The organism is Gilliamella sp. wkB178, from assembly GCF_001690705.1.
Lineage (GTDB): Bacteria > Pseudomonadota > Gammaproteobacteria > Enterobacterales > Orbaceae > Gilliamella > Gilliamella apicola_K.
On record NZ_LZGK01000011.1, the window covers coordinates 115,344 to 173,014 of the forward strand.

Genomic DNA, 57,671 nt, shown 5'->3' on the forward strand with positions numbered 1-57,671 from the left:
CCTTTTGTTGTACAGAATATGTTAGATTCAATTATTCCAGGTTTAATGCCATTTCTTGCTATTTTTGGTATTTACTTTTATATGAAAAAGAAAGGGCATGGAACTTCACTACTTATTCTTTCTATTATTATTTTGTGTTTAGTTCTTTCATTTGTAGGAGTTTTATAAATGGACGCCATGGAAATAAAGAAACATTGTGATACATGTATCGATACTTTAAGTGATCAGCTTTGGGATATAGCAAAATATATTCATGCTAATCCTGAAGTAGCTTTCACTGAAGAAAAAGCTTGTCTGTGCCTTACAACTTTTTTAAATCAGCACGGATTTAACGTACAAAGTCCGGTTGGTGGTCTTAAAACAGCATTCAAAGCTTTTTATTCAAAAGGTAGTGGTCCTGTAATTGGTGTAATTTCAGAATATGATGCATTACCTGGATTGGGGCATGCTTGCGGACACAACCTTATTGCAGCAAGTGGCGTTGGAACTGTGGTTGCAGTTAAAAATGCATTGGATCAATCAGAACTAGAAGGCACTATTGTTTTAATTGGGACCCCTGCTGAAGAATCTGGTGGCGGTAAAATTCTTTTATTAAATCAAGGAATATTTGATGGTATAGATGCTGTATTTTTAATGCATCCTACTAGTGCTACAACTAGAATAGGTGGTGAATGTGTCAGCTTTACTGGATTACATATTTATTTTAAAGGTAAAAGTGCGCATGCCGAATCTCATCCAGAAAATGGCATTAATGCTCAAGATGCAGCGACATTATTTTATACAGCAATAGGTTTAATGCGTCAACAGTTAAAAGATAATATTCATATTTGTTGTGTTATGCATCATACAGCTAGTGATATTGGTCAAATTCCTGATTTAACTCATTTGGAAATTGAAATATCAACTAGAGTTGCTAGTGATATTGATGATGTTAAAGTTCGCATTACTAATATTGCTCATGGTATAGCGTTAGCTACGGGTTGTAATGTACAAATAGATGATATAATGGGTTACCTTGGACGCATACCTAATAAAGTTTTAGCTGATATTTGTAAGCAGGAATTATTAGTTTTAAATGAGCCAGTGATGGATGGAATACCATCAGATAATGGTGGAGAAGATCTTGGCAATATATCAAGAGTTATACCGTCATTAAATTTATTTACAACTATTTTACCTGAAAAAAAGATATCAGGTCATACAGATCAATTTAGAGAATTAGCAATTTCAGAAAATGGGCGTCATGCTTTAAACATAAGTTGTAAAGCGATGTCTAGAAGTATTGTTGAATTAATGCTATTTCCCCATTATATATCAGATGCAAAAGAGGAGCTTAATAAAAGATTATTAGATGCTTAGTTAAGTTGAATATATAACTTCCACTTATTATATTATCCTATTTTCTAAAAATTCTTAATAATATATTTTATTGTTTGTAGCAGAATGAGATTAATTAAAGTTATAAAAGCTTCTCATTCTGTTAATTTTGAAGTTAATTATGAAGTTCATATTAATTATTACCTAAAAGTAGCTTATTGAATTTTAGGGTGATTTATCCAAACTATGCTACTTTGATTACTTAAAACAACTTATATTTAATTTGATATTGAGCTAATTAGCAATTTATTTTTGACTAAAACGAGTAAATTAAAATAAATGTAAATACCTAAGGTAAATAGTTGTCAATTTTTCGGTTGGTACAGTTAGCATGGTTTGTTTAATATGCTATTACAATTTATGGTTAACAACTTCACCGGGTTTACATTTAATAAACCTTGATCTTATCACCGTGAAAATATTCTTATCATAAATAGGTAAACCAGTGCCTTATACTGTAATCAAGAGAAACTAATATTATGCAGCCAATTAAAAATATGCAGATAAATGATGCCAACAAAATTGAACGTTATTATCAAGCTTTGCTGGATAAAGATCCTAGTTATATTGGTATTTTTTATGTTGGCGTTAAAACTACCTCGATTTTTTGTATTGCTACTTGTCGAGCTAGAAAGCCTAAATTAGAAAATGTTGAATTTTTTACCACCTTTAAGGCTGCACTCGATGCAGGTTATCGTCCTTGTAAAATATGTAGACCAACCGAAAATACCAATGAAGCACCGAAAGAAGTGATAAAGGCCATAGCCATTATTAACCAAAATCCTAAAACTAAAATATCTGATAGTTATTTGCGAGAACAGCAAATCAATCCGGAAAATATTCGCCGCTGGTTTCAAAAACACTATGGCATTACCTTCCATGCCTACCAACGAATGTATCGCATAAATAACGCCTTTCAAGAATTGAAGATTGGTAAAAATATAATGGATACTGCTTTTGATAATGGCTATGCATCCTTAAGTGGCTTTGGCTATACTTATAAAAAACTCATGCAGTCAGCACCTTCCACTAGTGTTACTAAAGCAGTAATAGTGATTAATCGATTAACCACGCCATTAGGGCCTATGTTTATTGCTGCTACTGATCAAGGGATCTGTTTATTAGAATTTGTTGATCGCCGCATGTTAGAAACTGAATTTCAACAATTACAAAAATTACTTGATATGCAGATAATTTATGGCGAAAACCAGCATATTTTGCAAGCTAAGCAAGAAATTAATGAATATTTTCAGGGCGTAAGGCAAACTTTTCAAGTTAAATTACACACACCAGGAACCGATTTTCAACAATTGGTTTGGCAGGTTTTACAACAAATTCCTTTTGGTGAATTATCTACCTATAAGCAACAAGCACAAAAAATAAATAAGCCACTGGTAGTGCGTGCGGTTGCTAGTGCCAATGGTTTTAATCGAGTTGCAATTATAATACCTTGCCACCGTGTAATTGGCTCTAATGGCGAGTTAATGGGTTATGGTGGTGGGCTTGAACGTAAACGTTGGTTAATTGATCATGAACAACATTATGCAGTTAAAAAGTAATAGTAGTATCTTTGAATAAAATAAACCAATCCCCAAAACTTGGTTAGGATAAATTAGCTCCATAAGCATCGAAATTTAATAGCGATACCCTACTCCATGAATAGTTTTGATCAGCACCGGATTAAGTGGATCAATTTCAATTTGTTTACGTAATTTCGAAATGTGCTGATCAAGGGTGCGACTGTTGGGGGAATAATCATAACCCCACACATAATCGAATAACATGTCGCGAGTTACCACTTGGTTTTTATTTTGGTACAAACACTCTAAGATTTTGACTTCACGCAGTGATAATTCGATAACTTGGTCATTGCGTTTAGCACATAGTTCAATTGGGTAAACGGTTAGATCACCAAAATTAAAAAACTCATCCGCGCTTTTATTGGTTCCTTGGGATTTTAAATAACGTTTGGCTATAGCTTTAATGCGTGCCCGCAGTTCGTGCACACCAAAGGGTTTACTCATAAAATCATCGGCACCCAGTTCAAGCCCAACTACACGATCAATTTCTTCGTCTTTGGCCGATAAAAATAAGATCGGCACATCGTCATTTAATTTACGAATTTCGCGACAAACACTATAGCCATCGAGTTCCGGCATCATAATATCTAAGATTATAAAATCGGGTTGATGTTGCACAAATAGTTCGAGGGCTATGCGACCATTTTCAGCCTCAATAATGGCGTAGCCCTCTTGTTCTAGCAAAATTGCCATACCTTTACGAATATTTTGATCATCTTCGGCAATTAAAATTTTCATCGTTTACTCCATTAAAACTAGTGAAAAAACTACGCCCGGCTCACAATTGGTCACTTGAATAGTGCCATGTAATTGTTCGGCTAATTGATTAGCAATAGTTAAGCCAATGCCAGTACCGGAAACCCCTTCAGTGATGGATGATTTAATCCGGTAAAATGGTTTGAAAATCTGTTTCAATAACTGATTAGGAATACCATTACCATAGTCACGCACACTAATAATGACTTGTTGATTCTGATGTTGAAGTGACAAATCAACTTGCTTACCCTGTGCGGCATACTTTTCAGCATTACTCAGGAAGTTATTGATAATTTGCATAACACTATCGGCATCGGTATTAATAATGCATGGATGCTGCTGATCTAAAAGCAAATTAAGTTGCAATGACTTAGTCGCTAGCACCGGTTTAAAGGTGTTATATATTTGTTGGATTAACTGAGTTAAATTAACCGCTTTAATGTTGAGTTTAGCCGGTTTATTAAAATTCAGTATATTTTGCACTAACCGCGTTAAACGTTTACTTTCACTGCTAATCACGTCAATATAATCAGTAACCGGGGGCGGTTCATCTTCTAAATGTTCTCTAAGCATTTCTGAATACAGCGAGATGTTAGTTAAGGGGGTTTTAAATTCATGCGAAACCTGACCAACAAAACTGACTTGTTGCCGTGCTAACCGTAATGCTCTGGTATACTCACGGTACCAATAACTGATGAGGCTAATAATCACAATAACCAAAAATACAATAATCGCACCACCTAATAAATATAAGTTAAGTAGACTAGGTTGTTGATAATAATAGGTTAATTGCCAATTTTGTAATGGGTAATTAAGCGCAAGCATTACGCTGGTAGCGCCTTGTTCACCATGAGCATAAATTAATTTGTCATTATTGAACAAGTTGAAATCATCGGTTAGTGATTGATCATCAAATAAATTAACCACATCTAAGGCAAAGTTGAGTTGCGAAATCTCAAAACCAACGATGGTTCCGGAAAATGTCGACCAATAGATCAGATGATCATAAACTTGGTACCAACCCGATTCGGGGCGATATTGTTCCGTTTGGGTATTATGATTAATTAAAATAGAATTATCATATTGAATTGAATCAACAATTTTAGACCATTGTGAATCACTGTTGTTAGTAAGGTATGCTAGCTTATGGTTTTTGATAATAAATATATTTTTTATATCGCTTTCTGTTCGCAGTAGATTATCTGCTTTGGCTTGGTCGTCATTAATAAATTGCGCTAATTTATTAAGATAAACACTACGCTGGTTTAACAGCGATTCCACTGACGATTTTATATTGTTGGCTCGACTTTCAGCTAACATTTTGACATGAGTTTGCCGCATTAGCACTTCATGTTCAATGGTGCGCCAACCTAAATAACTAAACGTGGCCACCAATATAAACATCAATAAAATCGCTGTTATTCTTTTCATCAGTTATTTCTTAATTGTTCCTTGTTTAGATTCATATTGTTTTTCAGTTACTTGTTTACGATACACTTTTTCATCTGTTGTCTCAATAGCATCTGCCATAGCTTTATTTTTGCTAGCTTGTTGACTTAATCTGCCTATGGCTTCTGCTGAATCGGCACTCATTGATGCACCTATACTCATAAGTCTATTGCTATTATCTTCTAACATTTTTTGCGCAGCTGCTTTATCACCGGCGTTATACATTTCTAAGGCTTTTTCGTTATCTAAGGTTACTTTTTGAATTTCAGTTTCCGCCACCACATCCTCAATAACTGAATCTTTTACTACTTGCGGTTGATTGGTGTAACCAATTTTAACTAATTGGCTTTGATTTTCAGTTTTATTCGCCACTAAGTTATCATACTTTAATTCTACTTGAGCTAAGGTTTTATCTTCGCCGGTTTTACCTTTGCTTGGGATCACTTCTAATAATAGGTATTTTTCTTGATTAGCATAAAGTTGATTCATTCTAACGGTGACTTGGTTATCTTTAATTGAACCATCACGACCTAATAAACGTACAGGTTTGACACCATCTTTTAATTGAATATTAATCACCACGTCTTGAGCTACCACAGACATTACATCTTTAAATTCACGTACAAACACGTTTTCCAGATCATAGGTATTATCAACAAACACATGATTACCATCACTATAACTGGCAATGGTTGACATTAATACTTCATTATAATCTGAACCAATACCTAAAGTAGTAATAGCAATGTTATTTTTGGCGGCTACAACTGCTAGTTCTGATAACTCACCGACTGAGGATGGACCAACATTAGCTTGACCATCGGAAAGTAAAATAATGCGGTTGATTTTATCTTTAGAGAGTTGTTTTTTTACTTGATTAATCCCTTTACTTAAGCCAGCAAATAATGCCGTGCCACCCCTGGCTATTACTTTGCTATTGATTTGATTAATTAGTCTTTGTTTGTTGGTCACTTTAGTTGCTGGAATGATGATTTCCGCATCACTATCAAAAGCCACTACTGAAATGGTATCATCTTCATTAAGCATATTAATGGCTAAGATAGCTGCTTCTCGAGCTTTTTCAATGCGACTACCGGACATAGAGCCGGAACGGTCAATGACTAGAGCTAAATTAATGGGTACCCGTTTGGCTGAGTCAAAATCAACCCCGGTTAAAGAGATTTTTAGGTAGTTTTTATCTTGACTGTTTTCAAGAACAATTGGTGAGGCTAATTCAGAACGAATTTGAATTTGTCCCGGTACTTTAGCTTGGCTAAAGAAGCTGAATAAAGATAGCCCAACTATGGCTAAGGTTTTTATAAATTTCATGGCAATATCCTTGTTGATGAAGTTTATTCAATTATCTTCTTTCTGCCAATTAAACTGTCTATTTATTGTATTTATTTGTAAAAGTTTGTAAAAAACTCAATATTATTTTGAATGATCACTAAAATAGTGCCGAACCTATTTTAGCAAATATCAATTTAAGCGTTAACCACGCTAATACTTAAAATATGAGCAATTAGCTGTTTTTATAATCATGTTGTGGTTTGCATATTGCAACAGCTAAGATCGCCAGTATATAATGAAAGATTGCCAGTCTTATAGTAAATAATTTGAGACCCTTGAAAATGAATCAATTACAAGAAAAACTAACCTTAATCAGAAATAGCATCATCACTATTCCGGACTACCCTAAACCAGGGATCTTGTTTCGGGACATTACCAGTTTACTTGAAGATCCGGTAGCATTTAGAACGTCTGTCGAATTGTTAATTGATCATTATCGAGATAAAAAAATAGATAAAATAGTTGGTACTGAAGCGCGCGGATTTATTTTTGCAGCGCCGATAGCCTTAGCTTTAGGTGTTGGTTTTGTGCCGGTGCGTAAACCGAAAAAGTTACCGCGTGAAGTCTATAGCGAAGAATATCAACTTGAATACGGCACCGATAGTCTAGAAATTCATACTGATGCCATCAAACCAGGGGAAAGAGTCCTGATTATTGATGATTTGTTGGCAACTGGTGGTACCGTAGCCGCCACTGTCAACTTAGTGCATAAAGCCGGTGGCATAGCCAAAGATGCCGCCTTTGTAATTAATTTACCGGCATTAGAAGGTAAAGAAAAACTCACTGAGATGGGCATTGATTGCTTTACGTTAATTGATTTTGCAGGTAAATAACCGCTAGTTATAGGGCAGCTTGGTTGCCCTATTTTATGCCTAAATGGCACCTTCCAATTTCTGTATCTTTTCAAAATCATTTACGAAACAGATAAAAATCCGCCAATAATTGCCTAAATGCGGGTGAATAACGGCCATCGTCGTCACGCATACACAATTGCTGCTCCATAGGATTATTATTTTGCTGACGTGAAAATGCCATTAATGTTAATGAAAAATCCTTGTTAGCATTGTACTTTACTTGCATTACTTGCTGTAAATATAGCTGATTATCTTGGCATAACAGCCGAAATTGCGTAGCTAAATGGTAGGGTAATACTAAACAAAATACCCCGGTTGGCGCTAATAATCGCGTAACCGCATCCAGCAATTGTTGATGATCCAAACTGGTGGTATAACGGGCTAATTGCCGCTGTGAACTGCGACATTCCACCGCTACATTAAAATAAGGGGGATTGGTGACAATAACATCGTAATTCATGGCATCATTAATGCGAAATTGCTTAATATCGGCATAGTAAGCATGCACCCCGGCAAAAGGTACTTGAGCAATATTTTGCTGACATTGGATCACCGCTTGGGGATCAATATCAATAGCGTCAATGCTATGATCCTGATTTTCTAACCGCTGCGCTAACATCAATGCAATCACCCCACAGCCACAACCAATATCTAAAATGCGTTTAGGGTTAGATTGTAATGGCGCCCACGCCCCTAATAAACAACTATCAGTTGTCACCTGCATTGGGCTGCTGTCGTGGGCGACAAAAAAACGTTTAAAGGTAAAACCACCTTTTTTTAGATCGGTCGACTTACTTGGCATGGACAAACTTCTTAAATAAAGGTTTATTAGAGGCAATAGCATCGGCCCAACGAGTCGGTTCCGGCAAACGATAACCACGCAGACATTGCTTTACCCATTGCAAAGCACTGGTTTGACTCACGCGGTGCCCGGCCGAGATAAATAACGGATTACAGTTGTTTTTACTTTGTAATACCCAACCAATTTGCTGCTGGTTATCCACTAGTGGGGTAACTGCGCCGGTGAGTTTAGTTAACGGCTGATATTGACCACAAAGTCGTTTTTTTGCCACGCCAATGGTGGGCATATTTAGTAACAAACCAAGATGACTGGCAATGCCTAAACGCCTTGGGTGCGCCACGCCTTGACCATCCACCAATAATAAATCCGGCTTTTGTTTGATTTGTTGCCATGCAGCAAGTAGTGCTGGATATTCACGAAATGATAAATAACCAGGAATATAGGGAAACTCAGTAGCAATCCGGGCGATTTGATAATCAACAACTTTAAATTCAGGATAGCTCAAGACTACTATGGCGGCGCGGGTAATGCTGCCTTCCTGTTCAAAACCGACATCAGTCCCGCCAATCAAGCTAATTGACTGACTAAAATCGTCACTTAATTTGACTTGTTGGGACAACGCTAATTGAGTTTGTTTTAATTGTGCTAAATTAATAGACATTTCGATTCTGTTCAGTATTATTACTCGCAATAAATTGATTTTACCAGAATTAGCATGCCATATACATTAGTAAACCCGATTGTTCTGACCGAAGAAATAAAAAAAAGCCGTTTTATTGTTAACGCTGCCCCGGTTAACACGGCTGAGCAAGCCATGGCTTTTATTGCGCAAGTGAGCGATGCCAGTGCTACCCATAATTGCTGGGCATGGAAAGTTGGTCAACAATACCGTTTTAGTGATGATGGCGAACCAACCAGTACCGCTGGCCGCCCTATTTTAGCGGCGATTGAAGGCCAAGATTGCGATCAAGTTGTTGTGGTGGTGACGCGTTATTTTGGTGGTATAAAACTTGGGACTGGTGGATTAATCCGCGCCTATGGTGGCTCAGCCAGCCATTGTTTGCAACAAGCCGAGTTAATCGAACTTATTGCCCGTATTCAGTTGCAATTCCATTGTTATTACAATGAATGGCCGATCATTGAAAACCGCCTTAAAGAGTTAGATGCCGTAATTGAAAAGCAGGATTTTGACGCTGCCGGCGTTCACGTAAATGTTGCGATTACTAAAGATCAAGCACAACTACTGCAACAGAGCCTTAGTGATATTACTCGTGGACGCGTGCAGTTAGATTTGTGAGTTGTCAACCCGTGTGTTTGTCAAGATGTTTCCTGAGAGGTATACGTTTCAGTATAAAATTAACAGTCATTGCTTGCCTTGAGTAAAGTCATTACAATATCAATTCTGACAGCTAATTGCGATTAAACACTTATGATCACTTATAGCAACGCTACCTTAGATGATTTACCCTATATTGTTGAAGTTTACAATTCAACCATTGCTAGCCGCATGGTCACTGCCGATACGGAGCCAGTTTCAGTAGCCAGTAAGCTTGAATGGTTCAAGCAACATAACCCACAAATTCGCCCCCTTTGGTTGATTAAATATCAAAACCAACCTTGTGGTTGGGTTAGTTTGACTTCGTTTTATGGCCGCCCGGCTTACAATAAAACCGTCGAAATTAGCCTGTATATCCATCAAGATTTTCGTGGTAAAGGTATTGGCCAATTTATGGTAACTGAAATCGAACAATTTGCCGATAAAGTTGGCATTGAAGCCATATTAAGTTATGTGTTTGGCCACAATCAACCCAGCATTAAGTTATTTACTAAAATGCATTATCAACAATGGGGTTTATTCCCGAAAGTAGCTGAACTTGATGGCATACAACGTGACTTAATCATTTTAGGAAAACGGCTTGATTAAGCCGTTTTTGGTTACTGTTGCCGTTTACCTTGGTGCATCATAACGTTGTTTACGATTTTTAGAAAAAACCACTTGCCACAATTGTGTAGTTCTAGCCCTAAAGGTACCGGCACAACAAAGTAAATAGTATTTGAATATTCGGAAAGTTTCGTCGGAATATTTAGTCTTTAAGCTTGGCCAACTTTGAATAAAATTAGCATACCAAGCCATGAGGGTTTTGTCATAATCAGGGCCAAAATTTTGCCAATCTTCCATCACAAATTTGCCTTCAGTACCTTTGATTAATTGCGCGATTGATGGTAATACCCCATTAGGGAAGATATATTTATTTAACCAGCCATCATTACCCAAATGTGAGGTATTAGTGCCAATTGTGTGCAACAAAAACAAGCCACCATCAGCAAGTAAATTATACAATTTGCTAAAATAGGTAGCATAATTTTTATAACCCACATGCTCAAACATACCAATTGAAACAATGCGATCATAATGCTGTTGCAAATCCCGATAGTCTTTTAAGCTAATTTCAACCGGCAGATCTTTACAGCGTTTTTGTGCATATTCGGCTTGCTCTTTAGAAATTGTAATCCCTTTAACTGTGCAACCATATTGCCGCGCGGCAAATTCGGAAAAACCACCCCAACCACAGCCGACATCCAGTACTTTCATACCGGGCTCTAGCCCTAATTTTTTAGCAATTAAATCTAATTTAGCGAGTTGAGCTTCATCAAGATTTTTAGCATTTTTCCAATAGCCACAGGAATAATTTAAACCGTGGTCGAGCATTTTTTCAAACAGTTCATTACCTAAGTCATAATGCTGGCGCCCGACAATATAAGCGCGAGTTTTATTTTGTAAATTAAAAAATAAAAATTGTAATTTAGTCAATAAATCAAACTTGGTACGGACTTTTTTATCCAATTCCGCCAGTAAGATTTGTGTGATTAATTCGTCAATTTGTTCACACTCCCATTTGCCTTGAACATAAGATTCACCAAATCCTATTGATCCTTCTTTTAATACTTGTCCATAAAAACTATCATCTTTGACTTGAATGTCCCAAGGGTTCTGACCATTAATTTGTATGGGGGTGTCGGCCAGTAACTTTTCTATCAATTGTTTTTGATTGCTCATACGAATGCCTTTGTATTAAAAATGATTCAATTACTTCAAGTAAGAAAGGAAATAATAAAACGACAAGATGAAGTAATTTAGCGTTAATTAAGAAGTTAATTAACGCTTTGTTGTAGTATTACTACTATACCCCTGATTAAAATCAATTAAAAGCTATTTAAAATCCGAGCAGGATCGATTTTGCAGGCGCGCTTAGCTGGATAATAGCTGGCAATTAAACTCAATAGCATGGCAGTGATAAACACAATCACCACATCCAATAAATGGATTTCTGATGGTAAAAAGTCAATAAAATAAATATGCCCATTTAGCAATTTATAACCTATTATTGCTTCCACCACGCCCATAATATTGGAAAGTTGCCACGCCAATAGCACACCTAAAATCACCCCTAACAAACTACCGATTAAACCAGAGATAACCCCATACCAAATGAAAATATGCCTTATTAAGCGATTGGTTGCACCCAGGGTTTTTAATATGGCAATATCGCGCTGTTTATCTTTCACGGCTATAACTAAGGTGGATACGATGTTAAAACACGCCACGCCAATCACTACAATCATTGCTAAATACATGATTTGCCGAATCATTTGAATATCACGGTACATAAAGCCAAATGAGTTTTCCCAACTGTTAAATAATAGATTTTGATCTAAATTTAATGCCGCTTGACCAATAATTTGGTTGGCTTGATAAACTTGATTAACATTAACCATCAATCCTGTGACACTGTCACCTATATCTAACAGTTTTTGGGCATCGGTGAGTGGAATTAAGGCTACGTTATTACTTAAGCTACCACTTAATTCAAGAATACCGGCTACTTGTAAACGCACTCTTTTGGGTGGTTTAAGTTGATTTGAGCCACTAGCAACCGGGATGAGTAAAGTCACCCAACTACCTTCTTTAATTGCTAAAGTCTGCGCTAAACCAGCACCTACGATTAACTGTTGGTTATCCGCTTTAAAGGTTTGCCATTTATCGTTTAAGACATAATTAGGCAGCGCACTGATATTCTTTTCTTGCTGTGGATCGACACCTTGTACTTCAACGGCGCCGAGTTTATTACCATTTTCAATTAAACCGGTAAAACTAACAAAAGGGGCTGTTGCCACAATGTTGTTATTTTTTTGTAGTTGCTGTTGCACTTGGCGCCAATCATCTAAGTTACCATATGGCGCATAAAATTGCCCATGTGGCACCACCGACAACACGCGATTGTGTAATTCGCGCTCAAAACCATTCATGGCACTTAAACCAATAATCAAGGCAGCAATACCAATGGCAATACTCAAAGTTGAGATAATCGAAATTAAAGACACCATGCCACTTTTACGGCGCCCTTTGCGGAATTTGATAGCGGTAATTAAAGATAAATGCATACTAATTGTCCATTAACCTGCTGTTAGATAATGAACTATCCATTAATTGGCCGTCACTCATGATCAATTGTTTATCCAGTTTTTTAGCTAACGCTAAGTCATGGGTGACCACTAAAAAGGCAGTGCCATGTTCTTGATTCAATTTTACTAGTAAATCAAAAATAGCATCCGCAGTGGATTTATCTAAGTTACCGGTTGGTTCATCCGCCATTACTAATGCCGGATTGTTTATCAAGGCACGACCAATGGCTACACGTTGGCGTTCGCCGCCGGAGAGTTCGGAAGGACGATGATTGGCTCGTTTAACTAAATTAACCGATTCTAACATTGCCAAGGCTCTTTTTTTGGCTTCATTAGCCGCCACACCAGCAATTAATAACGGCATGGCGATATTTTCTAACGCTGAAAAATCAGGTAATAGATGATGAAATTGGTACACAAAACCAATCTCTTGATTACGTAAACGCGCTTTTTGCTGTTCTGATAATTGATTAAGTGGTTGCGATTTAAAAATAATCTCCCCGGAAGTGGGTTTATCTAAACCACCTAATAAGTGTAATAAGGTGCTTTTACCTGAACCGGAACTACCAATAATCGCCAATAATGATTTTGGGTAAATATCAAAAGAGACATTTTTCAGCACTTCGGTAGTCATGTTACCTTCTTTATAGGTCTTATAAAGATTTTTGGCGGATAAAAGTTGGGATGAATTATTCATAACGTAACGCCTCGGCTGGTTGAATATTGGCAGCACGGTAAGCCGGATAAATTGTTGAAATTAACGATAACATAAGTAATCCGATAATAATAAATACAATTTGTGAAGGGTCAACCAAGGTCGGCAAACGAATACCGGCTAAGGATAAACCTAATACTTGCATAATAGCATTTAGGTTAAACGCCAATAACAGTCCCAAAATACTGCCTAAAATGGTACCTATAATGCCTGAACTGGCGCCTTGAATAATAAAAATCAGCATAATTTTAAAACGTGATAATCCTTGAGTTTTCAAGATGGCAACTTCTCCTTGTTTTTCCATTACTAACAAACTTAATGAAGTAATAATGTTAAAGGCCGCCACAATCACAATTAAGCTAATCAGCAAGCCCATTACATTCTTTTCCATTTTAATCGCTTGGAACAATTCGCCACGTTTTTCACGCCAGTCTTTGTAAATTAAACCATCCGGCAATGGCGTGGAGGTAACCGTGCCAATATCTAACGGTTGGTCTAAAAATAGGCGCCAACTAGTAATCGTATTGCTGGGATAACGCAGTAAATTTCTGGCATCTGATTGATTAACATAAACTAATGCTTGATTAATATCATGATTAACGGCAAAAATACCGCTGATTTTAAATAAACGTTGCGAAGGAATGCGCCCAACTGGCGTAATTTGACTAGCATCGGTGACCATTAAACGAATTTGATCACCAATGGTGACCCCTAATTGTTCCGCTAAACTTTGACCAATAATAATATTATATTGACCGGCTTGCAGATCAGAAATAGCACCACTATAGATATAATCATTTATTGGATCTTGATCTTCAGGATTAATACCCATGAGGGTGCTAACGGTAATACTTTGTTCACTTTGTAACACCACATCGCTGGTAACTAAAGGTGCCACACGGTTAACGCCTTTAATATTAACGAAACGATCTGCTGGGATGGCATTAAAATCGATTTTACCTTGTGGGGTAGTTATTTGCGCTTGCGGTAAAAATTTCAAAATATTACCTTGCATCTGATCTTCCAGGCCGTTCATCACCGAAAGTACCACGATCAAACCTAGCGAGCCTAACATGATCCCAATCATTGATAGCCATGACACAAAACGACCAAAACCATCACTTTTTTGGCCATAAACATAGCGCAAGCCAATATAAAATACTAATGGACGAAATATTTTTGACATAAACGTATATGATACCTGAAACTTTTTACAAAGTTTTACTCATTAACTGCAAAGTGCTTATCATACAGGATTAAACTGTTATAGAAAACAACCATGTAATTACGTTATAATCTGACGCTAAATTTCCTAGCGATATTAATAGCATTTATCATGTCTAATACTTTGAAAATTTCTACCTTAATTCCTAAACAAGCAGATGAAGTCAAGCAGTTGGGGCAACTTATTGGATCTTCATTATCGCTAATTTGTGCACAAGTTATTGCTGCTCATGACGGTTTAGTGGTAATTGTGACTGACGATATGCAACAAACCACTCGCATTCATGATGAATTAAAACAATTCTCCCCTTTCCCGGCGATTTATTTCCCGGATTGGGAAACCTTGCCTTATGATAGTTTTTCGCCGCATCAAGACATTGTCTCAGAACGCTTATCTTGCCTTTACCATTTGGCACATTTACAAAAAGGCGCCTTAATTTTACCGATCAACACGTTGATGCAAAAAGTATGTCCTCCCAGTTTTTTAGGGGGGCATGTTTTCCTTATGCGCCAAGGCATGCAAATAAGCCGCGAACACTTACGCTTACAATTAGAAAATGCTGGTTATCGTTCGGTTAGCCAAGTGATGGAACACGGCGAATATGCTACCCGTGGTGCGCTTTTCGATATTTACCCGATGGGGAGTGAAACCCCTTATCGAATCGACTTTTTTGATAACGAAATTGATAGTATTCGTACTTTTGATGTTGAGAGTCAGCGCACTCTGAGTGAAATTCAGGAAATTCAACTACTACCAGCGCACGAATTTCCCTTTGATAAAACAGCGATTGAACTATTCCGCAGTCAATGGCGGGAAAAGTTCCCGGTTAGGTTAGAGCCGGAAAGCATTTATCAACAAGTTAGCAAAAATATTTTGCCTACTGGCATCGAATATTGGCAATCACTGTTTTTTGATCAACCTTTAACACCGCTATTTACCTATTTTCAGGAAAATACCTTAATCATTAACACGATTAATATTGAACAATATGCGAATAAATATTTGCAAGACATCAATCAACGTTATGAGAGTCGTAAAGTAGATCCAATGCGCCCGCTGTTAGCGCCGGCAGAGATCTGGTCGAAAACAGATGAAATTTTTGCTAACTTTAAATTATACCCGCGCATCATTTTAGCTAATCAGCCACTCGCTAAAGCTAATAAAAATATTAATCTACCCTATATTGCTTTGCCGGAACTGGCGATTGAGATCCAACAAAAAAATCCTTATGCCCTGTTTCAACAGTTTATTGACGATTTTAATGGCAAGATTATATTTTCAGTTGAATCGGAAGGCCGCAAAGAGGCATTACAAGAAATTCTCGGGCGTATACGTATTCACCCCACCACAATCACACAATTAACGCAATTAGACACGCTGGATGATCGCTTTGCTTTAATGATCGGTGCTAGTGAACAAGGTTTTATTAATCAACAAGATAATTTTGCTTTTATTACCGAAAACGAATTGTTAGGACGGCGCATTAATCGGCGTAAAAAAGACAATAAACAATCCATCAATACCGATTCACTGATTCGTAGTTTAGCGGAATTAACTCCGGGTAAACCTGTGGTGCATTTAGAGCATGGTGTGGGGCGTTATGCCGGATTAACCACCTTAGAAACTGGCGGCATTACCGCTGAATATCTTATTTTACTTTATGCCAATGATACCAAACTGTATGTGCCAGTTTCGTCACTAAATCTAATTAGTCGTTATTCCGGTGGTGACGAAGAAAATGCACCACTGAATAAACTTGGAACCGATGCGTGGAGCAAAGCCCGACAAAAAGCGGCTGAAAAAGTTCGGGATGTGGCTGCAGAATTGCTCGACATTTATGCTGAACGTGAGAGCAAACCTGGCTTTAAATTTAAGCAAGATCGTGAACAATACGAGCTGTTTAGCCAAGCATTCCCGTATGAAGAAACCGAAGATCAACAAAATGCTATTGGCGCGGTCATTGGTGATATGTGTTCACCATTAGCGATGGATAGGCTGGTTTGTGGTGATGTTGGTTTTGGTAAAACTGAAGTGGCTATTCGTGCCGCCTTTTTAGCAGTAATAAATCACAAGCAAACCGCCATCTTAGTGCCAACTACCCTACTTGCTGAACAACATTATGAGAGTTTTTGTGATCGTTTTGCTAACTGGCCCATCCGCATTGAAAGTTTGTCGCGCTTTAAAACTGCCAAACAACAACAAGAGATCATTCAAGCATTGGCTGAAGGTAAAATAGATATTGTTATTGGCACCCATAAGTTATTACAAGAAGAGGTAAAATGGAAAGATCTGGGGCTATTAGTTGTTGATGAAGAACATCGCTTTGGTGTGCGCCAAAAAGAACGCATTAAAGCGATGCGGGCTAATATTGACATATTAACCTTAACGGCCACCCCTATCCCGCGCACACTAAATATGGCAATGAGTGGTATGCGCGATTTATCTATTATTGCTACCCCTCCAGCTAGACGCTTGGCAGTAAAAACTTTTGTGAGAGAATATGACGATCTGGTAATTCGCGAAGCAATATTGCGGGAAATTTTACGTGGTGGACAGATTTATTATCTACATAATGATGTTGCCGACATTGAGAAAGTGGCACAAAGATTGGCAGATCTAGTTCCGGAAGCGCGGATTGCTGTTGGCCATGGGCAAATGCATGAACGCGATCTCGAACGGGTTATGAATGACTTTCACCATCAACGTTTTAATTTATTGGTTTGTACCACCATTGTGGAAACCGGTATTGATATTCCCAATGCTAATACTATCATCATTGAACGTGCCGACAAATTTGGCTTAGCGCAATTACACCAATTACGTGGTCGTGTTGGACGTTCGTACCACCAAGCCTATGCCTATTTGTTAACACCACACCCGAAATTATTAACTAAAGATGCCAAAAAACGCTTAGAGGCAATTGCTTCATTGGAAGATTTAGGTGCCGGTTTTGCTTTAGCCACTCACGATTTGGAAATTCGCGGTGCCGGTGAATTGCTAGGTAGCGATCAAAGTGGCCAAATTGAAACTATTGGCTTTAATCTATATATAGAACTACTTGAAGATGCGGTCAAATCACTGAAAGAAGGTAAAGAACCGACTTTGGAATCATTACTTAATAACCAACAAACAGAAGTAGAATTACGCTTACCAACTTTAATTCCGGATGACTTTATTCCTGATGTTAACACTCGATTATCACTATATAAGCGCATAGCCAGTATTGAAAATCTTGATGAATTAACCGAAATCCAAGTAGAAATGCGCGATCGTTTTGGCCAATTACCGGATGCGGTTTTGTTTTTATTGGAAACCACTAAAATTCGTTATCAGGCCAAACGGCTAGGGATTAGTAAGATCGAATTTGGTGACAAAGGTGGCTTTATTGAATTTGGTGCTAATAATACCATCGCCATTGATTATTTAATTTCTTTAATCCAAAAAGAGCCAAAAAATTATCGCTTAGAAAGTTCAAATAGATTAAAATTGTTAAAATCTGAGCTACAACGTGTCGATCGCATTGAATATATTAAAAATCTTTTAGACACCTTTGCCCAGCATCAGGAAAAATAACAATATTAGATATTACACAGGGAATTAATAAACATGAAAAAGACTACACTAGCTATTGGTGTTGTAGCCGTATTAGGGATCGCCTATGTTGGTACTGCATGGTATACCGGCAATATTATTGAAAATAATATTGATAATGAACTTAGAGAAATAAATAAAAAAGTTAATAACTCTCAAGATGAATATAATGTAGCCATCACCCACAGTAATTTAGAAAAAAACATCTTTTCGACAAAACTACATTTAACTGTGACGTTGTCACCTAGAGATACGTATGAAACTGATGCTCAACCAAATAAGTTATTTGATGATGACATCATAATCCATCATGGCCCATTCCCAATGGCTGCCATCGCTAAAGGTACATTTTCACCACAAATGGCCTGGATAGAATACCAAATGACTGAAGCCGCTGATCCGGATCTGTGGAAACTATTAGGCAACCAACCATTTATAAGCGGCCATGCGAGCATAAGTTATCAGAATTATCTGCGCGTAAAAGTAACTAATAAAGCACTATCAGCAACGCCTGCTGATTTAAAATATCTTAACGGTGTATTGGCTATTTCCGAGGGTAATTATACTTTTGAAAGTGATCAAGATTTTGTGAATTTATTGGTTAATGCTCGTTTAGATAAGCTAAATTATACTGAAAACAGTAATAATTCACTTACAGTAAATAATTTAAATATTGCTGTCAAACCAAGAGTCGAAAGCAATATTGTTGACTTTGATGTTAAAGTTGGCAATTTGAATATCCAAGATAATGATCGTGTGTTTTCGCATTCTCGCCTAGCAACAACAGTAGATAATTTTAAATTAACAGGAAGTATCAATTACCAAAATAGTGATTTAAATGTACAAAATAGCATAGATAAATTGTCATTTATTCCAATAGATGATGAACCAATGCAAGTAGTTGAAATTAATAAGCTAACTTTAAATCAAAAAAATGCCTTAAATGCCGCTGACACTGTTGATGGGTTATTGCAACTTGGTGTTGATTCAGTCATTTATGGTAAACAAAACCTAGGTTCAGGTATATTTGATTTTGATTTTCAAGGACTGGATAAGAAATTATTTGCTTACGATGGACTCGACGATTTATATGATGATATGGAAGATAAAATAGATCATTCTGATATCTCTAATATCAAACTATCTTTAAATAAATTCAATTGGCACAATGTTGCGGGTGATATTAATATTAGCGCAAATGCTAAAGTGGTTGATACTAATAAAGTCCAAGATGCATATGATTTTGACAAAATTGATAGTTTTAATTTGAAAATTGATGCACCTTTTGATGTGTTAGCATACATGGCGGCTCAAATTGAAGCCAGTGAAAACCACGAAGATGCAATTTCACAAACCGATATCAATAAAGCAAAACAATCTCTAGGCATGATGACGCAAATGTTCTTACATAATGTTAAATTCCTTACCTTTAAAAAGGGTGATATGCTTGGAGTCTTCTCCGAAGTTGAATATTCAAGAGAAAATAACATAATCAAAGTTAACGGCAAAGACATCCCTAAAGAAGAATTCTTAGAAGATTTTTAAGCAGTAATAGTTGTTAATAATAATAGTTATTAATAGTTCCAACAATAATTATTCCGCCGCTATTATCGGCGGAATATATTTCCAATTAACTAATCTTAAGACTGACTTATGAACACAAATTCTGCAAACCCAAGTAGCGAAAATCAATTTAAACGTTCCATGAAAACTCGGCATTTAATTATGCTGTCTTTAGGTGGTGTTATTGGGACGGGTTTATTTTTTAATACTGGTTATATTATTGCCACTGCTGGCGCTGTAGGCGCAATTATTGCTTACTTAATTGGTGCATTAGTTGTTTACTTAGTAATGTTATGCTTGGGTGAATTGGCAGTAGCAATGCCAGAAACGGGGGCATTTCATACCTATGCTTCGCGGTTTATTAGCCCCGGAACGGGTTATACGGTAGCTTGGCTGTATTGGTTGACTTGGACAGTGGCTTTAGGTTCCAGTTTAACGGCTGCCGGTTTATGTATGCAATATTGGTTCCCTAGTGTACCTGTTTGGGTTTGGTGTTTAATTTTTTGTGGAGTTATTTTTGGCTTAAATATCATTACCGCACAATTTTTTGCGGAAAGTGAATTTTGGTTTTCAATTATTAAAGTTATTACTATTATCATTTTCATTGTTGCCGGTAGTGCAGCTATCTTTGGTTTTATCCCTATGAAAAACGATATGCCGGCACCATTTTTACACAATATTACTGATTCTGGATGGTTCCCCAATGGCATCACGCCAATCATTATGACTATGGTTTCGGTTAACTTTGCCTTTTCCGGTACCGAGTTAATTGGTATTGCTGCAGGTGAAGCCCATAATCCGGAAAAAACCATTCCATTGGCGATAAAAACTACTATTTTACGCTTAATTATTTTCTTTATTGGCACTATTTTCGTGTTAGCCGCCCTACTACCGATGGATCAAGCTGGGGTAATAAAAAGTCCTTTTGTAATGGTATTTGAAAATATTGGTTTACCTTATGCCGCTGACTTTTTTAATTTTGTGATTTTAACTGCTATTTTATCGGCAGCTAATTCCGGACTTTATGCTTCCGGGCGAATGTTATGGTCATTATCTAATCAAGGCACTTTACCTAAATGTTTTGGTAAATTGACTAGCAAAGGTATTCCTGCCATTGCGATTGCTATTAGTATGTTAGGTGGCTTATTAGCCTTATTCACTAGTGTGATTGCGCCGGATACTGTATTTGTAGCTTTAACGGCTATTTCCGGCTTTGCTGTGGTTGCAGTTTGGCTCAGTATTTGTGCTTCTCATTACTTTTTTAGAAAGCAGTTAACCGCAACCCAATTAAGTGCCTTAAAATATAAAGCACCTTGGTACCCTTTAGTACCGGTATTAGGTTTTATATTATGCTTAGTTGCCTGTATTGGGCTGGCTTTCGATCCGGAACAGAGGATTGCGCTTTATTGTGGTATTCCTTTTGTTGCCCTTTGCTACATTGCTCATTATTTTACTCAAGCTTTTCAAAAACGAGACTCCTAATGAACGCCAATAATCCAATTGCTGAATTATTAAAACATAAAAAATATATTATTATTGATGGTGCGCTTGCCAGCGAATTACAGCGCCGTGGCTGTGATCTTAATGACAGTTTATGGTCAGCTAAAGTATTAATTGAACAACCTGAATTGATTAGCCAAGTGCATTATGATTATTTCAAAGCTGGCGCTGATTGTGCCATAACCGCAAGTTATCAAGCCACACCATTAGGGTTTGCGCAAAAAGGGATTAATGTGACTGCAGCCATCGCTTTAATAAAAAAGAGTGTTGAACTGGCGCAACAAGCAAAACAACGTTATTTGACTGAAATACCACAGCATAAACCGCTATTAATTGCCGGTTCTGTAGGGCCGTATGGTGCCTACTTAGCTAATGGTTCAGAATATACCGGAGATTATCAGCTTTCCGAAGTTGAATTTATTGATTTTCATCACCTGCGTATGCAAGCTCTTATCGAAGCTAAGGTCGATTTGTTAGCTTGTGAAACCATGCCTTGCTTTGCGGAAATCAAAGCATTAACCAAACTATTGCAACAATTCCCCCAGATGACCTGTTGGGTTTCGATGACATTAAAAGATGCTAAGCATCTTAGCGATGGTACGCTGTTATCCTTAGTAGTTGAGCATTTAAATAAAGTTAATCAAGTCGTCAGTATTGGGGTTAATTGTATTGCTTTAGAAAAAGTCACCGCCGCACTCACAACTTTGCAGCAATTAACCACTAAACCACTTATTGTTTACCCAAATTCCGGGGAACAATATGATCCAACGACTAAACAATGGCACCACAATCACCAACATGATTGTAGCTTTACTAACCAAGTAGCTACTTGGACTAAGTTAGGTGCAAAATTGATTGGTGGTTGCTGCCAAACTACTCCAGCTGATATAGTGGAAATTAGTCGTTTATTAAAAGCAGAACAATAGTATTAGCGATGTGATTCACATCACTAATACTTTAAATCATTGTCAAGATGTTTCCTGAGAACCCTACGTTTGAGTATAAAAAAAGCCAGTTATTTAGATCGCCAATAACTATTTCTACTTTAGCTGAATCAAGATTCAAGCGGAGATTATTTTTTATTAGCTAGTACCCGTTCAACCGTATCGACAATTGCATGAGTTTGTGAATCAATTTCGATATTCACTTTGTCGCCAACTTTTTTAGCACCTAATGTAGTAATCGCCAGTGTTTCCGGAATAAGGTGAATGTCAAAGTGATTACCTTTAACCTCGCCGATAGTTAAACTAGCACCATCAATGCCAATAAAACCTTTGTACAGAACATATTTCATAAATTGTGCCGGCATGGCTAACGTCATGGCGCAATTAGTGGAAGTTTTTTGAATATCAACAATAGTGGCGGTGCAGGAAACATGCCCGGACATGACATGACCACCAATTTCATCACCATACTTAGCGCTACGTTCAATATTAACGTAATCATGCAGTTTTTTATCACCTAAGGTGGTTAACGCCAACGTTTCTTCCATAATATCAAAGGTGACCCAATCATCCCCAAAATCGGTTACCGTCAAACAACAACCATCATTGGCAATTGAGGCACCAATTTCGATATTATTAGTTAATTTATGGGGTAATTTGACTTTATAAGTGCGCAATTTATCTTGATCGGCAATTTCAATAATTTGACCAACGCCTTGAACAATACCGGTGTACATAATATTCCTTAGATTAATAATCAATAGATGTACTATTTTAACGTAAACTAGCAAAAATTTAATGCCATTCACTTAATTTATTAGCTTTAAATTTAATGCGAGTCCATTAATCAACCTTTGTAAAGCGCTAATAATTAAGTTATTAGTAAATTATATTCATTTTAAAAACATAGGCATTTTGTTTGTCTGCTGTTATGATTGCATTTATTTTGCCAAATCTTAAATAATATTTCTTAGACTAGTTTATAACTGCAACCTATTAGTTTAAGTACATTTTTTATTTATTAAGGATCACATTATGTTGAAACTTATAATTGCGATTTCAATTGGATCTGTTGCCGGTGGATTATTGCGATGGTTTTTATCATTAAAGCTCAATATTATTGCCTTTGCTATTCCTTTAGGCACGCTACTATCAAATTTAATTGCCGGCTATATTATAGGTTTTGCTATTGCCTTTTTTAATCATTCAAGTCTCTCACCAGAATGGCGGTTGTTGGTTATAACTGGTTTTTGTGGTGGTTTATCTACTTTTTCTACTTTTTCCGCCGAAATTGTTAACTTTTTGCAAGAAGGTCGAATTACTTGGGGACTAGCAAGCATTGCTATTCATGTGATTGGTTCAGTACTGATGACTTTCTTGGGTATTTGGTCGTATCAATGGTTACGTTCTTAAAACATTAATTAACCAGTTTGCTGCTAAAACGATCAAAAAAATTGTTTACAAGCGAGAAACACTGTATTAATATACACTGTATATACACACAGTAGTCGAGGTTATTATGCTTATTGAACATTCACCACAACAATTTATGACTGTTAACTTTGAATCACCATTCCAACAAGTTTTACAGCAACAACGACCTTTATTACGTTCATTTAATAAAGCTAAAAAATGGCAATTATGGTTGTCTGACCGCCCAATGTTAAAACGTTCATGGGTAAATATTGCCGGTCTGGATAAACAAAAAGTAGTTCATTTAGCTAATCTTAATAACGAAAATTTGATTTCAACTATTGAAAAGGCTTTACGTAGTCAGACTTGCAGTTATGTTGTTGCTTGCATAAATCATCTTAATGAACAAGATAAACAACGCATTCAACAAGCAGTTTTAGCCAGTGATACCTGTTTGCTTTTAGTACAGGATGATCAACCAATACAATATCATTAAGCCTATAAAATTAAGTAGGATACTAAATTAGCATCCTACTTTTGGCTATATTAAATATCGTTTTACCACACTAATTCTGTTGTATTAAATATATTTACTTATCTTGTTTGAGCGATTGCATATCGATCACAAAACGATATTTAACATCACTTTTCTTCATGCGTGCAAATGCTTGATTGATATATTGAATGTTAATCACTTCTACATCGGAACTGATACCATGTTCAGCACAAAAATCTAGCATTTCTTGTGTTTCTGGAATACCGCCAATCATAGAACCAGCCACGGTTTTGCGCCCGGATATTAGATTGAAACTATGCACAAATGGATCTAAAGGACCAAGATAACCGACCAGTACAATAGTACCGTTTAACGATAAAGTGGCTAAATAAGGATTAATATCATGAACGTTAGGTACAGTATCAATAATTACATCGAATTTGCCTTTTACCGCTTGCATTTGTGCCTCATCGGTTGATAACACAATGTGATCCGCACCTAAACGAATAGCATCCTTCGATTTATTTTGTGAACGAGTAAACAAAGTCACTTCAGCACCTAATCCTTTGGCTAGTTTGATTGCCATATGACCTAATCCCCCTAACCCCACTACTGCTACGCGACTATTTTTGCCAACTTGCCAGTGTTTAAGCGGTGACCAAGTCGTTATGCCAGCACACAATAACGGCGCCGCACCTTCTAATGGGATCCCCTTAGGAATTTTTAAGGCAAACCTATCTGCAACAATGATTCTTTCTGAATAACCACCATAAGTTGGTAGGTGATCATGCGGATCTACACCATTATAAGTTTCAGTAAATCCGGCCTCACAATATTGCTCCAAGCCATGTTCACATGGTGAACAATGCCGGCAAGAATCAACAATACAACCGACGCCTGCAATATCACCAACTTTGAATTTGGTTACTTTATTCCCCACTTTAACCACTTTACCAATAATCTCATGACCAGGTACTAACGGATAATGCGACATGCCCCAGTCATTTTCTACTTGATGAAGATCAGAATGACATACACCACAATATAGGATCTCAATTTCTACATCATCAGCTCGCACTTCTCTGCGTTGAAAATGTAAAGGAGCCAAATTTGCTTTAACTTTGGTAGCACCATAGCCTAAAACTTTAATCGTCATACAATATCCCCTGTTATAGTTAAATTAACTCATTGCCAAAAGATTGATGCTGATATTCTATATAAGATTATTAATGATAAGTAGATTGAAAATGCTAATTAAGAAAAAATAAGATGGTTACCAAGTAATCATAATAACTGGTAACTTATTGGTTTAGTAATAAGTAGCTTTTTTAAAGTTTTTCATCTTAATAGGTTCTTTTTTTAAATATCAAAAATAACATCCACAACAATAGCAGATCGATACATAATATAGTTGCACTTAAATACATCATACTCAAACATTCTTCTTTTTCGTATGCGTATATAAGCACATTAGAGCCAACACTGAAAAAATCACTCATATTAGTAACCAATACTATTATTGCCAAGGAACCTGTAACAGCCAATAAAATGGTTGTAAGAATAAACAATATAATGAAAACTGTTTTTTTGTGCATCTAAACCGGCTTATTACCTTGGCTTATGTCATTACTGTTTATGAATAATTTATCCCACTAATTATTTTGTACCAATATGTATTAATACTATCTGCTTAATCATCATTTCCAAGCAAGGGGAATTGTCTTTAGATAATAGTGATTAATTTACATTTGCAAAAAATTGATTGTAAATTTAATAAGTAATAATATAATAAGTATACTTATTATATTGAGGAGCAAATAATGTCAAATATATCCATCACTTTTACTGTACCAACTAGCGCTAATCCAGAAAAGGTTTGGCAATACTACACCAATATTTCTTTACGAAAATTATGGGAAACCGATCTTGAAGAATTTAGTCTTCAGGGCGAACTTAAAACCGGAATAAAAGGTATTTTCAAACTGCAAAATATGCCGGCAATGGCAGTGACTTTATCTACAGTGATTGTTAATCAGGAATTTACTGAAGAATTTAATATGGCTAATATAGGCAAATTATATTTTTCCCATCAAATAATAACCGTGGCTCCTGATCAATACGCACTGAAAGCAGAAATAGCCTTACAACCTGATAAACAAATGGATGATAAATCATGTTATGCTTTTATAAAGCAAATATCTGATGATATTATTGATAAAGCCTATTTATTGAAAAGTCTTATTGAAAGGTAAATTATGACTCAAGACGTTAAGTTTTTATCCGAATTCCAAAACGATGCTGATTCAGTCGGTTTTTTATTTATGAGAACTTATTCGTCTTGGCACAATAGTATAAAAAAATGCCTGAAACAGCAGTCAATTACGCACCCTCAATTTGTAGTACTGGCTACACTGGCTTATTTGTCACAACAACCAGATGAAATCACGCAGGTTATTGTAGCCAATAAAACTAATATCGATGTGATGACTATTTCCCAAATTTTAGAAAATTTAGAAAAAAAGGTCTTTATAACGCGCACAACATCGATTAAAGATAGTCGAGCTAAATCGATTACTTTGACCCCAAGTGGTTTAGATATGGCCAATAAAACTGTGCCTTTAGTTGAGCAAATAGATAAGCAATTTTTTGCAATTCTAGGTAAAGATGCTAAGCAATTTCATAAAATGCTGTTGACGCTTTTACAAGGTAACTAGTTATTTATTAACTCTGGCTTTAATCTGTTTATAAACCCAAGAAAAAATAAACCATAAGCAAATGCCACAACCAGCACCAACTGCACCATAAATAGTGCCATATGGGAAAATAATATGAACAACAATATTGTAATCGAAATTTTGTACCGGCTCAAAGTTGTCATTTAATGAAGGCATGGGTCCAAATTCAAGAAATGCCATAAATAAACCCATCAAGAATCCTAGAAGAATCAATAGATATTTAAATAATTTCATTTTTTATTTTCAAGGTTTGAGTTTATTATATTAATATAATTAAGATGAATAAAAATAATTTATTCTTTTTTACGATCACACGTCATTGCCATTTGGAATTTAGTATAATCTTCTTCAATATCAGAATGGATTTCTCGAATAAGGTTGATTTTAAATTTATCATCAGATAAATAATCAATCGCTCTTATCGTTTTTGTATGGGCGATTGTATAGGATTCCGTTTCCTCTGGTTGATCATAATAGATAGCTAAATTAAATGCTTTTGATTCCCCACCTATATTTCGATAAAGCTGACCATTTTTTTTAAAAAATTTCATATTTATATTGTCAGCCTGACGGATACTATCATCAATAAACCGATTATATACCCAAGTGTCGATTTTATCGGAATGAACACCATTTTTCCAAGTATCCATTTTATACATACATTTCCAATCACCAATCAGCATATCTTCGGTTACTTGTTTTTTATCACACCCAAATAAAACTAAACCGATAATACTCACCAATAGAATTTTCTTCATCTTATTTCCTTATAATTATGTTAGTTAATAGTACATAATTTGTGAAATTAGGACAATGAAAAACTAAACTCTTTTAGAACATACATGTGCTACATAACTAGTATTTGATGAGAACAAGAAAAACTGAACAAGTTGTTGTTAACCGATTAAATAACGAAACTAAAATGAAAAAATAGGAAAAAAAATTTTAAAATATAGATTATTTTTTGCCAAAATTTATTGATTTTTTTTATTAATTTTTTTGGATTCATTTTTTATATTATTTTAAGTATCAGTATGTTACAGAAAAGTCTTAACATTACTTATATTTTTAAAGTGTTAAATTATATTTGCAATGTCACCTAATTTATGAAAATAAAGTATTAACTTTAATCATCCATAAAATGGCAAGATACAAACTATCTAATTCAGTTACAATTGGATCTCCAATATAATTATTGAAAAGGGGAAATAGCGGGATCTCTTTCACCAAAACTGATTTCAACCCAATCGTCATCATTTTTAGGCGTTTTAATAATATTAATAGTCTCTGGCAAACGGCCTTCCTTGAAATTTTTTAATATTAAATCCTGTAATTGATTTGGTTCTTGCGGTAACTTTCGAGAAGCATCAACATACCTAGCGCCATTGTCTTGTAATACTTTCAAACCAGCAAGAATCTCTGTAAACTCACGCAAGCCAATACGTACAATTTTTGAACCTTCCATATTATAAGCTCCATGATAACCAAGATAATAGTCATCCTCACATGCCCGACGAGCACCATTAATTGGCATCATAATCGGTGTTGGAAAATGTTCAACCATTTTTTCAAATAAATCTTCTAATTCTTTTTTTGCTTTACATTCTGTTCGGACAAATAGACTTATATGATTTTTTCGCCTGAGTGATCCAGAAAATATACTATGATCTTGATGTTCACGAATACTTAATAACAAAATAAAATCAACAGATAAAAATTGACGAAAAAATTCATTAACAATTTGTTCAATTGATACAGAATCAAAACTAGAAATTCTGTTTGAAATTACTGCACAACCATTGTCGCCAACAATAACTCCTGAAATATCACTTACTCCTTTTAATTGACTCGCTTTATTCTTAAGTGCATTATAAAGTGGATTTCGATCTTTAATCCTGGGTAAATCATAACATGCGAAACTACAAGAATTATATGGTGATTGAACAGAATCTATAATGATATTAAGATTAACACCATCTTCTTTAATCTCAATAGAAAATGGAAATGTTCCGACCTTCACTTTTTCTATCAACTTTGGCACTATTACTTTATCAACAAACTCTTGCAATCTATTTTTTGTAGGTAGAAGTAATTTTATTCGAGTTCCTCGTTTCGTTTCTTCACGTCTAGATTTAATATTAATAGTGAGACCACCAATAGGTAATTTAAGTTTGTCTTTGGCTATTCTTATCATTTCCATTAATTCTTCATACGGATTGTCCTTATTGAGTCCTTCATCAGAAACTGCCGTCACATCTGCAATAAAACGTAACTCATTATGTTCAAAAAAAATGTCGGGTTTACGTAAAGATGATAAAGTGATCTCATTTTGGATATAACCACATTTAGATAAACCATGGAGTACGACCAATTCCCACATAGCTGCAACTCTATCCTTACCGCATAAATTCAAGCGTTTAACCAATTTATCAATTGCATCACTATCAAGCACGCTACGAAGTTCATTTAGTCGCTGTTGAAGTTCCCTCCTTGCATAAATCATATACCCCCCATTATATTTTTAATATAAATTTCTATATTACTCCAGACTATACATTGACATTTTAATACTATTCACTAGTAATAAATGAAAATTAAATTCTTATTCCCACTCTATAGTAGCTGGTGGTTTGCCGCTGATGTCGTAAACTACTCGGGAGATGCCGTTAACTTCGTTGATAATGCGATTAGAGACTCGACCTAAGAAATCATAAGGTAAGTGAGCCCAATGCGCAGTCATAAAATCGATGGTTTCGACTGCACGCAGTGAAACGACCCAATCGTATCTACGCCCATCGCCCATTACTCCTACTGAACGTACTGGTAAAAATACCGTAAAGGCTTGGCTGACTTTGTGGTAAAGCTCAGCTTTGTAGAGTTCTTCAATGAAGATGGCATCAGCTTGACGTAATAGATCACAATATTCTTTTTTAACTTCACCTAGAACACGTACCCCTAAACCTGGTCCAGGGAATGGATGGCGATATAACATATCATAAGGTAAGCCAAGTTCTAAACCAACTTTACGCACTTCATCTTTAAATAATTCCCGTAATGGTTCAACTAAGCCCATTTTCATGTCTTCGGGCAAGCCACCAACATTGTGGTGTGATTTGATCACATGCGCTTTGCCGGTATCAGCGGCAGCAGATTCAATTACATCCGGATAAATCGTCCCTTGCGCTAACCATTTGACATCTTTAAGCTTGGCTGCTTCTTCATCAAATACAGCCACAAATTCACGACCGATAATTTTGCGTTTAGCTTCAGGATCGGCTTCACCCTTAAGTGCTGTTAAAAAACGATTTTCTGCATTCACGGCAATAATATTTAAACCAAATTTATTGCCAAACATATCCATAACTTGCTGAGCTTCGTTTAAGCGTAATAATCCATGATCAACAAATACACATGTAAGTTGGTCACCAATTGCTTGATGCAACAATAATGCCGTAACTGATGAATCCACGCCACCAGATAAGCCTAATAACACTTTGTCATTACCAACTTGTTGTTTAATTCGCGCAATGGCATCGGTGATTATTGAAGATGGTGTCCATAATTTTTCACAATGGCAGATATCTATCACAAAGCGTTGCAGTAATTCAAATCCCTTAACGGTATGGGTAACTTCTGGATGGAATTGAACGCCATAAAATTGTTTGTCATCGTTAGCCATAATAGCAAACGGGCAACTTTCTGTTTGACCAATTACTTTGAAACTATCAGGAATAGCGGTGACTTTATCGCCATGACTCATCCACACATCTAATTGATTAATACCGTCTTTATTAGTACTATCTACAATACCATCGGTTAATTTAGATGACCCTACGATATCTACTTTAGCATAACCAAATTCGCGTTGGTTAGAGCCAGTAACTTTGCCATGATTACCCACTTGAATAGCCATAGTTTGCATGCCATAACAAATACCCAGCACTGGCACGCCTGCATTAAATACATATTCCGGTGCCCTCGGGCTATTAGCTTCGGTGGTACTTTCCGGGCTACCGGACAAAATAATACCTTTAGGGTTAAACTGTTTAATTTTTTCTTCAGACACATCCCACGGCCAAAGTTCGCAGTACACTCCGATTTCACGTACTCTACGGGCAATTAGCTGAGTAACTTGCGAACCAAAATCAAGAATTAATATGCGCTGTTGATGGATGTCTGTTTTCATTAATTTATACCTAACTTATGAAATAATATAAAAAATAAGAGGTGATATTGTATCACCTCTTATCTATAGTTTGAACTTAGTGCAAAGTTTATTTTGCAGTGTTTTGTTCTTGTGCTGATTGAATTGCTGTTAATGCAATAGTATAGACGATGTCATCAACTAACGCACCACGTGACAAGTCATTAACAGGTTTACGCATACCTTGTAACATTGGTCCAATAGACACCAAATCAGCAGAGCGTTGTACTGCTTTGTATGTGGTATTACCAGTATTAAGATCCGGGAAGATAAATACTGTTGCTTTACCCGCAACTTTAGAATTTGGTGCTTTGGATTTAGCTACATCTGGCATTACCGCAGCATCATATTGTAATGGACCATCGATCATAAGATCAGGGCGTTTTTCTTGAGCAATCTTAGTTGCTTCTTTAACTTTTTCAACATCGGCACCTTGACCGGAACTACCAGTTGAGTATGAAATCATCGCCACGCGAGGTTCAATACCAAAGGCAATGGCAGTATCCGCTGATTGAATAGCAATTTCAGCTAATTCTTGCGCATTTGGATCTGGATTAATAGCGCAGTCACCATAAATATATACTTGATCAGGCATTAACATAAAGAACACTGATGAAACCAGTGAACTGCCTGGTGCAGTTTTGATTAATTGTAATGGTGGGCGAATAGTATTAGCAGTTGTATGCACCGCACCTGAAACTAAGCCATCAACTTCATTAGCTTCTAACATCATGGTACCAAGTACCACATTATCAGCTAATTGTTCACGAGCTAACACTTCAGTCATACCTTTATTTTTACGTAATTCAACTAAACGTGGAACATATTTTTCACGAATTGCATTAGGATCTACAATTTCAACACCTTTACCTAAAGTCACACCTTGTGCAGCAGCAACTTTACGTACTTCTTCTGGATCACCAAGTAACACACATTTAGCAATATTACGATCGGCACAAATTGCTGCAGCTTTAATAGTTCTAGGTTCATCACCTTCAGGTAATACCACCACTTTTTTCGCATTACGCGCTAATTCAGTTAATTGATAACGGAATGCCGGTGGAGATAAACGACGTGATAAATTCACAACTTCATTTAACGATTTGATCCATTTAGAATCAATATGATCAGCAACAAAGTTTTGAGTGTTTTCCATACGTTCTTTATCGTCAACCGGAATTTCTAAATTAAATTGCTGTAAATTAATTGATGTTTGGAAGGTATTTGATTGTACAGTAAACACCGGTAAACCAGTATCAAATGCTGGTTGGCATAATTTATAAACTTTGTCATCAATTGCATAACCGCCAGTTAGCAACACCCCACCAATAGAAACACCATTCATTGCTGCCAAACAAATAGTTACTAACACATCGGCACGATCGGCTGATGTTACTAATAGAGCATTGGGTTGTAAATGGTTGATGATATTAGGTACGCTACGTGAGCAGAATGAAATATGTTGAATACGACGATTTTTGATTTCACCAGTATTGATAATTTTAGCATCAAAATGATTTGCAATATCAATAGTTCGGCAAGCACTTAAATCAATATTCCAAGGAATACAACCCAGCACTGGTAACGGGCTATGTGCATTTAAATCAGCAATTGTGATTGTTTTATTATCAAATTTAGGCGTATGGTAAATTTCGGCAACATCAGGACGAGCTAAGCTTTGTTCTTCTACCGGAGCATTTACTTTATTAACAATTACACCAACAATTTTTTCATTTTTGATACCGCCAAAATTAGAACGTGCAATCTCAATATGATCTTTTAATTGTTCTAGCGAATTAGAACCCATATTCGCCACGAAAATAATTTCAGCCCCTAGAGTTTTGGCAATATTATTATTAAGTTCGTTAGCAAATGGGTAATTCGCAGTTGGTACAATACCTTCAACTAATACCACATCAGCACCTTTAGTATTTTCCGCATAAAGTGCCACAATTTCTTCCATTAACACGTCTAATTGATTCAGACTCAATAGACTTTCCACATGACTCATTTTAAGTGGTGTTAATGCTGGAATTTTAGTGTTATGGCTGATTAGTGATGTGGTATTGTCTGGGGCATCACCACCTGCTCGTGGTTGCGCTACTGGTTTAAAAACATTAAGATTAATGCCTTGACGCTCCATCGCTCGAATAACACCAAGACTCACACCTGTCAGCCCTACATTGGTACCGGTTGGAATTAGCATAATTGTACGAGACATAATTTATTTCCTCTGAATTCTTCATTAAATAAAAACAAACCGCCATGTTGGCGGTTTTGATTGTTGATTAAGCGGTTAGACGCGCAGCATCTTGTGCGATGACAAGTTCTTCATTAGTTGGAATAACCATTGCAACAGTTGAGCTATCTTTAGTAATTATGCCACCTTTACCAAAACGAGCAGCTAAATTACGTTCTTGATCAAGTTCAAAACCAAGGATGCTTAATTTTTGCAGTGTTAACCGACGCACTTCTTCAGAATTTTCACCAATACCACCAGTGAACACGATGGCATCTAAACGGCCATCTAATAACATTGCATAACCACCAATATATTTAACTAAACGGTGCACAAACACATCTAATGCATTTTTAGCATTTTCATCTTTGCTATAATGTTCAGTCACATAACGGCAATCACTACTTACACCAGTTAAACCTAATAAACCTGATTTTTTGTTTAATAGATTATTAATATCAGCCACAGACATTTTTAGATTATCGTGCAAGAAAAACATAATAGCTGGGTCGATATCACCACTACGGGTACCCATTACTAAACCTTCAAGTGGTGTTAATCCCATTGAAGTTTCAACACATTTACCATTCTTAACTGCGGAAACTGAAGCACCATTTCCTAAATGACAAGTGATAACATTAGTTTGATCAACTGGTTTATTTAATGCTTTAGCTGCTTCACGGCTTACATAATAATGGCTTGTACCATGCGCACCATAACGACGAATACCATGTTTAGTATACAGTTCATTAGGAATAGCATATAAATAAGCTTCTTTTGGCATTGTAGTGTGGAATGCAGTATCAAAAACCGCCACATTTTTGTCTTTTAAATGTGGAAATTCAACAAAAGCTTCACGAATACCAATTAGGTGAGCATGGTTATGTAAAGGTGCGAAGGCTGCGGCTTCTTCAATCCCTTTTAATACTGTATCATCAATAACTACTGAATGAGTATATTTTTCACCACCATGAACAATACGATGTCCAATAGACTTGATACCATCTAATAATTCTGGTTTTTGTGGGAAGATGCTATCAACAATAAACTTAATTGCTTGGCTATGTGCTGCTCCAGCTCCTAATGATGCTTCATGTTTTGCACCATCAAGTTTCCATTTAATACGGGCATCAGGAAGATTAAAACATTCAGCTAAACCAGATAAAAATTCATCACCATTTTCCGGGTTTATAATGGCAAATTTTAATGATGAACTTCCACAATTAAGAACAAGTGCGTTATTACTTGATGACATAGTAATTCCTATTTTTTTTGAAAAAAAGACATACACCAACTAGAATTGGTAACTTAACACATGATTTAACAATCTGTGTGATCATGCTAAGGCGACTTCTGCTATTTCGCTTTTTGAGATAAAATAGAGGGAGTCGCCAATTTCGATGACCTATTTTAAGCCAATAAAGTGTGAATGTCGAGGAATCAACAAATTATGAATTTAGTGCAAATATTTAAGTCGGGCCAAGCCTATATGCGACTTTGCCCCAAAGACAAAGAACTGTCGCACTCTTTTCCTGAATTAAAAATCATTAATCACATAAAAACCGCCAGCAAATATTTGCCGCCGTTAATTATTGCAATAATTGTTTGGCAATATTACATGCATGCGCAAATAGCCGTAACCACAATCACGGTATTATTTGCTCTAACTTTACCATTACAAGGTATTTTATGGTTAGGCAAACGGGCGCAATCCCCCTTACCGCTTAATTTAGTTGACTGTTACAATCAGATAAAAGCACAATTAATCGAAAAAAAAATCTTAGCTAAGGATAAAAATTCCAGTAATAAATTAACCTTTGAAGAATTTATGAAATTAATAAATTTAGCTAAAATCCATTTGGGTAGTTATTTTGGTCAATGTGACGATTCATCTTCACCAACAATCAAAGAATAATAATCATGCCAGAATTATTAACTACCCTACAACAGCAAATTGATGTGCTTGAACAGACGATTAAGACTGCTGAACTTACTGAATATCAAGAATATTATTTTGATGAACAGTTATTCTTTAATAACAAAATAGTCACGGATAAGAACTTCTATCTTGAAAAGATAAAGCAAACTTACCAAGCTTTAGCTGACAATGTTAAATTACAAAATTTAGAGCAAATTATTTTCTTATCGGAAACACTAGTAAATCAAATTACCGCTCTATCTCGAGAAATAGCCACTCATAAATTGCGCCACACTAAAGCCACAACTATTATTGAAGAAACGCTAGCCGAAAAACATTCGCGCCATTTAGATTACTTACGCCGCTTGCAAGAAATGAAATACGAGTTAGAACTCTCGCCCGAGGTGATGGATTATAAAAAAATGGCTGCCCTCGATAATCGCATCCACCGCTGTGAACAAGAAATTAAAAAAATTGAGTACGACTTAGAAGATGACAGTTTACACGTAGATACGTATTAGACCAACTCTTACACGTAAAACTACTAATAACTATTTTAGTAATTTTAATTAATTCTTAGCCTTCACCCTCTTATACCGAAAATGCATAATATTATAACAATTAATTAGTACCATCTTTTTAACTAACACCTATAATAATAACTATAGTTTAATGATAAAAGTGTTAGTCACTTTATTCGATCGCTACGATTTATAAATAATAAGGATTCTACTATGAGTAAAATATTTGATGATAATTCCCAAACCATTGGTCATACACCGTTAGTGCGATTAAAACATTTTGGTAATGGCAATATTTTAGCTAAAGTTGAGTCACGTAATCCTAGTTTTAGTGTTAAATGCCGCATCGCTTCTAACATGATTTGGGATGCCGAAAAACGAGGTTTATTAACTCCAGATGTTGAACTCATTGAGCCAACTAGTGGTAATACCGGAATTGCTTTAGCCGCCGTTGCTGCTGCCCGCGGTTATAAATTAACTTTAACCATGCCTGAAAGCATGAGTATTGAACGTCGTAAATTATTAAAGGCCCTTGGCGCCAATTTAGTTTTAACTCCAGCAGCCAAAGGCATGAAAGGCGCTATTGATAAGGCGGAAGAAATTGTCGCCAGCAACCCGAAACACAATATCATGCTGCAACAATTTAGTAATCCTGCTAACCCAGAAATTCACGAAAAAACCACTGGCCCTGAAATTTGGCAAGATACTGACGGTAAAGTGGATATTTTCATCGCTGGGGTGGGCACTGGAGGTACTTTTACCGGCACAGTTAATTATATTAAAAAGACTCAAGGTAAAAATATTACCGCTGTAGCTGTCGAGCCAACCAATTCCCCTGTTATTACTCAAGCCTTAGCTGGCGATCCAATCAAACCAGGCCCGCATAAAATTCAAGGTATTGGCGCTGGTTTTATTCCCCAAAATTTGGATTTAAGTTTAATTGATCTAGTTGAAAAAGTGACCGATAATCAAGCCATCGAAACCGCAAGGGAAGTGATGGAAAAAGAAGGTATTTTGGTAGGTATTTCATCTGGTGCTGCCGTTTTTGCTGCTGATAGATTAGCTAAATTACCTGAAAATAAAAACAAAACTATTGTAGTTATTTTACCTTCATCCGGTGAACGTTATTTGAGTACTGACTTATTTAGTGGAATTTTTACCGAAAAAGAATTAGGTTGAATATAAATTACAATAGTTAATTTAAACCATCATAACTAATACTAAACTACTGCCTTAAGGTGGTAGTTTAGTATTAATACCAAGGACACAAAAGATTAGTTATTATCCTGAATAATACCAAAATGCCGATAAGCATGTGGTGTGGCAATGCGTCCGCGTGGGGTTCGTTGAATATAGCCTTGTTGAATCAAAAATGGCTCTAACACATCTTCAATAGTTTCACGTTCTTCACCAATAGCGGCAGCAATATTATCCAGCCCTACTGGCCCACCCATAAATTTTTCAATAATTGCCAATAATAATTTACGATCCATAAAATCGAAACCTTCGGTGTCAACATCAAGCATATCCAAAGCTTGGGTAGCGATTTTTTTATCAATTATGCCTTTAGATTTAACATCAGCATAATCTCTAACACGGCGTAATAATCGATTGGCAATTCGTGGGGTTCCGCGTGAACGTTTAGCAATTAAATGCGCACCTTCATCGGATAAATCCATGCCCAAAAATTTAGCACTACGACTGACAATATATTCGAGATCTTCAACTCGATAAAATTCCAAACGTTGCACAATACCAAAACGATCACGTAATGGCGACGTTAACGAACCTGCTCGGGTAGTCGCCCCGATCAAAGTAAATGGTGGCAGATCGATTTTGATCGAACGCGCAGCCGGACCTTCACCAATCATAATATCTAATTGATAATCTTCCATAGCTGGGTATAAAATTTCCTCAACGACTGGTGATAAGCGATGGATCTCATCAATAAACAGCACATCGTTAGGTTCTAAATTAGTTAACATAGCAGCTAAATCGCCAGCCTTTTCTAACACTGGTCCGGAGGTAGTACGCAAATTTACATTAAGTTCATTCGCCACAATATTAGCCAAAGTAGTTTTACCTAAGCCGGGAGGACCAAAGATCAACACATGATCTAAGGCATCATTACGCTGTTTAGCGGCTTGGATAAAAATTTTCATTTGTTCACGGACTTGGGCTTGCCCAACATACTCATCTAAACATTTAGGACGAATAGCCCGATCTAATGATTCTTCTTCTTTTTGGACTTGGGGGGCAATCAAACGATCAGCTTCAATCATAACTAATCCCTATTTTACAAAACCGATTTTAATGCTTCACGAATGAGCGTTTCACTATCCATCTCAGGTTTAATCACTTTACTAATGATACGGCTAGCTTCTTGCGGTTTATAACCTAAAGCAATTAATGCTGCCACAGCCTCACTTTCAATCTGATTGGATGATTTTTTAACATTGCCAGTTATCACAATATTAGTGCTGGTTAATTCTTCACCAAAACGTTTAACGCGATCTTTCATTTCCACAATTAAGCGTTCGGCCGTTTTAGTACCTACACCAGGCAACTTAACCAAGGTTTTGATTTCGCCCTGTTCTACTGCATTAATAAACTGTTGTGCTGACATTCCCGACAAGATAGCTAGTGCCAATTTAGGACCAACACCATTAACTTTAATCAGCTCACGGAATAATTCGCGCTCTTGCTCATGATTAAAACCATAAAGGATTTGGGCATCTTCACGTACCACAAAATGAGTTAATACAATTACTTCTTGACCATTGTCGGGTAATTCGTACACACAGGTCATCGGCATAAACACTTCATAACCAACACCACCAACTTCAATCAATACCTTTGGCGGTTGTTTTTCAATAATGGTTCCACGTAAACGACCTATCACAATTCATCCTTAATTCATTGGTGCTATGTCAAAATACAATTATCTTGACCAACAATTATTCAATATCAATAACTAAACATAATTAGCTAATATGCAGTTATTAATGAAGGTATATCAAGATTATAATTTGTAGTAGTTTACCTGATAGCTAAAAAATAATAAAGAAAAACTGTATAAATAGACAGGCAATAATAAATAAGGATTTTTGCCGAATGAATCGGCAAAATTTAGGATAGCTAAGAGAATTAAATTAAAAAGGCATTTTAAAACCAGGTGGTAATTGCATACCGCCAGTTACTTGTGCCATTCTTTCTTTTTGCGCTTCTTCTAAACGACGAGTTGCATCATTGAATGCAGCAGCAATCAGATCTTCCAACATTTCTTTATCATCATCAGTGACTAAAGAGGGATCAATCTCAACACGTTTACAACTGTGCGCACCATTAACTGTTACTTTAACCAAACCAGCACCTGACTCACCAGTTACTTCTAATTTAGCGATCTCTTCCTGAGCTTGTTGCATTTTTGCTTGCATTTGTTGAGCTTGTTTCATTAAATTGCCCAAACCGCCTTTTCCACCTGTAAACATAATTATTCCTCGTTAATAATATTTAGCTCGCCATTATACAGGACGAATACTGGCTTCATCAATCTTAGCGTCAAAAGATTGACAAATCATGGCGACTTTAGGATCTTCGTAAATAATTTGCTTAGCCTGTTCCAGCTTCTGTTGGTATAGCTCTTCACGCATTTCTAATGGCGTTTTAATGGTTTGATCATCATCAATAATAATTTGCAGTTTCAGAGTTTGCTGCCGATGTTTGGCTAAGGCATTTGCTAATTTATTGTAATTAGCCGATGAGTTTATTAAGTGCTTTAGCGGCGATCGCATATGTAGCACTATGTTTTCAGCATCAACTTGTTCAATAAAAGAATTAATGGCAATTTGTTTAATTAATGGTGCTAAATCAAGTTGTTCAATCTCAGCACACCACGGATCTTTTGCCGCCATTTCGGTTATTAATTTTTGGGTCATTTCCGGCGTTTTATCACCATTTAGTGATTCTCGAAAAGTCTTAGTATCAATGATTAGTTCATCTTTTTTAACCTCAACCAAACCCAAAGATTGCCATTGATAATTTTCGGCAGTTATTTCTTCCTCTTCATCATCATTAGTTACTTCAGCAACATTATTAACCACATCCGATTTATCGGTTTTAGGGGTTAACTTGGCACTCACTGTTGGGATTTTCGGTTGACTATTGGCAACCACTTCAGACTTTTTTGCGTTGTGTTCCCCTTGTAGCAACTGCATGCGCATTTCTAATATATTTTTGGTCAACGATGGTGCATTATCAGGAACTTGCAAAGTCGGTTCAGCCGCAATTGAATCAGTAGTCATCATCGGGGGCTCGGATTGCTGTGACTTATCACCTGCTGGGATTAACTCTGGACTAGCATTAACCTCGGTAGCCAGGTTACTTATTAAAGCTGAATTTGGTTCAGTAGACTTTACCTGCGGGGCAGTAGTGGTTTTAGCACTAGTTGAAGCATTACTTACTGTTGACTGTGGAGTTACTCCTGGTTCCTGTGGTAATGGAGACTTTATTTTGGGTGCTGGTGGTGGAGTAACCGAATCAACGTTCTTGGGCATAAACGCTAAGGCGCGTAAAAAACTCATCTCCACTCCGATTTTTTTGTCCGGCGCAAAGGCTAATTCTTTACGACCCATTAACAGAATCTGATAAAATAACTGTACATCATTTGGCGCCATATACTGGGCTAAAAAGCGGATGCGTTCTTCATTATCGCTATAATCACCTAACGCAGTAGGCACAACTTGCAATAAAGCGATTTGGTGCAATAAAGCAATAGTCTGAGCAAGTAAATTATCCCAATCGGCACCTTGTTTAGCTGCCTGCTCAATTTGTTGCATAAGTCCATTGCCATTGCCTTGATGAAGCGCTTCAACCAAAGAAAACGGAATAGCACTATCCAAGGTACCTAACATGACCGCAACCGAGGCGGTGTCGACTTTACCATTGCCCAAAGCAATTGCTTGGTCGGTAAGGCTTAATGCATCACGCATACTGCCATTAGCTGCTTTAGCCAATAATTGAATGGCTTTGGCTTCGCTATCGACTTTTTCAACTTGTAAAATATTAGTCAACTGCTGACTAATCAGTGACGAGTCCAATACATTTAAATGCAAATGCAAACAACGTGATAATATTGTGATCGGTAATTTTTGTGGATCAGTCGTGGCTAATAGAAATTTAACATGTTCTGGTGGCTCTTCTAATGTTTTTAGCAAGGCATTGAAACTGCTCCGTGACAACATATGCACTTCGTCAATAAGGTAAACCTTAAACCGCCCTTTGGTAGGCAAGTATTGAATGTTGTCGAGGATTTCCCTAGTGTCTTCAACTTTAGTCCGTGACGCGGCATCAATTTCGAGCAAATCAACAAACCGGCCTAGCTCAATGTCACGACAATTATCACACACTCCACAAGGTGTAGCTGTAATACCACTTTCGCAATTAAGCCCCTTTGCCAATAAACGGGCGATTGAAGTTTTACCGACACCACGAGTACCAGAAAATAAATAAGCATGATGAACTCGCCCAAGTGAAAGTGCATTGGATAAGATTTTTAGGACATGCTCTTGCCCAACAACTTCAGAAAATGATTTTGGTCGCCATTTGCGCGCCAGAACTTGATAACTCATAATCACCATTACATATTATTAATCAATTTGCTAATAATCATACCATAAACTGATTTAATAGTCTTTAAACCTCATTTGCGCTATGTAGCTATGTATATTAACTATCAACTAAGTAATTTAACTAAAAATATACGCAAACGTATACCTCTCAGGAAACATCTTGACAAAAAATAAATCAACTTGTGGTTATTTTATTAATTAACTAACATTGAGATTACAGGTTAAATAACAATTGTTAGCAGACAATTTAATCGACAACTAAGCGGCTAAAAATATCTATACCGATATTAGATGATGGTAAAGAGGGTATTCAACAAACCCTCTTTACAAATGATGAACCATAGTACAGATTTAGTCTCGATAAACATTACTGATTAAATTACACCAGACTAAATTAATATACTCATTACTTAACGTGACCAACTTACTTTATAAAAAAGATAGGTTAGTTTTGGTTTAAATAAGCCCAAGCATATTGAGCATATAATTCGGCACCTAAGCTCATGCCATCTTCATCAACATTAAAACAGCCATGATGATGTGGCCATTGGGTGTCTTTATCCGGATTACCCGAACCAACTAATGCGAAGGCACCAGGAATGTTTTCTGTGTAGTAACTAAAGTCTTCGCCGCCAGTAGTTGGTGCTTCGAAATAAAGAGTATCTTCACCAAAGGATTCAACAATCACTTTTTGAGCTAATAATGCGCTTTCTTTATCATTTAGTACCGGTAAAGTACCATAAACATATTCAACTTCTGCTGTGGCACGGTACATTGAAGCGACTTGATTAGCATAACGGCGAATCGCGGCTTCGATTTTGTCGCGGACGGCAACATTAAAACAACGTACGGTTCCTTCAAGAACGGCGTTTTCGGCAATAACATTAAAACGAGTACCAACTTCCATACGACCAATAGTAACCACAGCTGGATCAAGCGGTGCAATTTCGCGGGAGACGATCGCTTGTACATTCATTACAAAAGCAGAAGCTACCATTACCGCATCAACAGTATCATGCGGCATTGAGCCATGACCACCCTTACCTTTAAAGCGTACAGTTAATAAGTCAGCAGAAGCAAAACTGGAACCAACCACACAAGAAACTTTACCAACTGGCATTAGTGACCAAATATGCATACCAAAAGCACTATCAACACCTTCAAGCGCACCTTGCTTGATCATGCCTTTGGCGCCTTGCGCAATTTCTTCTGCCGGTTGGAACACTAATCTAACATTACCTTGTAATTGATCGCGAATGGCATATAACGCTTTAGCGGCAGTAAGTAACATTGAAGCATGGGTATCATGACCACAGGCATGCATTTTGCCATCAATTGTAGATTTGTAATCAATATTTTTATTTAATTCTTGTACCGGTAGTGCGTCAATATCAGCACGTAACAATATTCTTTTACCTGGTTTACCGCCTTGAATTTCAGCAATAATACCTGTAGGTTCTGTTCGACGATAAGGAATCCCAATTTTATCGAGTTGTTCAGCAATTTTATCTGTGGTTCTAAACTCTTCCCATGGTAATTCAGGGTGACGATGTAAGTCACGACGAAAAGTAACCATATCTGCAATATTCTGCTTAATTAGTGTTTTTATATTTTGATTTATCATTTTAATACCTTTTATATTCTAATTGGTGCAATCATCCATTTAATGAACAGCTGTTAACGGGCCGACAATCATATTAACCATTATCCCTGCGAGTACCACTGATACAATAGTTACCGAGATGAATCCACCAATTAACATTGGTGGCAGCATGTGGCTAGTAAGTACCTCTTTTTCGGCCTGATCTTTGGTTAAATTATTAATGACTTCAGTAGTAATAATATAATCGGCTGGGAACCCATATAATGCTGTCAAGGCAATGGAAAATGCCATTTCTTTACTTACTTTTAGTGCTATCCCTACGATAACAGAAAAAATAAACATCCCCACTACCGCCGCTAAAATAAAGACGACTAATGGAATAATAAGTTCAACCACCATTTGTGGCGTTGCTTTGCTAAGGGTGTTAAAAACAAAGAGCATTAGTCCCATTACTGCAATACCAAAACCACCAGCTTTTTTTAATGGATGGCGTTCCAAAAAGCCAATCGATGAAGCAATTACCCCAAATAACAAACACAAGACAAAGGGACTGATGCTGACAATTGGTTTTAACACTGTTGAACATAAATAGGCTAAAAATCCCATCGCAGCTATGCGTAAGAAGATGAAATAAGTTGAGTTATAACTTGCCGGGATTTTGGCAAATAATTGTGGCATTGGATTTTCATCAGACACTACTTCTTCTTTGCTTTTCATATTAGCCTTGTCATCCTCGACCGACGACCAAGTGCCAGCACGATATTTTTGTAATACTTTACGACCTTCACGTTTTAGCATAATTGAAGTTAGCGGATAACCAACAAACCCTTGCATTACATAGATAATAATTGCAAACACAGCCAAATTATCTAATCCTGCATCAGTTGCACCTTTAGCCATAATAATGGCCGAGACAATCCCCCCAACTAATGGCGGAATGGCGACGATCACCATATTGTAATCAAAGAATAAATAACCAATGACAATCGTTATCAAAATTATGCCTATAATCCCCATTAACGATATTAAAATTGTCTTCCATTGACGTAGTAACTCTTTAATTGATAACAAAGTCCCCATGTTAACAATCAATAAATACATAAACATCACTGCAACAACATCAGGAATGCCAGCTCTGGCTACAATATCACTCGGGAAGAAAGTCCAATACCCTAAAAGAAACAACACTGCACACACAAACATGGATGGCACCCAAGCTTTAGTGCGCGTAGAAACCACATCGCCAAGATAGAGGATAATTAATAGAATAACTAATGCCAGCATTTGTGGCATGTCGGTCATTGGTGACATAAAAACTCCATTTTTATAATTGTTAATTATTTGTTGGCTTAAAAAATTATACTATTTTGCTTATAAAAGCTAATATTTTAGCTAATTTTTTTTAATTAACTATTTTTAATCATGAAATCATTAATTTCATCCAAAAACAAGGTACCGTATTTTTCGAGTTTAATATTACCTACACCGGTAATATTGAGTAATTGTTTTTTATTTTCTGGCATGGTTTGCACCATTTCCATCAAGGTTGCATCACTGAAAATGATATAAGGAGGAACGTCTTGGACGTCCGCAATGTCTTTGCGTAATCGTTTGAGATTATTAAATAAAATACGTTCTTCATAGGATAATATGGTGGTCAAATTAATGGCTCTGGCATAGCGATTTAAGCGACTCTTTTTAACAATTTCTAACCGTGGTTTGGAAAGTGATAAAGAAATCTCACCTTTAAGCAATGGTCGAGCATTTGCTGTCAATTGTAGCGTGACATATGTTGAAACCACCTGATTGATATAACCTAAATGAATCAACTGCCTAATTACACTATGCCAGTATTCTGTTGAATGTTGTTTACCTATACCATAAACAGATAATTTATCATGCCTATTTTCTTTAATTTTTGAACGAGAGGAACCCCGTAAAACATCGACAATATATTGCTCTCCAAAACGTTGTTCAACGCGGTAAATACACGATAAAACCTTTTGAGCGTCAAGCAACCCATTATAATGTTCAGGTGGATACAGACAAACATCACAGTTATTACAAGGTTCGGTACGATTTTCACCGAAATAATTCAATAATACTATACGTCTACAAGTTAAACTTTTCGCAAATGATTCCATAGCATTAATTTTATGTAATTCAACATGTTTGTGTTTGCCTTCCACTTGTTCGTTAACTTTCTGAAGGTACCAATGCAGATCTTTACTATTAAATAGCAATAAAGCTTCAGCTGGCAAACCATCACGACCAGCTCGTCCGGTTTCTTGATAATAAGATTCAATATTACGTGGACAGTCAGCATGCACGACAAAACGAACATTTGGTTTATTGATGCCCATACCAAAAGCCACTGTTGCCACGATGATCTGAATATCATCTTTTAAAAATGCGTCTTGTGCGTGTTGGCGCTCTTCAACGGTTAATCCGGCATGATAAGCAATTACAGAAAAACCGCGTGCTGCTAATCGAGTCGTCATATCTTCAACCCTAGAACGGCTTGAACAATACACTATACCACTATTGCCTTTTTGAGTTTCAATAAATGAAACTACTTGCTCAGTAAGATTAAATTTTTCTACAACTGTATAACGAATATTAGGACGATCAAAACTACGTACCACTACTAAAGGATCAACTAATTTTAGTTGAGTAATGATATCGGCTTGTGTCATTTTATCCGCGGTGGCTGTCAAGGCCACAATTGGTACGTCCGGAAAACGTGTGGATAATTGCCCTAGTTGGCGATAATCTGGTCTAAAATCGTGCCCCCATTGCGAAATACAATGTGCCTCGTCAATAGCAATTAATGAAGGAGGGGTTTGTTTAATTAATGCTGAAAATGAGGGTATAGTTAATCGTTCCGGTGAAATATATAACAGCTTGATGCTATGGTTTAAATATTGTTCAACAACATGTTGTTGTTCAGTTGATGACAAAGTAGCATTAAGATAAGCAGCAGCAATACCATTTATTGCTAATTGATCAACCTGATCTTTCATTAAAGAAATTAATGGCGATATTACTAAGGCAGTTTTGGGTAAAATCACCGCCGGAATTTGATAACATAAAGATTTACCACCCCCAGTAGGAATGATAGTTAATATATCCCGTCCATCAATGATGGCTTCTATAATTTCCTTTTGCTGATTTCGAAATAATTTATAACCAAAAACATTATGTAAAACTTCGTCAATTTGGTCTTTTATTGACATATTTACCTAAATACACGAATGTAAAATAATGTAAAGAGTATAGCTAAATTAGTTCCAACAAACCACCGAGAATTTACATTTATTTACAATTGGATTAACCATCTAAAATAATGCTTATTTTATAATCGATTTGATTCGATAGATTAAAAAACAGGCTGTTTTTGAATTTTTTACTTGATAGAAAGCCATTTGACAGCTAATATTTGCGTACTTCAAATATACGCCCGTAGCTCAGTTGGTTAGAGCATCACCTTGACATGGTGGGGGTCAGTGGTTCGAGTCCACCCGGGCGTACCAATCTTAAAAATTACCAAATAAGCCCTTAAAACATTAACCTTTAATTAAAATTTTTGCCTATGGGGTAAAATCGGGGTAAAACAGTGGTAAAACCAACATCATTTTTTGCGATTTTATTGCGACCTACTTCCCAACTTTTCACTTCAATTCTCACCTCAAAAAATATTATTTTATGATGAATAAAAAACTAATTTTTAATAACATGATCACAATAAACTACACAAAAACAATTTACATACCAACCGACCCCGATAACGATTCAATTTACGATTGTAAAGATGATTCGTACTTAATTTTTCCGTCATTAGATATAAATCACGAGTAGTGGTGTTTTTATCAGAATGTTAAATTAGAAAAAGCGGCATTTTTGAATCGTATCAATCTGCTGTTGAGTATGTGAAGTTGAAAATTGATAGTTTTTATTATTAATTTATAAGATATGTTAAACTAATATTATGAATTAATTGGATTGGTTTTATGAAATACGTACATATAATTAAGTTCTTATTAACGCATGATTTAACTCAATTAAAAGAGTGTTGGCGAGCTGAATTTACTAGACGCAAAACGGTATCTATTTACCGTGTTTTAATATCACATATCCGAATAAAATCAACACATAAAAAATACTTATTTTGGTGGCGTTTAGCTCATGAAATGTATATGTATGGAAATAAAAAACAAAAAGAAACTGCTTGGAATATTCAAAAAAAATTAGTATATAAATTTAAAATCGACATTCATCTTGGTGCAAAAATAGGTAAAAATTTATCATTTCCCCATCCTTACTCAATAACAGTTGCAGAAAATGTAACAATTGGAGAAAATTTAATTATCCATCAGAATGTTACAATAGGTTGTAGTCATGAACCGATGCATATAATTATCGGAGATAATGTTTATATTGGTACAAACTCCGTTATATTAGGTGGTGAAATAGCAATTGGTGACAATGTAAAAATTGGGGCGCTATCATTTATTAACACCGATATTCCAGATAATTGCACTGTCTATACACAAAAAACAAATACAATTATTTTAAATGGGTTACGACATGGGATTTAGACATTGGATTTACAAAAAAACAGGATTAAAACTGCGCAAGAACGTAGATTATAGTGTTCGAAAAAAAACAACAATTTCAGAATTAGCGACAGTTTGGTCTCAAGTTGTTATTGATGATGAGTCTACAGTTGATGACCATTCATACATTATTAGTGGACTAGTTAAAAATACAAAAATTGGTAAATATTGTTCAATTGCAACAAATGTAACTATCGGCGCAGATAGACATCCAACGGACTGGTTATCTACACATCATTTTCAATATAATGATACTGATAATTTTAAACCTTTAAAAATTACGACTATCGGTAATGATGTCTGGATTGGCGCAAATGTAGTAATAATGACTGGTGTAAATATCGGAGACGGCGCAATTATCGGAGCGTCTGCTGTTGTTACGAAAGACGTACCACCTTATGCAATTGTTGTTGGTATTCCAGCAAAAATGATACGATATCGATTTGATCCAGATATTATAAATAAATTGCTGGAACTAAAATGGTGGGATATAGAACATTATGAGTTAATAAAAAATAATATTAATTTTAGTAATGTTGAAAAAGCAATTGAACAAATTGAAATGTTAAAAAATAAAGTGGCGTAATTGCCACTTTTTTACGGCTTTTCAGGAAATACTGCTTTAATATCTGAGGTATCAACATGAGTTAATAAAATACGGTATATTTTCCATTGTTTTAACTGTGATTCTTCATCTGCTTCTTGCATATCTAAATCAATGATATCCTGAAGTACCGCTATTTTTTCGTTGGCTTCGTTTATTAGTGAATTTTTCTTTACTTGGTTTTGCGTAATAAGCTGTTAGTCAGTAAACTCTATTGGCTCTGGTTCGACTTGCTTTAGTTTTTCTTTTACCTCTTTTAATACCTTACCTTCTTCATTATCTTTTATCGCCATTTCAGCATATTCTTCGTTTGTATATGTCATGTTAATAACCTCTCACCGTCCAGCGAATTTAATTTATGCCTGGGTTTATGTCCGTGTATGAAAAAAGTACAAATGAATTGAAATCTGTACTACCGCACGCAAATTTAACCCAGCCCCATGGTCCATCACCAGCATATAAATCAACACTAACTCCATAATTATTTGTTTTCATTGGTTTTAATATGTTAATTACCGTCCCTTTAATTTTTTGAATTACATCTGTATTCACTGAAATAACGCCAGATTGTTCTATAAACCCGTTCGAGTATACGTTATACCAGCTATCGCCATTTCTATATGACTCAACAATATAAATTTGCTCAATCCATGGTCCCCATATTCCACCGTTAAATCCCCCAAGTATAATTTTTTATAAACTGTCTAGAATTTAAAGTTGTATATATTTGAACACAACCATTGCTACCAACGTATGTTGGTAATACCGTCAATGTTCCAGCCATTTTAATTGGGTAATGTAATTCAGGTAATGCTTTTTCATCTAAATTTTGTACATATACACCTTTATTCACTGCACCTAAAAAGCTAATATCTGTATTATTGAGGTAACCGAGATAGGGAAATTCTGAGCCAACTTTTACTGAATTATTAATAGTATCAGTTAAAGCTCGTTGTGATTTTCTCGTTACAACTCGACCGTCCGGTGCTGTTAATGTAATATCACCCGTTCCAGTTAATATCGATTGCTATCCATTAATTTGTAACTGATAATAATTAAGCATTTCAGATATTCGCAATACTAGAGCCCCATTCATAACTAACTCCGGTTTTACTAGCTCTGCTATACTGGCTAGCTAACATTAATTGCGTATCAGATTGAACTGATGCTATTTCACAAATTTCTATTGTGTTTGCTGTTTTCAGTATCAGCATTTGACCTGTGCAAACCCCGATTAAAGGGTTTGCCCACTTAGTGCCAACACCGATTACTGTATTACTGACCTGCATCAGGTTGACAGAGCCTTCTTTATTCCAAGACATAAGGTTTCCTCAAAATTTGGACGTAAAAAAACCGCTATATGAGCGGCTACAATTATTTATTTTTAGGTTTACCTTGAACGTATTTTTTCAAATATTTTATATATATTGGTATCAACAATTTGTGACCAATATATAAAAACATTATTATTAAAAGTAAACATATAAATAGAGTCGATGGTTTGGTAAAATCCAACCCTTTAAATATTATGTTATAGGTTATTTAATCTCCGAAATTAAAGTAGTGAGAGGCATCTAATATTAAAACTGGGTTGTTAGTAACAAAAAATGCAGCATCGTGTCTGAATGTTTTTCGATAGTATTTATTTACAGGAGATAGAGCCAGCGTTTACCGCTGTTAGCAAGACCAACATCCCATAATGCCCTTTCGGTTTGCCACCCTTTAGCGTACCCCCCAACGGTAGTAGGAATAATCATGGGTCTAGCAACATTCGGTATGACATTTAACTCATAAAGTTTAGAGTTTCCAAAAGAATAAAATTCAGGGGAGACAAGAATGCCACTACTTATGTCATACACGGCATCACCATTACTGTTATAAATGTGCATACCATATTTTGACAATTGCAATTCTTTATTACCAAAAATAACAATTTTAGCTTTTAATGATCCTGAATAAACATTTCCATTTTTGTTTTGATGTTTGATATAGCTGTTTGTGCATCTTTTTCGCTATTTCTTAATAGTGCTTTGACTAACGATGGGCTTTTCTTTAAAAGCTGTGTCATTTCATCAGACAGAAAAGTTATACGTGCAGCACTTTCAATATCTTGAGCTTTCGTCATATCAATAGCGAGTATAAAAACCTCTTTTTTATCTGTAATTGGATCAATATCGATGTTACGCGCCAATTTTTGTAAGTAATTTCATTAGCAAAAATACTAAATGAGAAAAACAATAAAATGGTGATGAATATTCTTTTCATACAACTCCTTCTATCTAAGCAATTTACAGATCTTTTAAATAATCTATTTTTATTATCTGGGTATAGATAAATAAAAAACCACCCTAATAAAGTTATTTTAAAACAACTGACTTTCGCCAGTTATTTTACTTTATTTATTAATTTCAACGCTTCGCTTTCCATGATTTGCAGGTCGTTAAAAATACGCTCATTTTCGGCGATATTATTAACTTTCATCACCCACGAAAGGCAATTATAATCAAGCCCTGTAACGCCACTCATACTCGTGTGCCACTGTGTAGACATAGCTCTAAATAACCTAAAAACATCTAAATTATCTTGCCATATTTCTACATACTCATCTTCGTAATCAGCTTCGGTTAAGCCAAATGCCGCCAAATCATCTTTTGACGGCTCTGGAGTATATAGAGCAATGACAAGTTCAATTAGTTTTTTTCGCGTTGCCCTAACATTTCTTTGTAATATGTAGTAGTAATAGCTTGAATTGCCGCTGGATAGTTATTTAATAAGATTTGCATATTGTCTTTATTAAATTCTTCGTCCAAACTCCAGCCTGATACTAGTTTCATTGCAAAATCAGTGATTGGTTTATCTTTTAGCTCACTTTCAAGCTCAATGAGTTCATTTCTGATGTAATGCTTAAAAGTAATCTCAATCTCTCCATCCTCTTGCCCTGGGCGAGAAATTAAAACTTTACATTTAAAAGTTGGGTCTACTACTAATTTAAATTTTGCCATTGTGTTAATCCTTATTTATCTTTATAGAATGTGATAGCTGGTGATTCAACAGTTGCACTGATTTTTACTGTTTCAACTTCATTGATAGTTGTTACTGGGGATGGGTCAAATGATATGCGGATAAGTGAGGGTTAATATTGAAGAAGAACGCCGCCTAGCTTACGTTGGCATTACTCGCGCACAATGTGAATTAACCTTCTCATTTAGTCGCCAACGTAAACAATTTGGTAAAACCGTTCATGCGGAATCCCTCTTTTTACTATGTAAGAGTTAAACGGTTGTAAAACGTTAGAAATGGTGAAAAAGTATGCTCATTTAAATGCTGACCATTTGAGCAAATATTCAAACGTGGACACAATTTGGTCACAAAAAGGAGATAAAGATAATCTATACTTAGACTTTTCGTTTGTAACTCATTGATTATCTTATGCTTTCATGGCGTCCCCTACAGGATTCGAACCTGTGACCTACGGCTTAGAAGGCCGTTGCTCTATCCAGCTGAGCTAAGGAGACAAAGATGTGCTTTGATGGTAGACGCTGAGTATTATATAAAGCTATTTCGATCCGTCAATGATTTTTAATGGTTTAGCTGCTTAGATTAACAAAATATCATCAATTTATACTTTTTGGAGTTATGCACTGTACATATAGTATCTGCGGTAATAATATAGCTTATCTTTACTTAAAATAATGCCAGTTTTTATACTCAAACGTATAGTTCTCAGGAAACATCTTGACAAGAGTTATTACTATTTATCTTGTTACTTTATCTAGTCCAAAAATAATTAATTATTGATCACCAATCTCATTACCCTATTTTTTAACAATCTATTTAGCATTAGCAATTTGCGCTTTGAGCATAGCTATCCGGCTTTGGCCTTGTTGCATTTTCTTCTCGGGTGATAGTTCGTTGCGTTGGTCTTGCCAAGTTAAATCATCTTGAGGCAGTTCTAATAAAAAACGGCTAGGTTCCGCATGAACGGTTTCACCAAATTGTTTGCGTTGACGACTAAATGAAAAGGTCAATTCACGTTGTGCGCGAGTAATGCCAACGTAAGCTAGGCGGCGTTCTTCTTCAATATTATCTTCATCAATACTGGTTTGGTGCGGTAATAATCCTTCCGACATACCAATTAAATACACATAAGGGAATTCAAGTCCTTTGGAAGCATGCAGTGTCATTAACTGTACCTGATCGAGTTCTTCTTCGGACTCATTGCGTTCTAACATATCGCGCAAGGTGAATCTAGCTACTGCTTGTTCTAAAGTCATTGCTTCATCAAGTTCATCACCTTGTAGCATATCATTAAGCCAGCTGACTAACTGTTCAACATTACGCATCCGCATTTGCCCGGCAGTTGGCGATGGCGAAGTTTCATAAATCCAACTTTCGTAATGAATACCGTGCAATAACTCATGAATTGCCTCCATTGGTTCACTATGGGATTTTTGAATTAGTGAATCAAACCAATGGATAAATAACTGTAACGCTTCCATCCGCTTGCCTGATAACTGTTCAGTTAACCCCATGTCGTGGCTAGCATGATATAAACTAACACCTCGTTGATTGGCCCATTCTCCCAATTTTTGTATAGTAACCGGGCCAATTTCACGTTTTGGCGTGTTTATAATGCGAATAAAGGCATTATCATCATCCGGGTTAGTTAATAACCGTAAATAAGCCATTAAATCTTTAATTTCGGTGCGTGAAAAAAATGAGGTTCCACCTGAAATTCGATACGGAATGCGATACTGCATTAGCATTTTTTCGATTAAACGTGATTGGTGATTACCGCGATATAAAATGGCATATTGGCCATATTGGCTGTTATTCGCAAAGCGATGACCAATTAAATCATTGACGACTTTTTCGGCTTCCTGATCTTCATTATCCGCGGTTATTACTTTGATTACTTCACCATAGCCTAATTCAGAAAACAATTTTTTTTCAAAAATATGTGGATTATTTTCAATTAAAATATTGGCGACTTTTAAAATTCGCCCGGAGGATCGGTAATTTTGTTCTAGCTTAATTACTTCTAACTTCGGGAAGTCTTGTTTAAGCAATACCAAATTTTGCGGCCGCGCACCTCGCCAAGAATAGATGGACTGATCATCATCACCAACGACAGTGAATTTAGCGCGACTACCCACTAGTAATTTTATAAATTCATATTGACTGGTATTGGTGTCTTGATATTCATCTACCAATAAATAACGCACTCGATTCTGCCATTTTTCCCTTACTTCTTGGTTAGTTTTTAATAACAGCGTCGGCAACAAAATAAGATCATCAAAATCCAAAATACTGCAGGCTTTTAATTGTTTTTCATATAATTGGTAACAATGAGCGAATAATTTATCTTTATTGGTTTGCGCCCTAGCCATGGCAATAGTGGCATCTATAATATCGTTTTTCCAATTCGAAATGGTGGCTCGTAATTGATTAATTAGGTCTTTATCACCATCTAACCATTGTTGAGTGAGCTCTTTGAGTAAAGCAAATTGGTCATGATCGTCAAATAACGAAAAATTAGCTTTAATGCCAAGGTGTTTATATTCACGGCGAACAATATCCAACCCTAGAGTATGGAAAGTTGAGATTTTTAGCCCTCTGGTCTCTGGTTTGGTGAGTGATTGGGCTATTCGTTCTTTCATTTCGCGCGCGGCTTTATTGGTAAAAGTAACCGCCACAATATGCCGGGGTAAATACTCTTTTACCCTTATTAGATAAGCAATTTTATTAATGATTACCCGAGTTTTGCCAGAACCGGCTCCAGCTAAAACTAAGCACGGACCAGAAACATACTCGACAGCTTGTTGTTGGCTAGAATTTAGACGCACAGAATAAAGACCATTAGGAAAATTGTTGGTTAGTATATACCGATTAGCTACTGAGGCGCAATTATGGCAACCGATTAACTACATCGGTTGTTGGCTGCCAAAGTATTAGTTGATAAACGTCAAAGCGTGTTCAACCACCTCGACTCCTGCCCCTTGTTTATGAGCATTTTCGCTTAAATAACGGCGCCATTGCTTGGCACCTTTACGCCCATTAAATATACCCAAAGTATGGCGCATAATGTGATTAAGTTGCGCACCTTGAGTCAGCTGCTGTTCAATATAAGGGTACAGCGCTTTAATGGCTGAGATCGGATCGATCGCTGGCTTAGCCAAATCAAAGATTTGCGAATCAATCTGCGTAAGTAACATCGGATTTTGATATGCTTCGCGCCCCACCATTACGCCATCAACATATTGTAAATGCTGCTTAATTTCAGCAATGGTTTTAATGCCGCCATTAATGGCAATAGTTAAATGCGGGTAATCTTGTTTAAGTTGATAAACGCGTTCATAGTCTAGTGGTGGCACTTCCCTATTTTCCTTGGGACTCAGCCCTGAAAGCCATGCTTTGCGTGCATGCACAATAAAAGTGTTAGTAACCGGCATGATTGTTTCAATAAATTGGCACAAAAAGGCATAACTATCTTGGTCATCAATACCAATGCGAGTCTTAACTGTAACCGGAATATCAACTTGCTCTTGCATGGCTGCCACACATTTAGCCACAAGATCAGCATTTGCCATTAAACAAGCACCGAACATCCCATTTTGTACCCGATCTGATGGACAACCAACGTTCAAGTTTATTTCATCATAGCCGCGTTCTTGCGCCAATTTTGCACACTGAGCTAGCGCTTTGGGATCACTACCACCTAATTGCAAACTAAGCGGATGTTCTTCGGAATTAAAAGCTAAATAATCACCCTCACCAAACAAAATCGCTCCGGTAGTCACCATTTCAGTATAGAGTAAAGTTTGTTTAGTTAATAGACGATGAAAATAACGACAATGCCTGTCAGTCCAATCAAGCATAGGAGCTATAGAAAATTTATTTAAGGTTGAATTCATTGATATACCAGTGTTTAAGGCTGTTTTTATCGATTATATTAAAATATTATTTTTGCTTATTTTATCATATTTTGTTATATTTTTTTACTGTCAGGATCCCATACAGGATCCCATAGCGATAGGACAAAAATAATTAAGGTTTGAAATTATGGCCCATTATATCATAGAAAAAAGAGTTCGTGCGGATGGAACTCCGCGATATCGCTGTACCGTTGTAATTAAAGAAAAAACTAAGATTATTTATCGTGAGTCAAAAACCTTCAGCAAACAGCAAATAGCAAAAACATGGGGTAACAACCAGGTATCTAAAATAGAGCAATTTGGGATCCCACAAAAAAACGACATAACAAAATTAACTCTTGGGAACCTGTTATCTAAATATCTTTCAGATCCAAGTCTCGGAGAAAAAGCTGGTCGAACTAAACGGTATGTAATTCAAATGCTAATTGAAAGTGATATAGCAAATATTAAATTATCCGAACTAAAAACCCATCACATTATAGAACATTGCAGAGGTAGAGTAGCAGCAGGAACACTACCAGCAACGGTCAGTCATGATGTTAGTTATATTAGATCTGTGCTTGAAGCCGCTCGCCCTGTCTATGGAATTAATATTGATGATACAGTTATAAAAGATGCCAGGCCTTTATTAATTCAAATGAACTTAATTGGTAAAAGCCAACGTAGGACTAGACGCCCTATGAATAATGAATTAGATTTATTAATTGAGAAACTAAAAGAAAGGCAATCTCATAAATATTCAAACATTCCATTTGTCGATATTTTAAATTTCTCAATATTATCTTGTATGCGTATTAGTGAGATATGCTCATTAAGATGGGAAGATGTAGATTACACACAAAAAGCAATACTCGTCAGAAATAGAAAAGATCCACGGAAGAAAATAGGCAATCACATGCTGGTACCATTACTCGGTAATGCATGGAAAATTCTACAGTCACAACCTAAAAACAACGAATTAATATTCCCATATAATTCCAAATCAGTTACTGCAGGTTTCCAACGTGTTAGAAATAGTTTAGGTATAGCTGATCTACGTTATCACGATTTGAGACGTGAAGGTGCTAGTCGATTACTCGAACAAGGTTTTTCAATTGAGGAAGTAGCCCAAGTTACAGGCCATAGAAATTTGCAAACACTGTGGAATATTTATATTAGTTTATTCCCAAATTCATTACATGATAAATTTGATAAAATAAATGGTCAAGATAAGTAAAGCTTAAAATTGATATAGCGACCTAAGCCGCTTTCTCTAACTTTTTAATATCTACTTCAAGTGATGCTCCGTTTAGTAAATCATTAGGGCAAGGATTATTTGAGTTACGAGTAATAGAACGTAACAATATAGCTCGCACTATTTATGTATACCAAAAAGAGCAAACAATTTTTTTATTACACGCATTTGTGAAAAAAACAAACAAAACACCAGCTTCAGCGCTTAAGATAGCTAGTGAGAGATTATAAAGGAGATGATTGAAAATGACATAAAACAAAACCACGTGCACTATGCGCACACTTTTTTTTAGAAAAATCAAAGAAAGATTCATAAAGATTATTTTTTGATGTGACTTTTGATATAATGTTGATTATTTGGTTTATTTTTTTGTGGTTTTCTCTTGTGTTGTATTTTTAATATTTCCGTTGCGTACTCTTTTTCCTGTGACAAAAACAGTTACAATACTAATGACTAGAGTACACCCAACAGTAACTGCGCCACTAGTTGAACCAATATAAGCCAAAAAGACGCAAAAAAGAAGTATTAAAATCAAAGAAATTATAGCAAAAAATTGCCCTCTTGAAGCTAACGTGTAGTCATATTTATCTCGACGATCAGTTGTGTCCACTCGAAAGTTTTGTTCTTTTTCTGCCATTGCAATAATTCTATTAGCAGCTCCCGGACACACTCTTTCATAGTGATGCAACTCATCTGAAGACGGTATTGGTCCTCTATGTGACCTGCTCACTATAATTTGTTTTATTTTTTCCCTGTCGGATAAAGGTAACTTTTCTAGAACCCCTGGCGATAGCTCATCCAAAAGCTCTGCTTTCTTTTGATTAGCTTCTTTCGTGACAATATCGTTAGGCTTTTGTCTTTTCTTTCTCTTTTTGGTGTTCAATGGCTATACCTTTATAAAGATAATTTCCTACATTTACCCAATCAGAACTAATATTACAAGCATCTTTTTCATATGATGGTAAATCGGTATAAGTTGTTGTAATAGGGCCTAATGTCAACAAGCTTCCAAAAGCTGTAGATGCAATAGCATATAATTTGGTATGTTTCATTTTACCCATCGTAATCTCCTCCTAAAATTCGAGTAATTACAGACAATGACATTTTTAGTCGCAGGATTATAGTGTATAAAATATTGTTTATCAAGTTAACATTACTAAACGATAAAATCAACTATAGCAATTTTTATTCATAGAATAAAACGTCAAAAATAACTACTTTGCGACCCACTTCCCACAATTTCACTTCAACAGCACACGCCTTAAAATAATTGGCTATTATAAATAAAAAATTAATCTAGTCCAACATGATCACAATAAACTACATAATGCCAATTTACATACTAACAGACCC

General features: G+C 36.1%; 57 protein-coding genes, 2 tRNA genes and 1 pseudogene (1 of these 60 only partly in view). 23 read left to right on the top strand and 37 right to left on the bottom strand.

The window, feature by feature from the left end:
- The 3 genes from A9G13_RS01980 to A9G13_RS01990 form a co-directional block, all read left to right on the top strand.
- A protein-coding gene (locus A9G13_RS01980) for a PTS system mannose/fructose/sorbose family transporter subunit IID (RefSeq protein ID WP_065555945.1) crosses the window boundary here: on the top strand, positions 1-168 show its end. Its footprint begins 651 nt before the window's first position; the window shows 168 of its 819 coding nt (coding positions 652-819); its start codon lies beyond the left edge, outside the window; its stop codon occupies positions 166-168.
- Positions 169-1,359: an amidohydrolase gene (locus A9G13_RS01985; protein ID WP_065555946.1), complete on the top strand. Its 1,191-nt coding sequence runs from the start codon at positions 169-171 to the stop codon at positions 1,357-1,359.
- Between the two features lie 515 nt (positions 1,360-1,874).
- On the top strand, positions 1,875-2,936 hold the full coding sequence (locus tag A9G13_RS01990; protein WP_065556362.1) for a bifunctional transcriptional activator/DNA repair enzyme AdaA: 1,062 nt from the start codon (positions 1,875-1,877) through the stop codon (positions 2,934-2,936).
- Between the two features lie 75 nt (positions 2,937-3,011).
- Here the strand turns inward: A9G13_RS01990 and A9G13_RS01995 are convergent, their stop codons facing one another.
- The 3 genes from A9G13_RS01995 to A9G13_RS02005 are packed head-to-tail and all read right to left on the bottom strand — an operon-like array spanning position 3,012 to position 6,491.
- The gene (locus A9G13_RS01995) at positions 3,012-3,695 is read right to left on the bottom strand and encodes a response regulator transcription factor (RefSeq protein WP_065555947.1); all 684 of its coding nucleotides are present in this window, start codon (positions 3,693-3,695) and stop codon (positions 3,012-3,014) included.
- 3 nt (positions 3,696-3,698) lie between these two features.
- On the bottom strand, positions 3,699-5,144 hold the full coding sequence (locus A9G13_RS11065) for a sensor histidine kinase (RefSeq protein ID WP_065555948.1): 1,446 nt from the start codon (positions 5,142-5,144) through the stop codon (positions 3,699-3,701).
- Positions 5,145-5,147: 3 nt separating this feature from the next.
- Positions 5,148-6,491, bottom strand: a complete 1,344-nt coding sequence (locus tag A9G13_RS02005; protein ID WP_065555949.1) for a vWA domain-containing protein — start codon at positions 6,489-6,491, stop codon at positions 5,148-5,150.
- Between the two features lie 302 nt (positions 6,492-6,793).
- On the opposite strand from A9G13_RS02005, the gene apt reads away from it, so the two are divergent.
- The gene (gene apt / locus A9G13_RS02010; protein WP_065555950.1) at positions 6,794-7,345 is read left to right on the top strand and encodes an adenine phosphoribosyltransferase; all 552 of its coding nucleotides are present in this window, start codon (positions 6,794-6,796) and stop codon (positions 7,343-7,345) included.
- A gap of 76 nt (positions 7,346-7,421) precedes the next feature.
- On the opposite strand, the gene A9G13_RS02015 is transcribed toward apt, so the two are convergent.
- Together A9G13_RS02015 and nfi are read right to left on the bottom strand one after the other, a co-directional pair.
- Entirely contained in the window at positions 7,422-8,168 is a 747-nt protein-coding gene (locus A9G13_RS02015) for a tRNA1(Val) (adenine(37)-N6)-methyltransferase (protein ID WP_065555951.1), read from the bottom strand.
- On the bottom strand, positions 8,158-8,829 hold the full coding sequence (nfi, locus tag A9G13_RS02020; protein ID WP_065555952.1) for a deoxyribonuclease V: 672 nt from the start codon (positions 8,827-8,829) through the stop codon (positions 8,158-8,160). The genes A9G13_RS02015 and nfi overlap by 11 nt, the downstream gene beginning before the upstream one ends.
- 54 nt (positions 8,830-8,883) lie before the next feature.
- On the opposite strand from nfi, the gene A9G13_RS02025 reads away from it, so the two are divergent.
- Positions 8,884-9,465 (top strand): IMPACT family protein, encoded by a 582-nt coding sequence (locus A9G13_RS02025; protein ID WP_065555953.1) that lies wholly within the window; start codon positions 8,884-8,886, stop codon positions 9,463-9,465.
- A 132-nt stretch (positions 9,466-9,597) separates the two neighbouring features.
- The gene (locus A9G13_RS02030; RefSeq protein WP_065555954.1) at positions 9,598-10,092 is read left to right on the top strand and encodes a GNAT family N-acetyltransferase; all 495 of its coding nucleotides are present in this window, start codon (positions 9,598-9,600) and stop codon (positions 10,090-10,092) included.
- A gap of 24 nt (positions 10,093-10,116) precedes the next feature.
- Here A9G13_RS02030 and cfa read toward each other — a convergent pair whose 3' ends face one another.
- The 4 genes from cfa to lolC all read right to left on the bottom strand — a co-directional run bounded on the left by cfa (position 10,117) and on the right by lolC (position 14,524).
- The gene (gene cfa, locus A9G13_RS02035) at positions 10,117-11,226 is read right to left on the bottom strand and encodes a cyclopropane fatty acyl phospholipid synthase (protein ID WP_065555955.1); all 1,110 of its coding nucleotides are present in this window, start codon (positions 11,224-11,226) and stop codon (positions 10,117-10,119) included.
- A gap of 146 nt (positions 11,227-11,372) precedes the next feature.
- The gene (gene lolE, locus A9G13_RS02040) at positions 11,373-12,611 is read right to left on the bottom strand and encodes a lipoprotein-releasing ABC transporter permease subunit LolE (protein WP_218059122.1); all 1,239 of its coding nucleotides are present in this window, start codon (positions 12,609-12,611) and stop codon (positions 11,373-11,375) included.
- A 1-nt stretch (position 12,612) separates the two neighbouring features.
- A complete protein-coding gene (gene lolD, locus A9G13_RS02045) occupies positions 12,613-13,329 on the bottom strand; it encodes a lipoprotein-releasing ABC transporter ATP-binding protein LolD (protein WP_065555957.1) in 717 nt (238 codons plus the stop codon).
- Positions 13,322-14,524 carry a lipoprotein-releasing ABC transporter permease subunit LolC gene (gene lolC, locus A9G13_RS02050; RefSeq protein WP_065556363.1) on the bottom strand — a complete coding sequence of 401 codons (1,203 nt, stop codon included), beginning with the start codon at positions 14,522-14,524 and terminating at the stop codon, positions 13,322-13,324. The genes lolD and lolC overlap by 8 nt, the downstream gene beginning before the upstream one ends.
- A gap of 159 nt (positions 14,525-14,683) precedes the next feature.
- Here lolC and mfd point away from each other — a divergent pair, with 159 nt between their 5' ends.
- From mfd to mmuM, 4 genes are all read left to right on the top strand, one after another.
- A complete protein-coding gene (gene mfd / locus A9G13_RS02055) occupies positions 14,684-18,145 on the top strand; it encodes a transcription-repair coupling factor (RefSeq protein WP_065555958.1) in 3,462 nt (1,153 codons plus the stop codon).
- A 33-nt stretch (positions 18,146-18,178) separates the two neighbouring features.
- On the top strand, positions 18,179-19,708 hold the full coding sequence (locus A9G13_RS02060; RefSeq protein ID WP_065555959.1) for a YdgA family protein: 1,530 nt from the start codon (positions 18,179-18,181) through the stop codon (positions 19,706-19,708).
- Positions 19,709-19,816: 108 nt separating this feature from the next.
- Positions 19,817-21,208: an S-methylmethionine permease gene (gene mmuP, locus A9G13_RS02065; RefSeq protein ID WP_065555960.1), complete on the top strand. Its 1,392-nt coding sequence runs from the start codon at positions 19,817-19,819 to the stop codon at positions 21,206-21,208.
- Positions 21,208-22,152, top strand: a complete 945-nt coding sequence (mmuM, locus tag A9G13_RS02070) for a homocysteine S-methyltransferase (protein WP_065555961.1) — start codon at positions 21,208-21,210, stop codon at positions 22,150-22,152. The genes mmuP and mmuM overlap by 1 nt, the downstream gene beginning before the upstream one ends.
- Positions 22,153-22,298: 146 nt before the next feature.
- Here mmuM and A9G13_RS02075 read toward each other — a convergent pair whose 3' ends face one another.
- Positions 22,299-22,907 (bottom strand): riboflavin synthase, encoded by a 609-nt coding sequence (locus tag A9G13_RS02075; protein ID WP_065555962.1) that lies wholly within the window; start codon positions 22,905-22,907, stop codon positions 22,299-22,301.
- A gap of 298 nt (positions 22,908-23,205) precedes the next feature.
- On the opposite strand from A9G13_RS02075, the gene crcB reads away from it, so the two are divergent.
- Both crcB and A9G13_RS02085 read left to right on the top strand, forming a co-directional pair.
- Entirely contained in the window at positions 23,206-23,583 is a 378-nt protein-coding gene (gene crcB, locus A9G13_RS02080) for a fluoride efflux transporter CrcB (protein WP_065555963.1), read from the top strand.
- 106 nt (positions 23,584-23,689) lie between these two features.
- Positions 23,690-24,079, top strand: coding sequence for a cell division inhibitor SulA (locus tag A9G13_RS02085; protein WP_065555964.1), 390 nt, complete (start codon positions 23,690-23,692; stop codon positions 24,077-24,079).
- A gap of 94 nt (positions 24,080-24,173) precedes the next feature.
- Here the strand turns inward: A9G13_RS02085 and A9G13_RS02090 are convergent, their stop codons facing one another.
- Positions 24,174-25,235: an NAD(P)-dependent alcohol dehydrogenase gene (locus tag A9G13_RS02090; RefSeq protein ID WP_065555965.1), complete on the bottom strand. Its 1,062-nt coding sequence runs from the start codon at positions 25,233-25,235 to the stop codon at positions 24,174-24,176.
- Positions 25,236-25,899: 664 nt separating this feature from the next.
- Here A9G13_RS02090 and A9G13_RS02100 point away from each other — a divergent pair.
- Positions 25,900-26,331: a hypothetical protein gene (locus tag A9G13_RS02100; RefSeq protein ID WP_065555967.1), complete on the top strand. Its 432-nt coding sequence runs from the start codon at positions 25,900-25,902 to the stop codon at positions 26,329-26,331.
- Between the two features lie 3 nt (positions 26,332-26,334).
- On the top strand, positions 26,335-26,793 hold the full coding sequence (locus tag A9G13_RS02105) for a MarR family winged helix-turn-helix transcriptional regulator (RefSeq protein WP_065555968.1): 459 nt from the start codon (positions 26,335-26,337) through the stop codon (positions 26,791-26,793).
- Here A9G13_RS02105 and A9G13_RS02110 read toward each other — a convergent pair whose 3' ends face one another.
- The 6 genes from A9G13_RS02110 to A9G13_RS02135 form a co-directional block, all read right to left on the bottom strand.
- Positions 26,794-26,994: a hypothetical protein gene (locus tag A9G13_RS02110; protein WP_141670843.1), complete on the bottom strand. Its 201-nt coding sequence runs from the start codon at positions 26,992-26,994 to the stop codon at positions 26,794-26,796.
- Between the two features lie 113 nt (positions 26,995-27,107).
- Complete coding sequence (locus tag A9G13_RS02115) at positions 27,108-27,572, bottom strand: hypothetical protein (RefSeq protein WP_065555970.1); 465 nt, start codon at positions 27,570-27,572, stop codon at positions 27,108-27,110.
- A gap of 434 nt (positions 27,573-28,006) precedes the next feature.
- Positions 28,007-29,317: a hypothetical protein gene (locus tag A9G13_RS02120; RefSeq protein ID WP_065555971.1), complete on the bottom strand. Its 1,311-nt coding sequence runs from the start codon at positions 29,315-29,317 to the stop codon at positions 28,007-28,009.
- A 99-nt stretch (positions 29,318-29,416) separates the two neighbouring features.
- Complete coding sequence (gene guaA, locus A9G13_RS02125; RefSeq protein ID WP_065555972.1) at positions 29,417-31,000, bottom strand: glutamine-hydrolyzing GMP synthase; 1,584 nt, start codon at positions 30,998-31,000, stop codon at positions 29,417-29,419.
- 88 nt (positions 31,001-31,088) lie between these two features.
- Positions 31,089-33,239: a phosphate acetyltransferase gene (gene pta, locus A9G13_RS02130; protein ID WP_065555973.1), complete on the bottom strand. Its 2,151-nt coding sequence runs from the start codon at positions 33,237-33,239 to the stop codon at positions 31,089-31,091.
- 67 nt (positions 33,240-33,306) lie between these two features.
- Positions 33,307-34,512, bottom strand: a complete 1,206-nt coding sequence (locus A9G13_RS02135; protein WP_065555974.1) for an acetate kinase — start codon at positions 34,510-34,512, stop codon at positions 33,307-33,309.
- Between the two features lie 195 nt (positions 34,513-34,707).
- On the opposite strand from A9G13_RS02135, the gene yfbV reads away from it, so the two are divergent.
- The 3 genes from yfbV (at position 34,708) to cysK (ending at position 36,875) form a co-directional block, all read left to right on the top strand.
- Positions 34,708-35,172: a terminus macrodomain insulation protein YfbV gene (yfbV, locus tag A9G13_RS02140; RefSeq protein ID WP_065555975.1), complete on the top strand. Its 465-nt coding sequence runs from the start codon at positions 34,708-34,710 to the stop codon at positions 35,170-35,172.
- A 5-nt stretch (positions 35,173-35,177) separates the two neighbouring features.
- On the top strand, positions 35,178-35,696 hold the full coding sequence (gene priC / locus A9G13_RS02145) for a primosomal replication protein PriC (RefSeq protein WP_065555976.1): 519 nt from the start codon (positions 35,178-35,180) through the stop codon (positions 35,694-35,696).
- Positions 35,697-35,909: 213 nt separating this feature from the next.
- A complete protein-coding gene (gene cysK, locus A9G13_RS02150) occupies positions 35,910-36,875 on the top strand; it encodes a cysteine synthase A (protein ID WP_065555977.1) in 966 nt (321 codons plus the stop codon).
- A gap of 95 nt (positions 36,876-36,970) precedes the next feature.
- Here cysK and ruvB read toward each other — a convergent pair whose 3' ends face one another.
- From ruvB to recQ, 7 genes are all read right to left on the bottom strand, one after another.
- Positions 36,971-37,978, bottom strand: a complete 1,008-nt coding sequence (gene ruvB / locus A9G13_RS02155; RefSeq protein ID WP_065555978.1) for a Holliday junction branch migration DNA helicase RuvB — start codon at positions 37,976-37,978, stop codon at positions 36,971-36,973.
- 14 nt (positions 37,979-37,992) lie between these two features.
- Entirely contained in the window at positions 37,993-38,598 is a 606-nt protein-coding gene (gene ruvA, locus A9G13_RS02160; RefSeq protein ID WP_065555979.1) for a Holliday junction branch migration protein RuvA, read from the bottom strand.
- 250 nt (positions 38,599-38,848) lie between these two features.
- A complete protein-coding gene (locus tag A9G13_RS02165) occupies positions 38,849-39,187 on the bottom strand; it encodes a YbaB/EbfC family nucleoid-associated protein (protein WP_065555980.1) in 339 nt (112 codons plus the stop codon).
- Between the two features lie 33 nt (positions 39,188-39,220).
- Positions 39,221-41,326, bottom strand: coding sequence for a DNA polymerase III subunit gamma/tau (gene dnaX / locus A9G13_RS02170; RefSeq protein ID WP_065555981.1), 2,106 nt, complete (start codon positions 41,324-41,326; stop codon positions 39,221-39,223).
- A 445-nt stretch (positions 41,327-41,771) separates the two neighbouring features.
- Entirely contained in the window at positions 41,772-42,950 is a 1,179-nt protein-coding gene (locus tag A9G13_RS02175) for a M20 family metallopeptidase (protein WP_065555982.1), read from the bottom strand.
- Positions 42,951-42,989: 39 nt separating this feature from the next.
- A complete protein-coding gene (locus A9G13_RS02180; protein WP_065556364.1) occupies positions 42,990-44,222 on the bottom strand; it encodes a hypothetical protein in 1,233 nt (410 codons plus the stop codon).
- 113 nt (positions 44,223-44,335) lie between these two features.
- On the bottom strand, positions 44,336-46,165 hold the full coding sequence (gene recQ, locus A9G13_RS02185) for a DNA helicase RecQ (RefSeq protein ID WP_065555983.1): 1,830 nt from the start codon (positions 46,163-46,165) through the stop codon (positions 44,336-44,338).
- 220 nt (positions 46,166-46,385) lie between these two features.
- On the opposite strand from recQ, the gene A9G13_RS02190 reads away from it, so the two are divergent.
- From A9G13_RS02190 to A9G13_RS11305, 3 genes are all read left to right on the top strand, one after another.
- Positions 46,386-46,462, top strand: a tRNA-Val gene (locus tag A9G13_RS02190).
- 477 nt (positions 46,463-46,939) lie between these two features.
- On the top strand, positions 46,940-47,527 hold the full coding sequence (locus A9G13_RS02195) for a serine acetyltransferase (protein WP_065555984.1): 588 nt from the start codon (positions 46,940-46,942) through the stop codon (positions 47,525-47,527).
- On the top strand, positions 47,517-48,131 hold the full coding sequence (locus tag A9G13_RS11305) for a CatB-related O-acetyltransferase (RefSeq protein ID WP_065555985.1): 615 nt from the start codon (positions 47,517-47,519) through the stop codon (positions 48,129-48,131). The genes A9G13_RS02195 and A9G13_RS11305 overlap by 11 nt, the downstream gene beginning before the upstream one ends.
- An 11-nt stretch (positions 48,132-48,142) precedes the next feature.
- Here A9G13_RS11305 and A9G13_RS10995 read toward each other — a convergent pair whose 3' ends face one another.
- The 8 genes from A9G13_RS10995 to A9G13_RS02235 all read right to left on the bottom strand — a co-directional run bounded on the left by A9G13_RS10995 (position 48,143) and on the right by A9G13_RS02235 (position 51,151).
- Positions 48,143-48,340, bottom strand: coding sequence for a tail fiber assembly protein (locus tag A9G13_RS10995; protein WP_081301128.1), 198 nt, complete (start codon positions 48,338-48,340; stop codon positions 48,143-48,145).
- A 6-nt stretch (positions 48,341-48,346) separates the two neighbouring features.
- Positions 48,347-48,472 carry a hypothetical protein gene (locus tag A9G13_RS11250; RefSeq protein ID WP_255307334.1) on the bottom strand — a complete coding sequence of 42 codons (126 nt, stop codon included), beginning with the start codon at positions 48,470-48,472 and terminating at the stop codon, positions 48,347-48,349.
- Between the two features lie 347 nt (positions 48,473-48,819).
- Complete coding sequence (locus tag A9G13_RS02210; RefSeq protein WP_065555987.1) at positions 48,820-49,002, bottom strand: pyocin knob domain-containing protein; 183 nt, start codon at positions 49,000-49,002, stop codon at positions 48,820-48,822.
- Between the two features lie 211 nt (positions 49,003-49,213).
- Positions 49,214-49,471: a hypothetical protein gene (locus A9G13_RS02215; RefSeq protein ID WP_065555988.1), complete on the bottom strand. Its 258-nt coding sequence runs from the start codon at positions 49,469-49,471 to the stop codon at positions 49,214-49,216.
- A 324-nt stretch (positions 49,472-49,795) separates the two neighbouring features.
- Positions 49,796-50,053, bottom strand: coding sequence for a hypothetical protein (locus A9G13_RS02220; RefSeq protein ID WP_141670844.1), 258 nt, complete (start codon positions 50,051-50,053; stop codon positions 49,796-49,798).
- Between the two features lie 38 nt (positions 50,054-50,091).
- Positions 50,092-50,340, bottom strand: a complete 249-nt coding sequence (locus A9G13_RS02225; protein WP_065555990.1) for a hypothetical protein — start codon at positions 50,338-50,340, stop codon at positions 50,092-50,094.
- A 194-nt stretch (positions 50,341-50,534) separates the two neighbouring features.
- The gene (locus A9G13_RS02230) at positions 50,535-50,792 is read right to left on the bottom strand and encodes a DUF1799 domain-containing protein (protein ID WP_065555991.1); all 258 of its coding nucleotides are present in this window, start codon (positions 50,790-50,792) and stop codon (positions 50,535-50,537) included.
- Positions 50,793-50,839: 47 nt separating this feature from the next.
- On the bottom strand, positions 50,840-51,151 hold the full coding sequence (locus A9G13_RS02235) for a phage tail assembly chaperone (RefSeq protein WP_065555992.1): 312 nt from the start codon (positions 51,149-51,151) through the stop codon (positions 50,840-50,842).
- A gap of 133 nt (positions 51,152-51,284) precedes the next feature.
- On the opposite strand from A9G13_RS02235, the pseudogene A9G13_RS11070 reads away from it, so the two are divergent.
- Positions 51,285-51,413 (top strand): annotated as a pseudogene (locus A9G13_RS11070) (3'-5' exonuclease); the annotation flags it as partial.
- A 174-nt stretch (positions 51,414-51,587) separates the two neighbouring features.
- Here A9G13_RS11070 and A9G13_RS02240 read toward each other — a convergent pair.
- The 3 genes from A9G13_RS02240 to dusA all read right to left on the bottom strand — a co-directional run bounded on the left by A9G13_RS02240 (position 51,588) and on the right by dusA (position 55,063).
- Positions 51,588-51,664, bottom strand: a tRNA-Arg gene (locus A9G13_RS02240).
- Between the two features lie 315 nt (positions 51,665-51,979).
- Complete coding sequence (gene rep / locus A9G13_RS02245) at positions 51,980-53,995, bottom strand: DNA helicase Rep (RefSeq protein ID WP_065555993.1); 2,016 nt, start codon at positions 53,993-53,995, stop codon at positions 51,980-51,982.
- Positions 53,996-54,100: 105 nt separating this feature from the next.
- On the bottom strand, positions 54,101-55,063 hold the full coding sequence (gene dusA / locus A9G13_RS02250) for a tRNA dihydrouridine(20/20a) synthase DusA (RefSeq protein WP_065555994.1): 963 nt from the start codon (positions 55,061-55,063) through the stop codon (positions 54,101-54,103).
- Between the two features lie 148 nt (positions 55,064-55,211).
- Here dusA and A9G13_RS02255 point away from each other — a divergent pair, with 148 nt between their 5' ends.
- Positions 55,212-56,300 (top strand): tyrosine-type recombinase/integrase, encoded by a 1,089-nt coding sequence (locus A9G13_RS02255; protein ID WP_065555995.1) that lies wholly within the window; start codon positions 55,212-55,214, stop codon positions 56,298-56,300.
- A gap of 47 nt (positions 56,301-56,347) precedes the next feature.
- Entirely contained in the window at positions 56,348-56,548 is a 201-nt protein-coding gene (locus A9G13_RS11000; protein WP_081301154.1) for a type II toxin-antitoxin system RelE/ParE family toxin, read from the top strand.
- 131 nt (positions 56,549-56,679) lie between these two features.
- Here the strand turns inward: A9G13_RS11000 and A9G13_RS02260 are convergent, their stop codons facing one another.
- Together A9G13_RS02260 and A9G13_RS02265 are read right to left on the bottom strand one after the other, a co-directional pair.
- A complete protein-coding gene (locus tag A9G13_RS02260) occupies positions 56,680-57,201 on the bottom strand; it encodes a DUF2335 domain-containing protein (protein ID WP_065555996.1) in 522 nt (173 codons plus the stop codon).
- Positions 57,164-57,379, bottom strand: a complete 216-nt coding sequence (locus tag A9G13_RS02265; protein WP_065555997.1) for a hypothetical protein — start codon at positions 57,377-57,379, stop codon at positions 57,164-57,166. Before A9G13_RS02265 ends, A9G13_RS02260 begins: the two co-directional genes overlap by 38 nt.
- Positions 57,380-57,671: the final 292 nt, after the last annotated feature.

Coding starts and splice junctions, on each gene's coding strand:
- ruvB (WP_065555978.1), bottom strand. CDS start 37,978: ATGATTGAAGCTGATCGTTTGATTGCCCCCCAAGTCCAAAAAGAAGAA.
- cysK (WP_065555977.1), top strand. CDS start 35,910: ATGAGTAAAATATTTGATGATAATTCCCAAACCATTGGTCATACACCG.
- mfd (WP_065555958.1), top strand. CDS start 14,684: ATGTCTAATACTTTGAAAATTTCTACCTTAATTCCTAAACAAGCAGAT.
- A9G13_RS02030 (WP_065555954.1), top strand. CDS start 9,598: ATGATCACTTATAGCAACGCTACCTTAGATGATTTACCCTATATTGTT.
- A9G13_RS02060 (WP_065555959.1), top strand. CDS start 18,179: ATGAAAAAGACTACACTAGCTATTGGTGTTGTAGCCGTATTAGGGATC.
- A9G13_RS02110 (WP_141670843.1), bottom strand. CDS start 26,994: ATGGCATTTCTTGAATTTGGACCCATGCCTTCATTAAATGACAACTTT.
- A9G13_RS02025 (WP_065555953.1), top strand. CDS start 8,884: ATGCCATATACATTAGTAAACCCGATTGTTCTGACCGAAGAAATAAAA.
- A9G13_RS01995 (WP_065555947.1), bottom strand. CDS start 3,695: ATGAAAATTTTAATTGCCGAAGATGATCAAAATATTCGTAAAGGTATG.
- A9G13_RS11065 (WP_065555948.1), bottom strand. CDS start 5,144: ATGAAAAGAATAACAGCGATTTTATTGATGTTTATATTGGTGGCCACG.
- lolE (WP_218059122.1), bottom strand. CDS start 12,611: ATGCATTTATCTTTAATTACCGCTATCAAATTCCGCAAAGGGCGCCGT.
- mmuM (WP_065555961.1), top strand. CDS start 21,208: ATGAACGCCAATAATCCAATTGCTGAATTATTAAAACATAAAAAATAT.
- A9G13_RS02090 (WP_065555965.1), bottom strand. CDS start 25,235: ATGACGATTAAAGTTTTAGGCTATGGTGCTACCAAAGTTAAAGCAAAT.
- cfa (WP_065555955.1), bottom strand. CDS start 11,226: ATGAGCAATCAAAAACAATTGATAGAAAAGTTACTGGCCGACACCCCC.
- A9G13_RS02005 (WP_065555949.1), bottom strand. CDS start 6,491: ATGAAATTTATAAAAACCTTAGCCATAGTTGGGCTATCTTTATTCAGC.
- recQ (WP_065555983.1), bottom strand. CDS start 46,165: ATGTCAATAAAAGACCAAATTGACGAAGTTTTACATAATGTTTTTGGT.
- A9G13_RS02265 (WP_065555997.1), bottom strand. CDS start 57,379: ATGGGTAAAATGAAACATACCAAATTATATGCTATTGCATCTACAGCT.
- A9G13_RS01985 (WP_065555946.1), top strand. CDS start 169: ATGGACGCCATGGAAATAAAGAAACATTGTGATACATGTATCGATACT.
- A9G13_RS02215 (WP_065555988.1), bottom strand. CDS start 49,471: ATGTCTTGGAATAAAGAAGGCTCTGTCAACCTGATGCAGGTCAGTAAT.
- A9G13_RS11250 (WP_255307334.1), bottom strand. CDS start 48,472: ATGACATATACAAACGAAGAATATGCTGAAATGGCGATAAAAGATAAT.
- dusA (WP_065555994.1), bottom strand. CDS start 55,063: ATGAATTCAACCTTAAATAAATTTTCTATAGCTCCTATGCTTGATTGG.
- A9G13_RS02165 (WP_065555980.1), bottom strand. CDS start 39,187: ATGTTTACAGGTGGAAAAGGCGGTTTGGGCAATTTAATGAAACAAGCT.
- A9G13_RS02120 (WP_065555971.1), bottom strand. CDS start 29,317: ATGATTTATGCAAGGAGGGAACTTCAACAGCGACTAAATGAACTTCGT.
- lolD (WP_065555957.1), bottom strand. CDS start 13,329: ATGAATAATTCATCCCAACTTTTATCCGCCAAAAATCTTTATAAGACC.
- A9G13_RS02115 (WP_065555970.1), bottom strand. CDS start 27,572: ATGAAGAAAATTCTATTGGTGAGTATTATCGGTTTAGTTTTATTTGGG.
- A9G13_RS02100 (WP_065555967.1), top strand. CDS start 25,900: ATGTCAAATATATCCATCACTTTTACTGTACCAACTAGCGCTAATCCA.
- A9G13_RS02235 (WP_065555992.1), bottom strand. CDS start 51,151: ATGGCAAAATTTAAATTAGTAGTAGACCCAACTTTTAAATGTAAAGTT.
- dnaX (WP_065555981.1), bottom strand. CDS start 41,326: ATGAGTTATCAAGTTCTGGCGCGCAAATGGCGACCAAAATCATTTTCT.
- A9G13_RS02085 (WP_065555964.1), top strand. CDS start 23,690: ATGCTTATTGAACATTCACCACAACAATTTATGACTGTTAACTTTGAA.
- A9G13_RS02180 (WP_065556364.1), bottom strand. CDS start 44,222: ATGCCACAAATGCTGGCATTAGTTATTCTATTAATTATCCTCTATCTT.
- nfi (WP_065555952.1), bottom strand. CDS start 8,829: ATGTCTATTAATTTAGCACAATTAAAACAAACTCAATTAGCGTTGTCC.
- A9G13_RS02175 (WP_065555982.1), bottom strand. CDS start 42,950: ATGATAAATCAAAATATAAAAACACTAATTAAGCAGAATATTGCAGAT.
- apt (WP_065555950.1), top strand. CDS start 6,794: ATGAATCAATTACAAGAAAAACTAACCTTAATCAGAAATAGCATCATC.
- A9G13_RS02195 (WP_065555984.1), top strand. CDS start 46,940: ATGAAATACGTACATATAATTAAGTTCTTATTAACGCATGATTTAACT.
- pta (WP_065555973.1), bottom strand. CDS start 33,239: ATGTCTCGTACAATTATGCTAATTCCAACCGGTACCAATGTAGGGCTG.
- A9G13_RS11305 (WP_065555985.1), top strand. CDS start 47,517: ATGGGATTTAGACATTGGATTTACAAAAAAACAGGATTAAAACTGCGC.
- A9G13_RS02135 (WP_065555974.1), bottom strand. CDS start 34,512: ATGTCATCAAGTAATAACGCACTTGTTCTTAATTGTGGAAGTTCATCA.
- crcB (WP_065555963.1), top strand. CDS start 23,206: ATGTTGAAACTTATAATTGCGATTTCAATTGGATCTGTTGCCGGTGGA.
- yfbV (WP_065555975.1), top strand. CDS start 34,708: ATGAATTTAGTGCAAATATTTAAGTCGGGCCAAGCCTATATGCGACTT.
- A9G13_RS02255 (WP_065555995.1), top strand. CDS start 55,212: ATGGCCCATTATATCATAGAAAAAAGAGTTCGTGCGGATGGAACTCCG.
- mmuP (WP_065555960.1), top strand. CDS start 19,817: ATGAACACAAATTCTGCAAACCCAAGTAGCGAAAATCAATTTAAACGT.
- A9G13_RS02105 (WP_065555968.1), top strand. CDS start 26,335: ATGACTCAAGACGTTAAGTTTTTATCCGAATTCCAAAACGATGCTGAT.
- priC (WP_065555976.1), top strand. CDS start 35,178: ATGCCAGAATTATTAACTACCCTACAACAGCAAATTGATGTGCTTGAA.
- guaA (WP_065555972.1), bottom strand. CDS start 31,000: ATGAAAACAGACATCCATCAACAGCGCATATTAATTCTTGATTTTGGT.
- A9G13_RS01990 (WP_065556362.1), top strand. CDS start 1,875: ATGCAGATAAATGATGCCAACAAAATTGAACGTTATTATCAAGCTTTG.
- A9G13_RS02075 (WP_065555962.1), bottom strand. CDS start 22,907: ATGTACACCGGTATTGTTCAAGGCGTTGGTCAAATTATTGAAATTGCC.
- A9G13_RS02015 (WP_065555951.1), bottom strand. CDS start 8,168: ATGCCAAGTAAGTCGACCGATCTAAAAAAAGGTGGTTTTACCTTTAAA.